This is a genomic window from Pedobacter cryoconitis (assembly GCF_001590605.1).
GTDB classification, from domain to species: Bacteria; Bacteroidota; Bacteroidia; order Sphingobacteriales; family Sphingobacteriaceae; genus Pedobacter; species Pedobacter cryoconitis_A.
The window spans coordinates 5,593,181-5,650,851 of record NZ_CP014504.1; the positions used below are offsets into that span (position 1 = coordinate 5,593,181).

Annotated in this window: 30 protein-coding genes, 4 tRNA genes and 6 rRNA genes (1 of these 40 cut by a window edge); 19 read left to right on the forward strand and 21 right to left on the reverse strand. The window is 40.2% G+C overall.

The window, feature by feature from the left end:
* Nucleotides 1–64: 64 nt before the first annotated feature.
* The 9 genes from AY601_RS23730 to AY601_RS23770 form a co-directional block, all read right to left on the reverse strand.
* Entirely contained in the window at nucleotides 65–1,780 is a 1,716-nt protein-coding gene (locus AY601_RS23730; protein WP_068406093.1) for a RagB/SusD family nutrient uptake outer membrane protein, read from the reverse strand.
* A gap of 15 nt (nucleotides 1,781–1,795) precedes the next feature.
* Nucleotides 1,796–5,062: a SusC/RagA family TonB-linked outer membrane protein gene (locus AY601_RS23735; protein WP_084359432.1), complete on the reverse strand. Its 3,267-nt coding sequence runs from the start codon at nucleotides 5,060–5,062 to the stop codon at nucleotides 1,796–1,798.
* Nucleotides 5,063–5,362: 300 nt separating this feature from the next.
* Nucleotides 5,363–7,660: a beta-glucosidase BglX gene (gene bglX / locus AY601_RS23740; protein WP_068406099.1), complete on the reverse strand. Its 2,298-nt coding sequence runs from the start codon at nucleotides 7,658–7,660 to the stop codon at nucleotides 5,363–5,365.
* Nucleotides 7,661–7,703: 43 nt separating this feature from the next.
* Nucleotides 7,704–9,446, reverse strand: coding sequence for a family 43 glycosylhydrolase (locus AY601_RS23745; protein ID WP_068406102.1), 1,743 nt, complete (start codon nucleotides 9,444–9,446; stop codon nucleotides 7,704–7,706).
* Between the two features lie 8 nt (nucleotides 9,447–9,454).
* Nucleotides 9,455–10,807, reverse strand: coding sequence for a glucoamylase family protein (locus AY601_RS23750; protein WP_068406105.1), 1,353 nt, complete (start codon nucleotides 10,805–10,807; stop codon nucleotides 9,455–9,457).
* 94 nt (nucleotides 10,808–10,901) lie between these two features.
* Nucleotides 10,902–12,398: a RagB/SusD family nutrient uptake outer membrane protein gene (locus tag AY601_RS23755; RefSeq protein WP_068406108.1), complete on the reverse strand. Its 1,497-nt coding sequence runs from the start codon at nucleotides 12,396–12,398 to the stop codon at nucleotides 10,902–10,904.
* 11 nt (nucleotides 12,399–12,409) lie between these two features.
* On the reverse strand, nucleotides 12,410–15,469 hold the full coding sequence (locus AY601_RS23760) for a SusC/RagA family TonB-linked outer membrane protein (RefSeq protein ID WP_068406111.1): 3,060 nt from the start codon (nucleotides 15,467–15,469) through the stop codon (nucleotides 12,410–12,412).
* Nucleotides 15,470–15,710: 241 nt separating this feature from the next.
* On the reverse strand, nucleotides 15,711–18,614 hold the full coding sequence (locus AY601_RS23765) for a ligand-binding sensor domain-containing protein (RefSeq protein WP_068406113.1): 2,904 nt from the start codon (nucleotides 18,612–18,614) through the stop codon (nucleotides 15,711–15,713).
* 366 nt (nucleotides 18,615–18,980) lie between these two features.
* Nucleotides 18,981–19,919 carry a rhodanese-related sulfurtransferase gene (locus AY601_RS23770; protein WP_068406117.1) on the reverse strand — a complete coding sequence of 313 codons (939 nt, stop codon included), beginning with the start codon at nucleotides 19,917–19,919 and terminating at the stop codon, nucleotides 18,981–18,983.
* Nucleotides 19,920–21,271: 1,352 nt separating this feature from the next.
* Between AY601_RS23770 and AY601_RS23775 the strand changes: the two genes are divergently transcribed.
* The 12 genes from AY601_RS23775 to AY601_RS23830 all read left to right on the forward strand — a co-directional run bounded on the left by AY601_RS23775 (nucleotide 21,272) and on the right by AY601_RS23830 (nucleotide 34,499).
* Nucleotides 21,272–22,793, forward strand: a 16S ribosomal RNA gene (locus tag AY601_RS23775).
* Between the two features lie 163 nt (nucleotides 22,794–22,956).
* Nucleotides 22,957–23,030 (forward strand) — tRNA-Ile (locus tag AY601_RS23780).
* Between the two features lie 15 nt (nucleotides 23,031–23,045).
* A tRNA-Ala gene (locus AY601_RS23785) sits at nucleotides 23,046–23,119 on the forward strand.
* Nucleotides 23,120–23,357: 238 nt separating this feature from the next.
* A 23S ribosomal RNA gene (locus tag AY601_RS23790) occupies nucleotides 23,358–26,237 on the forward strand.
* 156 nt (nucleotides 26,238–26,393) lie between these two features.
* Nucleotides 26,394–26,505: ribosomal RNA gene (rrf, locus tag AY601_RS23795) — 5S ribosomal RNA — on the forward strand.
* Together the 16S, 23S and 5S rRNA genes with 2 tRNA genes alongside form the textbook arrangement of a ribosomal RNA operon.
* A gap of 563 nt (nucleotides 26,506–27,068) precedes the next feature.
* Entirely contained in the window at nucleotides 27,069–27,650 is a 582-nt protein-coding gene (locus AY601_RS23800; protein WP_068406121.1) for a zeta toxin family protein, read from the forward strand.
* A gap of 867 nt (nucleotides 27,651–28,517) precedes the next feature.
* A 16S ribosomal RNA gene (locus tag AY601_RS23805) occupies nucleotides 28,518–30,039 on the forward strand.
* A 220-nt stretch (nucleotides 30,040–30,259) separates the two neighbouring features.
* A tRNA-Ile gene (locus tag AY601_RS23810) sits at nucleotides 30,260–30,333 on the forward strand.
* A gap of 15 nt (nucleotides 30,334–30,348) precedes the next feature.
* Nucleotides 30,349–30,422: transfer RNA gene (locus tag AY601_RS23815), tRNA-Ala, on the forward strand.
* Between the two features lie 237 nt (nucleotides 30,423–30,659).
* Nucleotides 30,660–33,539 (forward strand): 23S ribosomal RNA (locus AY601_RS23820).
* A 156-nt stretch (nucleotides 33,540–33,695) separates the two neighbouring features.
* Nucleotides 33,696–33,807: ribosomal RNA gene (rrf, locus tag AY601_RS23825) — 5S ribosomal RNA — on the forward strand.
* Nucleotides 33,808–34,025: 218 nt separating this feature from the next.
* On the forward strand, nucleotides 34,026–34,499 hold the full coding sequence (locus AY601_RS23830; RefSeq protein WP_068406124.1) for a GtrA family protein: 474 nt from the start codon (nucleotides 34,026–34,028) through the stop codon (nucleotides 34,497–34,499).
* Between the two features lie 48 nt (nucleotides 34,500–34,547).
* On the opposite strand, the gene AY601_RS23835 is transcribed toward AY601_RS23830, so the two are convergent.
* The 5 genes from AY601_RS23835 to AY601_RS23855 all read right to left on the reverse strand — a co-directional run bounded on the left by AY601_RS23835 (nucleotide 34,548) and on the right by AY601_RS23855 (nucleotide 39,232).
* Nucleotides 34,548–35,330, reverse strand: coding sequence for a polysaccharide deacetylase family protein (locus AY601_RS23835; RefSeq protein ID WP_068406127.1), 783 nt, complete (start codon nucleotides 35,328–35,330; stop codon nucleotides 34,548–34,550).
* Nucleotides 35,311–36,276 (reverse strand): glycosyltransferase family 2 protein, encoded by a 966-nt coding sequence (locus AY601_RS23840; RefSeq protein WP_068406130.1) that lies wholly within the window; start codon nucleotides 36,274–36,276, stop codon nucleotides 35,311–35,313. The genes AY601_RS23835 and AY601_RS23840 overlap by 20 nt, the downstream gene beginning before the upstream one ends.
* 135 nt (nucleotides 36,277–36,411) lie before the next feature.
* A complete protein-coding gene (locus AY601_RS23845; protein ID WP_068407915.1) occupies nucleotides 36,412–37,593 on the reverse strand; it encodes a glycosyltransferase family 87 protein in 1,182 nt (393 codons plus the stop codon).
* Nucleotides 37,594–37,850: 257 nt separating this feature from the next.
* Complete coding sequence (locus AY601_RS23850; RefSeq protein ID WP_068406133.1) at nucleotides 37,851–38,444, reverse strand: helix-turn-helix domain-containing protein; 594 nt, start codon at nucleotides 38,442–38,444, stop codon at nucleotides 37,851–37,853.
* A gap of 107 nt (nucleotides 38,445–38,551) precedes the next feature.
* Complete coding sequence (locus tag AY601_RS23855; RefSeq protein ID WP_068406136.1) at nucleotides 38,552–39,232, reverse strand: HAD hydrolase-like protein; 681 nt, start codon at nucleotides 39,230–39,232, stop codon at nucleotides 38,552–38,554.
* Nucleotides 39,233–39,575: 343 nt separating this feature from the next.
* Between AY601_RS23855 and AY601_RS23860 the strand changes: the two genes are divergently transcribed.
* The 3 genes from AY601_RS23860 to AY601_RS23870 all read left to right on the forward strand — a co-directional run bounded on the left by AY601_RS23860 (nucleotide 39,576) and on the right by AY601_RS23870 (nucleotide 43,151).
* A complete protein-coding gene (locus AY601_RS23860) occupies nucleotides 39,576–40,658 on the forward strand; it encodes a calcium:proton antiporter (protein ID WP_068406138.1) in 1,083 nt (360 codons plus the stop codon).
* A gap of 113 nt (nucleotides 40,659–40,771) precedes the next feature.
* Nucleotides 40,772–42,373, forward strand: a complete 1,602-nt coding sequence (locus tag AY601_RS23865) for a thioredoxin domain-containing protein (protein ID WP_068406141.1) — start codon at nucleotides 40,772–40,774, stop codon at nucleotides 42,371–42,373.
* Between the two features lie 61 nt (nucleotides 42,374–42,434).
* Nucleotides 42,435–43,151 (forward strand): thioesterase II family protein, encoded by a 717-nt coding sequence (locus AY601_RS23870; protein WP_068406144.1) that lies wholly within the window; start codon nucleotides 42,435–42,437, stop codon nucleotides 43,149–43,151.
* Here the strand turns inward: AY601_RS23870 and AY601_RS23875 are convergent, their stop codons facing one another.
* From AY601_RS23875 to AY601_RS23905, 7 genes are all read right to left on the reverse strand, one after another.
* Nucleotides 43,152–43,433 (reverse strand): alpha/beta hydrolase, encoded by a 282-nt coding sequence (locus AY601_RS23875; protein WP_198163573.1) that lies wholly within the window; start codon nucleotides 43,431–43,433, stop codon nucleotides 43,152–43,154.
* 153 nt (nucleotides 43,434–43,586) lie between these two features.
* Nucleotides 43,587–44,228 (reverse strand): hypothetical protein, encoded by a 642-nt coding sequence (locus tag AY601_RS23880; protein ID WP_068406149.1) that lies wholly within the window; start codon nucleotides 44,226–44,228, stop codon nucleotides 43,587–43,589.
* Between the two features lie 4 nt (nucleotides 44,229–44,232).
* A complete protein-coding gene (locus tag AY601_RS23885) occupies nucleotides 44,233–44,796 on the reverse strand; it encodes a methylated-DNA--[protein]-cysteine S-methyltransferase (RefSeq protein ID WP_068406152.1) in 564 nt (187 codons plus the stop codon).
* Between the two features lie 349 nt (nucleotides 44,797–45,145).
* Complete coding sequence (locus tag AY601_RS23890; RefSeq protein WP_068406155.1) at nucleotides 45,146–46,003, reverse strand: DUF7281 domain-containing protein; 858 nt, start codon at nucleotides 46,001–46,003, stop codon at nucleotides 45,146–45,148.
* 3 nt (nucleotides 46,004–46,006) lie between these two features.
* The gene (locus AY601_RS23895) at nucleotides 46,007–49,666 is read right to left on the reverse strand and encodes an ATP-binding protein (protein ID WP_068406158.1); all 3,660 of its coding nucleotides are present in this window, start codon (nucleotides 49,664–49,666) and stop codon (nucleotides 46,007–46,009) included.
* A complete protein-coding gene (locus AY601_RS23900) occupies nucleotides 49,650–50,222 on the reverse strand; it encodes a condensin complex protein MksE (RefSeq protein ID WP_232324660.1) in 573 nt (190 codons plus the stop codon). Before AY601_RS23900 ends, AY601_RS23895 begins: the two co-directional genes overlap by 17 nt.
* Before the next feature lie 11 nt (nucleotides 50,223–50,233).
* Nucleotides 50,234–51,433 carry a hypothetical protein gene (locus AY601_RS23905; protein ID WP_068406161.1) on the reverse strand — a complete coding sequence of 400 codons (1,200 nt, stop codon included), beginning with the start codon at nucleotides 51,431–51,433 and terminating at the stop codon, nucleotides 50,234–50,236.
* 286 nt (nucleotides 51,434–51,719) lie between these two features.
* Between AY601_RS23905 and AY601_RS23910 the strand changes: the two genes are divergently transcribed.
* The 4 genes from AY601_RS23910 to AY601_RS23925 all read left to right on the forward strand — a co-directional run.
* Complete coding sequence (locus AY601_RS23910; RefSeq protein ID WP_068406164.1) at nucleotides 51,720–52,424, forward strand: RNA polymerase sigma factor; 705 nt, start codon at nucleotides 51,720–51,722, stop codon at nucleotides 52,422–52,424.
* Between the two features lie 95 nt (nucleotides 52,425–52,519).
* The gene (locus AY601_RS23915; protein ID WP_068406166.1) at nucleotides 52,520–53,713 is read left to right on the forward strand and encodes a FecR family protein; all 1,194 of its coding nucleotides are present in this window, start codon (nucleotides 52,520–52,522) and stop codon (nucleotides 53,711–53,713) included.
* Between the two features lie 213 nt (nucleotides 53,714–53,926).
* Complete coding sequence (locus tag AY601_RS23920; protein ID WP_084359434.1) at nucleotides 53,927–57,247, forward strand: SusC/RagA family TonB-linked outer membrane protein; 3,321 nt, start codon at nucleotides 53,927–53,929, stop codon at nucleotides 57,245–57,247.
* 22 nt (nucleotides 57,248–57,269) lie between these two features.
* Nucleotides 57,270–57,671: the start of a RagB/SusD family nutrient uptake outer membrane protein gene (locus AY601_RS23925; protein WP_157288083.1), read on the forward strand. It continues 1,032 nt past the right edge of the window; the window shows 402 of its 1,434 coding nt (coding positions 1–402); its start codon is at nucleotides 57,270–57,272; the stop codon falls past the right edge of the window.

Here is a 57,671-nt window from a genome sequence, read left to right on the forward strand (position 1 = left end):
CCGCTTGAATATAAGCGGGTTTTAATGAATTAATGTTTATTTAACTGGCTAAGCCATTTATGGGTTAATAACCAGGACTCTGTACCAATTGACCCTTACTTCTGTCAATTTGATCTTGTGGTAATGGCCAGTACTCATCACGTGGTTTTAGACTGATACCTTTAAGGTAATCAAAGTAGGTACCTTCAAAAGCGAAGTAACTTTCCAGTGTGGTTTTAGCAACACCCCAGCGTACCAGGTCAAAGAACCTGTGGCCTTCCAATGCTAATTCTAATCTGCGTTCAGTACGAACAGCAGTTCTTGCATAATCAGCACTTGGGAAAGAAGGATAGGTGCTAACTTTGTAAGCGGCAGCAGGTTGCCCATTTGGAAGCAGCAAAGTAGGGATTTTTGAAGCGCGTTCTCTTACTGCGTTTACCAAAGTTAAAGCTCTTCCAAGGTCACCAGTCTCCACTGCACACTCTGCAGCCATCAGATAAATATCTGCAAGGCGAATTAGATTAACGTTTAATCCAGTAACATTTGGACTGCCAGGAGCAGCACCACTTGCAAACTGGGCAACTTCAATTGTATTTTTAACAGCAAGAAAAGGTCCGCCATTACTTGCATCACGAATCCAGGAATCACCAGGCATCAAACCCCAGTCACGAAATGGAACTCCTCTTCTGCCTAAGGTAGGGTCAATCCTTGGATCTAAAGCCAGCGTTGTATTCAAAGCGTAAGCAATTTTTGGATCTTTTGCTAATCCAAAATCAGAAATATAAGGCGTTGCGCGATAAGCCGCAACAGGTAATGGAAGGCCATCGGCATCTACTCTGAATGCATTTGCCAAATCAATTGTAGGCTGGAAGAAACCACAGCAATTAATTGGTGCATTGCCAGAAGGGAAATTTAACATGTCCCCAACGTTCCCGTTATCACCACCAGTACCATCTGTTCCTACAGAATTTTGTACAGTAACAATAGATTCCGGACCATCTTCTTTAGTAATATCGAAGTTGTCTGAATAAGCTAAATTGATAAGACTTGGCTTTGCAACTATGACAGCATTCAGCATAGCATAAGCTTCAGCATATCTTTTCTGATATAAAAATACCTTTCCAAGATAGGCCTGTGCCGCGTATTTATCCATACGGCTTTTTTCACCTTTTGGTTTTGTTACATTCAGGTTCGCTACCGCAAACTGAAGATCTTCTATGATGTTAGGATAAATATCTTTATCATTTGGTAAGATAGCTCCATTTGTAGCTTCAGTTACATAAGGTACAACTTTGAATATCCTTACTAAAAAGAAATAATAATGTGCACGAAGTATCCTGGCTTCACCCTGAATCTCTTTCGCTCGGGCATCATCAAATTTAGCGGTACCACCACCAGCCTGTAATGAGGCTAAAACTTTCAATGTGTTGTTGCAACGCTGAATACCTTCATAACATCTATCCCAGATATTAGAAAGATTATCATTCGTACTTGTTGGAGCGTGACGCTCTATCGCATTCATAAAGGGCTGATCACCATTACTACTGCCTTTATGGGCATTATCTGAAGCAACCTCACCAAATAACCACTGGCTGGGAGCCGCACCATAATTACCCCAGGTACCGCTTACATTACCATTAAGTAAACCATAAGCACCAACCAATAAACCTTCAACACCGTCCTGTGAAGTTAATTGCGGTATCGTCAGTTCGCCCTGCGGCTGAACCGTCAGAAATGACTTCTTGCAGGATAGCGTACTGCATATTATAAAGGATAGGAAAATATATTTTAAGTGTTTCATCTTTGTCTCTTTTAATTAAAATCCAACATTAATACCGATAAGAAATTGACGTGGCGTAGGATAAACTCCCTTGTCAATACCAAGTGCTGAGAATTGATCAGCTGGCATACCGCCACCAACAGAATTACTAGATTCTCTCGTTTGACTTACTTCAGGATCAAGACCAGTATACTTGGTGATCGTGAAAAGATTGGTCGCACTTACATAAACTCTCATTCTGCTGATACCGGATTTTGGACCAAATGCTTTAGCCGTTGGAATTGAATAACCAATCTGGATATTTTTCATTCTGAAAAAACTACCTTTTTGTACATAATAACTCGAAGAAGCAAATTCCAGGTCTGATGCTCCCACGTAAGACGAAGGGATCTGGCTTGAAGTATTGGTTGGGCTCCACGCATCTAACAATCTTGCGCTTTTTGCACCATCAAAAGATGGGAAATCCGTGAAGTAACGTGTTGCTTCGAAAATATCATTGCCCTGAACTCCATAAAAGAAAGCTGAAATATCGAAGTTTTTATAAGATGCGTTTAAATTGACACCATAGGTGAAGTCTGGATTTGGATCTCCAATAACCGTACGGTCTTTAGCATCAATTATGCCATCACCATTAATATCAGCATAGCGTAAACCACCCACTCTTGCCCCTGCATAAGATGGATTGTTTGCAATATCGGCAGCACTTTGATAGATCCCTGCTGTTTTGTATCCAAAGAATGAACCAAAAGGTGAACCTTCTTGTATTACACTAGTCTGTAAAGATCTATAGTTATTATACACCTGGTTGAAAATACCAGGAGCAAGCTTGTCGATTTTATTAACGTTTTTAGAGAAATTCAGGCCAATATCAAACTTAAAAGGGCTGTCAGATTTTCTTCCATAATGGTAGGCTGCATTAAGCTCAATTCCTTTATTGCTCATATCGCCGATATTTACATAAGGTGATGCAGACATTCCCACTACGCTTGAAGGTTGCGGAAGATTATAAAGCATATCGGTAGTTTTTTTACTGTACCAATCGGCCGATCCGTCAAACGCGCCATCCAATAAAGTGAAGTCAAGACCTACATTCAGTGATTTTACAGTTTCCCATTTGATGTCAGGGTTTTGAAAAGCCTTTTGCCAAACTCCAGTAGTCAGCTTGTTGCCTCCATTAGTAGCATATGCAGCATTAACAATTGAACTTTCAAACCTGTTAACGTACTGATTTGCTGGTATCCTCTGATTACCAGTTTGTCCATAACCTACACGGAATTTTAAATCAGATACCCACTTCACACTTTTCATAAAGTCCTCTTCAGAAATTCTCCATGCGGCACTTGCTGCAGGGAAATATCCATATTTGTTATTGGGACCAAAATTTGAAGAACCATCACGGCGAAGGGTTATACTAGCCAGATAACGGTCATGATAAGAATAGTCAACTTTTCCGAATAAAGAAAAGAGAGAGCCAAGGGCACCGTAACTAGAGTTATTGATGTTAGAAGAGCCAGTATTCAGGTAATAATAGTCCGGATTACCCAAAAGGAAGAAATCGTTTCTTCCACCACTAAGCTGACGGGAATTTGATTTAACAGCCTCTGACCCAACCAGTACATTCAATCTGTGCTTCTCATTGAATACTTTGCTATAGTTTAATGTATTTGACCAGGTCCATTCTGTATTATAACCCATGTATTCAGTTAAACTATTGGAGTTATTACCTTCTGAGAATTCCAGATTAGGATAGCGCATCGATAAACCGTTGTAGTTCTCATAACGCAGACCAAAATTAGTCTTTAATACAAGACCAGGTAAAATGTCACCTTCTCCATATACATTTCCGAAAAAGAAATTGCTTTTGTTTTTATTGTCTTTTGAGCGGTAAAGGACAGCCAATGGATTTTCAGCATTACCCAGCTGGCTACCTCTGCTACCAGCAAAATTTCCATTGATATCATATACAGGAATAATTGTTGGTATACGATAAGCCCAGCCCAATGCACTTCCCTGATCCTGGTAATCTCCAGCAGTGTTTTGATTTACGCCCATCCCATAACCTTCAGAATAGCTATATTGTATATTTTCACCAAAGCGTACTTTTTTGTTAAAGGCCGAAACGCTGGTATTGGATCTGACATTATAGCGCTTAAACCCTGTATACTTTAATGTTCCTTTCTGATCCAGATAACCGCCAGAAAGTGTATAAGTCGCATTTTCTCCACCGCCAGAGGCACTTAACTGGTAATTCTGAATAGGAGCTACGTCTGTAATCTCGTCGAACCAGTTAGTTCCCTGTTGATTTGCTTTTGTAATCTGGTAAAATTTATTAGGGTCGCGACTGTAATTATATTTTGAAGGATCTAAATCAGCAGCAGTAATTTCCTGACCTGTAGCCTGACCGGCAACCAAGTATTCCGGCAATGTCGGAACTGAACCTACTCCATAGTTTGTTCCCGCTGCAATCTTTTTTCCAGCATTGGTATAACCGTCGAATACATACTGTGCATATTGCTGAGGATTCATCATTTTTGGAAAACTACTTTTTCTTGGAGTCTGAGTACCATAATAAGAATCCAATGTAATTTTTGGTGCGCCCGCCACTCCTTTTTTAGTCGTGATAATTACAACACCATTGTTTGCTCTTGATCCATAGATGGAAGCCGAAGACGCATCTTTCAGTACCTGAAGACTTTCAATGTCATTTTGATTAAGCCATGATAATTTGCCTTCAAATGGTACCCCATCGATTACATAAAGAGGTTCGTTGTTGTTAATCGTACTTGTACCACGGATCCTGATTTGTGGTGTTGAACCTGGCGCACCATCGTTGATGATCTGCACACCAGTTGCCTTACCTTGTAAGGCTTCCACAGCACTTGCAGCTGGCTGGGCTTTTAAAAGGCCCATGTTTACCACTGCTACAGAACCCGTAAGATCCTTTTTACGTTGCGAAGAGTACCCCGTTACAATAACCTCAGTCAGGTTGTTGTTGTCGGCCAGTAAAATTACGCTGATATTGGTTTGTTTCCCAACCGGAATCTCTTTAGAGCCGTATCCAACAAAGGAAACAACAAGTACGTCAGTTGGTTTTACAAGAAGTGCGAATGCACCATTTCCGTCTGTGGTGGTACCACCCGGAGCATTTTTGATTTTAATGGAAGCGCCGATGACCGGTAATTTATCATCGCTGCCGATGACTTTTCCGGTGATTTTGCTTTGGGCCATTGCGCCGATAGCGAATGACAGGCCCAGGCACAAGAGAAGGAGAACCCTCTTGAAAAGTGGTAGATTTCGTTGCATAAGTTATATTTGGTTTAGTGAAGGGATATTAGTTATAAAGTTGTTTTATAGATTGTTTTTTTAAGGGTGAATAAATAGGTGTTTAGCGGTGGTAAATATTTAATACGTGTAGTTCTTACACTATATCTAAACTAAAGAAAGGAAAGATTAAATGCAATAGTTAAAAATTTTATTTTTTCTATTTCGGATATTCAAACCACAGCCGCTATCAATCAAGGTAAAATAAAAAGGTGGTGTTTTTGTTTTTAAATGAAAAAAGCCTCTCAGATATTATCTGAGAGGCTTTTTAAAATGATATTTTTAAAGTTTAAAACTAAATTTAGCTGTTGAAACGTCTCTTGAATTTGAACCAATAAAGACATTAAAGTCACCAGATTCAGCTGCAAATTTTAAATCAGAGTTATAAAACTTCAGCATTTCTGTGTCTATAGTAAACGTAATCTTCTTAGATTCACCCTTTTTCAGGAAGATCTTTTGGAAACCTTTTAGCTCTTTAACCGGGCGGGTCACAGAACCATAAATATCCTGAAGATATAATTGAACTATTTCATGACCATCAAATTTTCCTGTGTTTTTAACTGTAACAGTTGCTTGAATAGTCTGGCCACTTTTTAGTGCAGATTTATCTAATTTAATTGGAGAGAAATCGAAAAAGGTATAACTTAATCCGAAACCAAATGGGTATAGAGGATCATTTGAGCTATCAATATAACGTGACTTGAATTTCTCATTTGAAATACCATCATATGGGCGTCCAGTACTTTTATGGTTATAATATAGCGGGATCTGACCTACATTTCTTGGGAAAGTAGCTGTCAGTTTACCCGAAGGATTGTAATTACCAACCAATACATCAGCAATAGCATTTCCAGCTTCTGTACCACTAAACCAAGTTTCTAAAATAGCAGGAACATTGGCGTCTTCCCACTCCAGTGTCAACGGACGGCTGTTCATCAATACCAGAACGATCGGTTTACCCGTAGCCGATAAAGCTTTTAATAAATCTTTTTGATTCGGTAATAAATCAAGGTTTGTACGGCTTGTTGCCTCACCGCCCATGATTGCACTTTCACCTAAAACAACCACAGCGATATCAGCTTTTTGAGCTGCATTGACTGCCTCATCAATTAATTGCTTTGGTGATTTTGCATCTGCAGTGATATCAGCACCATTGGCATTGATCTGTTTTAAGATTGCTGGATTATCTACCAGGTTCGCACCTTTAGCATAAGTGATCTCCATATCAGGAGCGGCATTTTTTAAACCTTCAATTACACTGACAGCTTTTTTCCAGTCACCCGCTGCACTCCAGTTCCCAATCATGTCACGTTTATTATCAGCTAATGGGCCGATTAAAGCGATCTTTGCATTTCTCTTTAAAGGTAGCAACTGGTTGTTATTTTTCAACAACACCATAGAAGCAGCTGCGATGTTTTTGGCATCTAACCTGTTTTGTGCAGAAAGAATCTCTGTTTTTGCAAGTTCTTCATTCACATATTTGTAAGGATTTTCAAATAAACCCAATTTGTATTTTGATTCCAGAATCCTGCGGCAGGCCATGTCAATCACCTCTTCTGTGATTTTCTTTTCTTTCAAAGACTGCTTTAAAGTAGTCAGGAAACCTTCACTAACCATATCCATATCATTTCCAGCTTCCAGTGACCTTGCACTTACCGTTTGTAAATCACCCAGACCATGTGCAATCAGTTCACTCACACCTGTGTAATCACTCACTACAAAACCTTTGAAACCCCAGTCTTTACGTAATAAATCAGTTAATAACCATTTATTGGCAGTAGCCGGTGTGCCGTTAATATCATTGAAAGATACCATAACCGTTTCAGCACCTGCATCAATAGCTGCTTTATAAGGAGGCAAATATTCATTGTACATTCTGATCAGGCTCATGTCTGTTGTATTGTAATCTCTTCCGCCTTCAGCAGCACCATATAAAGCAAAGTGTTTCACACATGCCATAATCGCATCCTTATTGGAAAGACTATTGGTCTGATATCCTCTAACCATAGCCGCGCCGATTAAAGATCCTAAATAAGGATCTTCACCAGAACCTTCAGCGATTCTTCCCCATCTTGGATCTCTTGCGATATCCACCATAGGAGAGAAGGTCCAGTTTAATCCATCTGCACTAGCTTCTCTTGCAGCAATACGCGCACTTTTTTCAATTAAATCCATATCCCAGCTTGCACTTAGGCCTAAAGGAATAGGAAAGATCGTTTTATGACCATGTACCACATCATACCCAAATAACAAAGGGATTTTTAAACGTGATTTAGTCACGGCAAGCTTTTGTAATTTAAGTACTGCTTGTGGGGTGAATGTATTAAAAACACCTCCAACCAGGCCTTTTTCAATCTTTTCATTTACCCCTTGACTTAAAATCGGGCCTGTTACATCGAAACCAACCGCAGGAAGGTTCAGTTGTCCGATTTTTTCATCTACTGTCATTTTAGACATTAGATTGTCGATGAATGTATTCATCTTCTGGTCAGTCGCGCTTGCAGCTTTTTTCTGTTGTGCAACCAGAGAGTTTGCACTGAAAAGAGCCGCCAGGAAAAATAAGGAAGTCTTTGTTTTCATTTTAATATATTATCGTGTGATATTCAGTTTTATATAAATTATCTTAATTGACCCTTGTTACTTTTGATCTTTCAGATATTCCATTTTCATTAATTGCTTCTATGCAGAAGTAATAAGGTTTTTCTTTATCCATACCTTTATACCAGTATTCATTGGCCTGATAAACCAGGATACTATTGTATAACTTATCAGGTTCCGTACCCAGATAAATATTATATCCATAAGCACCAGCTACAGTATTCCATCGGATCCATGAATTTCTTTTGTCTTTTTCGGTTCTCAATACAGTGAAATCTTTAACAGCTGCTGGCTTTTCACCATTCCCATTTCCAAATACCCTTAATCCGCTGATTGCAAATTTGCCAGTTGGCATGTGAATATTCTCTAATTTGATATATCGGGCAGAAACCGGCTGATTCAGTTCTATATAATCATGCGGGACATCTTTCCGGTTTGCACTTTTATCCGCTAATATTTTCCAGCTTTTACCATCCACCGAATACCACAATTTATATTGATGATATATGTCATTTTGTTTCCCTAAAAATTCTGCATCCTGATCCGCATAATTTAGCTGTACCGCATTTACACGCGATACTTTTCCGAGATCAGACTGTATCCATTCTCCCTTTTTACCACTTGCTGCACTCCAGTAGGTCTTGATACTTTCGTCTACCGCTAAATTTGCTGTATAGCCACCCAACGTAGAAGAAACAACTACCGGCTTATTGTAATTCAGCAACATCCATCCTGTGAAACCAGACTTTAAATGATCCGCAGACTTATTCGGAAGATAATGCGGATAATCGCCAAAAGCGGCATCCATATACATCACATCATCCTGATCGAATCCTGCCGGCCAGATACCCAGCCTGCGTTCAAAATTGTTTTTTACAGAAACAACCATGGTAGAAACATGCCAGTAATTTTTCCATTTGTCCTGAAAAGTAGCCCCGTGTCCGGCACCCCTTGCAAAGCCGCCTGGTTTATAAGATAACGGTAATGACTGATGCTCAAATGGGCCAAGCGGACTCTTTGAAATTGCTACACCATCTGCATAACCGCTAAATTCTGTCGCAGGAGCACCATATTGTAAATAATACTTTCCATGATGCTTAGTCATCCATGCCCCTTCAATAAAAGGATCAAGAAAAGTATTGTCCAGGTTTTCACCGAAACGCTGCCAGCCGAACCTTTCATCATTCAACAACAGCAATTCTTTTCTTGTTCCGATCGGAGTAAAAGTTTTACGGTTCAGCTCTACACCATACAAAGGATATTGATTACTGCTGCCATTATACATATATAACTTTCCGTCCTCATCTACAAAATGTGCAGGATCCCAACCACCAATTTCAAATTCATGTACCGTTTCTTTCCAGGAATCTTTTTTCGGATCTGTACTCATCCAGATCGGGAAGTTTTTGGAATAAGTAGAACCAAAAACGAGCATGGTATCCCCCTGTATCCAAACTGAAGGCGCACATAAGTCATCATAAACCTTATGCTCCGGACGAAGGAAAGAACGGGAAACAAAATTCCAGTTGTATAAATCGGAACTCCACCAATAACCCATCTGATTCGTAGAAAACAAAAAATAATCTCCTTTATAATTTACAATCACAGGATCTGCTGTTGCACGGTGCTTTCCCTGTTCGGTAAAATGAGGAATAGGGGTATAGCCATAATCCAGATTGACCGGATTACAATAAGTCAGCTGCTTTTCCTGAGCGAATAAAGCGATACCCGAAATCAAGAAGCATAGCAGCAATAGCGTTCTTTTCATGACTGTTTTTATTTAGCGAAGGCGGAACTTTCAATACCTAACCTGTTCAATCCATTTTTAACATCAGGACTGCTCATAAATAACTTCCATAATAATCCGGTACGGTAGTTTTCTATCATACAGATAATCGGGCCCTGATCAATTGCCAAATGTGATTTCGCATACCAATTATGCTCCTCACTAAAACCATCTACAAAGCCATACTCACTCCAAATCTTGTCACCAAGATCAAAATAGAAATGCTTCAAAGCTTTCATCGAATATTCAGGCGTATAAGGGAAAGCTGATAAAGCAGCCGTTGGGCTGATCACACTTAAATCTTCCGAAGGAGAATGTGCAGCATAACCCTGCCAGCTATCACTTGCAGTTAATCCCCAGCTATTTTCACCATAACCTTTAAAATGTTTAGGATTCTCTATACAATAGGCACGATTGATTAACGTGTGGTTTTTATTCTGTTCAAAATAATCTGCGTAACGATCTTTCAATCCACGCGGATCCAGTCCTGTAAAGGAATATTGTGAAAAGAATAAGGGGCCGCCGAAATCAAAGCCAAGTGGTAATGTAATCCCTTCAAATTTCTTTCCGTTGAAGAAGGTATTGCTGTTTGCCCAGCCTTCTTCATAAACTTTTTTATCAATAGGGGATTTTGGAGAAGAAGCTGCCAGTACATAAGTGATAAAACATTCATTCCATCCTTTAATTGGATGGTTCATGCTCCAGCCATTGTTCGGACTCCAATGCCAGTATAAAACATTTTGTTGTTGTGTGAACCAGTTCCATTCCACGTCTTCCCACATCCAAAGAATTTTATTACGGATATCAGTCTCCACAGCATTGTCTGCTGTATAATATTGACGTGCCGTCAGTAAACCCTGGAAAAGTAAAGAGGTTTCCACCAGATCAGCACCGTCATCTTTAGGACTGAAACGGATCACCTTTCCTGTTTCGCCATTCAGCCAGTGCGGAAAAGCACCATGAAACTGATCAGCCTTATATAAAAAGTCTACAATTTTTTTAGTTCTTGCAGCAGCTTGTTCACGCGTGATAAATTTACGCTCAGCAGCTACAATAGTTGCCATAACGCCAAAACCAGTCCCGCCTGTAGTTACTACCTCATTGCCATATTCAAAAGCGACATTACTACGTTCGCGGGCCATTCCACTAACAGGATGACCAAAATCCCAGAAATACCGGAAAGTTTGTTTCTGTACTAAATCAAGAAGCTGGTCGTCAGTCAGTTTTTTCTGTATTTTCATTTCAGCTTTAATACCCTGAAATGCGACTTTGTTCTTTTGCGCTATCGCGTGAAAAGTAAGTGTTGTTAAAATAAGCAGGCTGAGTAAAGATTTTAATTTCATCGTTGGCTTTTAAATTACGTACAGGGTCGGAGCGATGTTAAAAGAGGTTACCAGGCTCAGCCTGGCAACCTCTCATTGGTATGTTTGATTTGAATTAATAACCCGGGTTTTGAACTAATACCCCACCGCTGAGGTCAACTTCTGTCTGAGGAATCGGCCAAACTTCATTTTTACCAGCTTTCCATCCTTTAGGACCGAAAACTGCTGTTCCTCTTCCCTGACGGATTACATCGAAGTAACGGTCAAATTCCATGGCTAACTCTACACGTCTTTCTTTGTAGATCGCTGCGCGTAAAGCCGTTTGGTCTGTGGTTGTTACCGCAGGTAAGATATCAGGATTACCCTGACGAGCTCTTCTTCTCACTTGTTCTAAGGAAGATAAAGCCTGACCAGAATTGCCCAGTTCGTTTGCTGCTTCTGCGTTCATTAATAAAACATCAGAATAGCGGATCATGCGTACATTTTGTTGTGCACCTTCATTGAAATTACTTACAAATAATTTGAAAGGAGAGTAAGATTTCATGTTGTACATTGGATTGTCACCAACTTTAGGGATTACATCACCTTCTGGAGTAGTTGTACCTCTGAACAGGATAGTACCTGATCTTCTTGGATCACCCGGTTCAAAAGCTGCAGCCAGATCAGGAGTAGGAACATTGAATCCCCATCCACCACCATCTACACCACTTGTTCCACGTGCACCTTGTACCTGAGAATACTGAGAGTTTGAAGCAGCTGGATTTCCTGGTACTAAAGCACACTGAATCTCAAATATTGATTCTGAACTGTTCTCATTCGCAATTCTGAAACTTTGTTCAAAATCAGGTAACAATGCATAACCTAAACCCATTACCTGGTTGGTATAGTTCAGTACATCACCCCATTTCTTTTGGTACATCGCTACTTTAGCATGTAAACTTAAAGCAGCACCTTTTGTTGCCCTGCCTAAATCTGCATCTCCGTATTTAGCTGGCAATACAGCTTCAGCTTCTGTTAAATCTTTTTCAATCTGCGCATAAACCTGTGCAACCGGAGTCTGTGGCAAGTTATAATCCTTGTTAGGATCTGTTGGGATATGCAGACGCAAAGGAATGTTACCAAAAGCACGAACCAATCTGAAATAAGAGAAAGCTCTTACAAATTTAGCTTCAGCCAGATATCTTGCTTTTAAAGCTTCATCCATTACAATTGCAGGTACATTATCCAATACCTGGTTTGTGTAGTTAATATTTCTATACTGACCACTCCAGAAACCAGCAATATTACCCTGTGCAGGATCTACCTTAAACTCATCGAAGTCCAGGAAAAAACTTGCATCACTAGGTGTACTACCTTTTTCTGCATCATCAGAACCCATACTTTCAATAGCAATAGCTGGAAAAGCTGTATTTTCCCATGAACGCAGGTTACCATAAATTGCATTGACACCTTTTCCAGCATCTTCAGCTGTTTTCCAGAAGACAGCACTATTTTGCTGACCTTGCTCAGGTACATTCAAAAAGCTCTTCTTACAAGCAGGGATTATAGCAATAGAAACGATTAAGCCTAAACCCAAAACCGTTTTTGTGTATATATTTTTATTTTGTATCATGACGTTTCGGATTAAAAAGTAAGATTAACACCAAAGTTGTAAGTCGCATATAACGGATAAACGTTTGCGTCAAGACCAGCATTTAATGAGTTCGTTGGCCTGTCTAAAATTTTCTCAGCGTTATCAACAGGGATCGGTCCAACTTCAGGACTGAATCCTTTGTAACCAAACAAATTGATTGCGTTTTGTGCATTGGCATAGAATCTGATCTTTTGGATTTTCCATTTAGCCAGGATGCTCTTAGGTAAAGTATAACCTAATTGTGCATTTCTCACTCTGAAATAAGAGCCGCTGCTCACATAGAAAGAGTTTGGTGCAGAATTCGCTGATGAACCGATATTTACAGAAGGGTAGGTATTTGAAGTACCTTCACCATGCCAGCGGTTATCTACGAAATCTTTAGTGAAATTCTCATTTCCAAAACGGTAAGCCAGGTTAGAGTTATAAACATCAACACCAGCTACACCCTGAAAATCTAAAGCAAGGTCAAAGTTTTTGTAAGAGAAACTTGTATTGATACCATAAGTATATTTAGGATTAGGATTTCCTAAAGCAACTCTGTCCTGAGAGTTAATCTGTCCGTCACCATTGGTATCCGCATATTTAAATCCACCTGGTAAAGCACCCGCTTGTACTGGTGAATTTGCAACATCTGCTGCATTTTGGAAAATACCTACAGTTTTATAACCGAAGAACTCTCCGATCGGGCTGCCTTCCATAGTTCTGTTCGCTACATAACCATTTGTTAAGCCAGTGCTACCAGCATAGATAGGAGTTTTACCGGATAATACAGAAAGAACCTTGTTTTGATTATAACTGATGTTACCGCCAATAGAGTAAGTTAAGCCACCGCCTGTTACATCACTCCACGCTACTGAAATCTCAGCACCTCTGTTTTGTAAATCAGCCTGGTTACCTAAAATCTGGTTATCAACGGTTCCTAATGAACCTAAAATTGGTAAACCGAAGATAGCTCTTGAAGTTTTTCTACTGTAATAATCACCTTCAACTGTTAACCTGTTTTTCAAGAAAGCAGCTTCGAAACCAATATTACTTCCAATTCCTTTTTCCCAAACAATAACAGGAGGTACCAAAGTATTACCACTTGCACCAGTATTTGGATTGTTATTATAGAATGCAATTAAATCAGCAGTCTGAGCAATTAAAGACTGACTTGGGTTAACTGGTACACTAGCGTTACCAACTTTACCCCAGCTACCTCTTAATTTTAAAGAGCTGAATACGGTCTGATCTTTCATGAAGTCTTCATTCGTTACTACCCATCCGGCACCTATAGAAGGGAAATAACCCCAGGTCTCGCTACCAAAGAACTGTGAGGCTCCATCAGTACGAATAGAAGCATTTAATAAATACTTGTTTTTGAACGCGTAATTTACTCTGGCGAAATAAGAAGCAAATTTAATCAGAGATCCCTGATCCAATATATTTCTGGATGCTGCGTCACCTAATCTCAAATATAAATCAGCATCGCTGTTAAAAGGAACATTTTGTGCAGAAGCATTTAAGGTATAAGATTTATTGCTTTGTGCAGATTGACCTAACAATACAGTCAGACTATGATCTTCGTTAAAAGTATTTTGATAAGTCAAAGTGTTTTCTACGATCCAGTTTCTGGTTTCTACACGTTTAAGATCTAAAAGACTGTTGTCATTTTTCTGTGCTGTAGTTGCGAAATAAACAGGGTTGTATTTTCTGTTCTCAGACTGACCAAATTCTCCACCCACACTCGTTCTGAAAGTGAAGTGTTTTGCAAATTTTAATTCAGCATAAATATTACCCGTAACTCTGTAATCCTGTGATTGCTGATTGAAGTAATCAAGCGTAGCCTGAGGATTGAAATTAGCACCATCTCCTAAGTTCTGTACTTTTGGATCACCATAAGTTCCGTCAGCATTAAATACAGCAACTGTTGGCGATGCAGAGTACATCTGGTGGAAGATAGTTTGAGGAATATCTTTTGATTTACTCGAAACACCAGTTACGTTATAACCAACTTTCAAATCTTTGAAAACCTGGATATCATTTGATACTCTTGCCGTATATCTTTTGTAGTTATTTGTTTTTACAATACCATCCTGATCTAAGTAACCCAGGGAAACATTGTAAGTAGATTTTTCTGTACCACCAGCAATGGAGATATTGTGGTTCATCACAAAAGCATTCTGTAAAATTTGTTTGTACCAATCTGTACCAGCACCAAGGTTTGCATCCTTGAATAATGGATCCTGACCATTGAAAGTATACAACTCATTTGTTAACGTTGCATACTCAGAAGCATCAGCCATTTTAACTTTGTTGGTTACCGACTGGAACCCAGCATAAGCATCGTAGTTAATGGTTGTAGCTGAACCTAACTTTCCTTTCTTTGTCGTAATCAATACTACACCATTTGCAGCACGGATACCATAGATAGATTGTGCAGAAGCATCTTTTAAAACACTCATGTTTTCAATATCACCTGGGTTCAGGAAATTAATATCGCTGTACCATACACCATCTACTACATATAAAGGAGCCTGGTTACCGAAGATCGTGCCTAAACCCCTGATGCGGATTTGAGGTGCAGAGCCCGGCGTGCCTGAATTGGTGATCGCTACACCTGCAATCTTACCTTGCAATGCACTCACAGGGTTAGTAGATGCCTGCTTAGAGATCTCAGTTCCTTTAAGGCTGGCTACTGACCCTGTTACGTCAACTTTACGCTGCGTACCATAACCTACTACCACTACCTGATCTAACTGTTGAGAGCTGGAAGCCAAGGATGCGTTGATTGTAGTTTGATTGTTTACAGGAACCTCCTGTGTGTTGTATCCTATATAAGTAAAGACTAAAGTTCCGTTAGCCGGAACGCTGATGGCATACTTACCATTCGCATCTGTTTGTGTCCCTACGGTTGTCCCTTTTACAACTACGCTCACTGCAGGAATTGTTGTCTTGTCCTGACCATCCGTGATGGTACCCTTAACAGTAATGTTTTGGGCAGATGCTGCGTTAATAAAAAGCAAACATAGAAAAGTTAAAACAGAAAATTTTGTAAAGATTCGTTTCATACTGATTATTGGTTTTGTGTTAATAGTTTGTTAAATCTCCGGTGGATTTGGGTTATAAACAAAGAAAGTACCTCTACATTAATACATCACGATACCTTTGTGTGAAAAATACAATAAGTATTTAAACTGTAGAAATGCAGCTGAAATGCCCTTCAGGATGTGATCACAGACCAGATGTGTGGAAAAGTAGAATTGATGTATTTAAAATGTTTTTGGAGCTTTGTGTAGTAATGATGTAGTCCTAAAGCTCCATAAAGAACTCTGCAAGGTTCTTGTCGTGTGGTATATTCAACTTCTTACGCAGCCTGTACCTCCGGATTTCAACCCCTCTTAACGAAATGTTCAACAAAGAAGCCATTTCTTTACTGCTCATATTCATGTGCAGGTAAGCGCATAATTTGAGGTCATTCGGAACCAAATCGGGGTGGCTCGCCTTCAGCTTTTTGAAGAAACTTCCATGCGCTTCATTAAAGCTGGTCTCAAATAAATTCCAGTCCCGCTCATCGTTCATACCTTCATCAATAACCTTCTGTATTTTTCTGAACTGGTCGTCGGCCATGGCCTTACCTTTCTCATCTTTCAGCTTGATCATTTCCTGACTAAGCTTTTGCAGCAGTTCATTTTTATAAACCAAACTCATGGCTGAATTGGCTAGTTCCCTATTTTTACTTTTCAGTTCTGTATGCAGTCTTTCAGTCTGGATAATGCTGAGTTGTTTCTCTCTCTCTTCTGCTTCTTTTTTCAGGAAAACTTCTTTTTCCAATTCCACCTTCGCCAGAATCTCATCATGGTCTTTGCGAAGCTTCAGCTTATATTGTTTTTTAGCCAGTATAAACAATAAAATAATCAGCAGTACATAGATAGCGAAAGCCCAGTTACTCGCATAAAAAGGGGGGAGAACTGTAAACTCAAATACGCTGACTTTACTGACCAGCTCATCATTGATCTTGGCGCGGACCAGGAACCTGTAACTTCCTTTACCCAGGTTGGTAAAGTCTTTCGCAGAAGAAGGGCTCCACTCAGACCATTGATTAGAATAACCTTCCAGGTAATACTGGAATTTGATCTTTGCCTGTCTGTAATAAGGAAGCGAAAAGGAGATCCTGATATTATTCCTGTTAAAAGGGATTTCAATTTCTGCACCATTGTTCCCGCTCTCACTGATTGTTTTATAAGCATCCGTTACATCCTCAACCTTTCTGATCAGTACAGCGGGCAGTACCGTTTTCTTTCCATGGTCATTGCCAGCTATCGCATCATAAATTACAAAGCCATCGTCTACACTAACCAAGTGCATAGTATTACTGATCGGACTGATGTTTTCATAATACTGAACCATTCTGCCGTCCAGTAAACTCAGCCGGTTAGAGTCTATTTTCAATTTGCCCGGCTCACTGAAATCGACCATTGCCGTTTTTCCATGGTTGATAAACCAGTATTTCTTGACCCCGGCATTGATAATCTTATTTGAATTGGCAAAGCTACCCAGCCCTTTGTTTAACTCCTTATAAGGTGTGAAACGATTGCTGATTTCATCATAGAGCATAAAACCAGCATCAGAAGAGAAAACAAGTTTATTCTCTAAGGTAAACAGATTGATATTGTAATTTCCGGGAAGGCCATTACTTTCATCATAATAATGAGTTTTAATTACCCTTTTAAAATCAGGACTTAAAGTAAGCTTGTATAAGCCTCTATAAGCATGGCTTACCCAGATGTCTCCCCTGGAATCCTGTTCTATATAACGGGAAGGCTCTTCGAAGTTCTGGATTTTTGTAAAATACTTCCATTGCCCGTTTGCGTCTTTGTGATATAAAACAAGGCCATTATAAGTTCCCTGGATCAGGTAATTGGGATTACTATTTAACTTTTTAATGGTCCAGCCTCCGCTATTGCTGGAAATCTTTTCAAGCTGATTACCGTTTACTTTGAAACTGCCCACATTATGGCCCATAATCAACTGACCATCCAATACACTCAGGTCCCATACCTGTCCCTGTGAATTGGGAACCATTCTGAAATCAAAGCTATTGAAGTTTTTGCCGTTTCCAGGAACCCATGGACTGTAAAACAGACCTTGATTTGTACCCAGATATATATTGTTATTGTAAATCAAACTGGAATAGACTGTCCCAAACTGTCCGGCTTTATCCAGATAAAAGTAAAGCGGAGAGTTCAATTCAACCCGGTCAATTCCATTATCCAGTCCCGCCCATAGATTCTGCTCATTATCCGTGAAGACACTTAATACCGTATTGTTCTGTAAACCTCTTGACTTATTGATCTGTTGTACAATATTTCCTTCCTGATCAATCAGGATGATTCCATTCAGAATAGTCCCAAAAGCATAATATTGATTGTTTATTCTGCTGCCATTATTGAGCTGGAATGTTTTGAGGAAATCATTAGCGGGAATATTAAAAGGAGTGAAAGTCGAGCCATTATAGATGAATAAACCATCTTTACTGGTACCAATCAACATACTTCCATTTTTATAAGGAAGAATCGTCATGATGTTTTTTGGACTGGTCAGGTCTGTATGTGGAAGTGGGGTCAACCTATTTCCTTTCAGTTCAAATATCCCTTTATCTAAAATTTCAATTAAAAACCTGCTGCCTACATGGTGCAGGAACAAAAATGAGCCCTGACCTTTGATCTGGCTTATTTTATTGTTCTCATAGCTATAAATCGTAGTGAAAGACTGAAAAATGACTCTTTTGCCATCTACTATGATTTTCCAGACCTCGTCAGAAAGTTGTCCTGTTTTAGGGATCAGCTTTACCAATGAAGTATAAGTCAGCTTCTTGTTTTGTGTAGACCAGTAACCAAATTCACCAAATCCACCAGTATATATCTTTCCTTTGGAATCAGTAGCTACTGAGCGTACAATCTGACGGTTAGGTAACTGGTATTGCTGCCAGTACTTACCATCATAAGTAAGCAAACCTTGTGTATTGCCAAAGTACATGATTCCCTGGGCATCTTTAGCGATAGCCCAGTTCTGATTTCCAGACAGGTAGACTGACTTTGGAAAATTCTGAACATAAGGAACACCAATACTCTTTATTTGTGTTGCCTTTAGGGACGTACCTGTTACGATAAGACACAGGAACAACAGGGAATTCAGTAGATAACGGATTTTCATTTATAAAATGGATGCTCAATTATTTAGAAGCCGCAAATTATACATTAATAATTAGTTTCCCTTTATAAAATTGAACACAGCACGTGTGATTTTCCTTTCCAGACCGCGTTTACACCACATTAAAGCATATTTATCTATAAACGAAAGCATCAGTTTAATTTTAAACCGGTACTTTTCAGCAGAAGGGAGATCACCCTTTTTATGCTGATCGTATTATCTGGCAGATTTGAAAGTCCAGCTTTCGTCAAAGAAAGTCCGGTCAGTTCCATGCTGAACCAGGATATATTTGGTTTTTAAACTCACGGGACTTAATCTGACTGATTAAAATTTGGAATGATGATCAGTCAGATTCAATAGGATATGATTTTATTTTACAGCAACGTTTACTTGCTGGGGAACTTTGACGTAATATCCTGTTCCGTCATAAGGACGACGGCGTGGATTGGTTACACAGACAGCCGAGCAGCATCCTTCTAGTTTCGTACCGCATTCATCACACTGCGTAATGTGTTCATTACATTCCGGATTAGCACAGTTGATCATTTTTGCTGTAGTTGTTCCACAGTTATAGCATTTTGATACTACAGTAGGGTTTACCGAATTTACATCTACGGCTATCCGGTTATCAAATACATAGCATTTTCCTTCAAAGTCTTCTCCACCCGCTTCTTTACCATATTTGATAATACCGCCGTGTAATTGATAAACATCATTAAAGCCATGGTGAAGTAACAGGGCAGAGGCTTTTTCACATTTAATCCCTCCCGTGCAATAGGTGAGGACTTTTTTGTCTTTATATTGCGCCAGTTCGTTTATCTTTTCCGGAAACTCTCTGAAGTTATCGATGTCAAGCGTAATCGCATTTTTGAATCTGCCAAGGCTGTGTTCGTAATTTGAACGTACATCCAGGATGATTACATCTTCCTGATCAAGCATTTCTTTAAATGCTGCGGGCTCAAGATGTTTTCCTGTTTGTTCGTTAGGATCGATAATGCTTGTATCTCTTAATCCAGAATGTACAATCTCAGATTTATAACGGCAATGCATTTTAATGAAAGAAGGTTCTGGAACTTCGTCGATCTTAAATTCTGTCTTTGCGAAGCGTTCATCTGCATGCACAGCTTCCATATAAGCTTTACAAGCCGTTTCTGTACCTGAAACAGTTCCATTTAAACCTTCGTCAGCAACGATGATCCGCCCAACAATACCTAATGATTTACAAAATTTAAGGTGATCGGCAGCAAATTGTTCTGCATCCGCTATAGGACTATAGCAGTAGTATAGTATTGTATTGAATTTTTCCATAAAAAATTGATACCGCTGCAAACGGCGTTTAACAGCTGCAAATTTAAGAATAAAATCTAATTACTGTGAAAATTGATTTAGAATGTGGTTAGGGGAGTTTTTGGTGGGTATATATAGTATAGGTGTATATATGTTATGTAAGTGGAAAAGGGAGAAGTAAGAAGCTGAATAGGGGCTGAATTGATGTTGGGAGCATTTTTGACGTGCTTTGAAAAGGAAGCAGGTGTTATTTTGCTTTGTTTGTGGAGGTGAATGGTAACTGTTGAGTCAGATCTCATCGGCAGTCTAACAGTAGTTTGAAGTGGATTGAACAGCTTTGGATATGAAATTTTTTCAGACGATGATTGCGTAGTATAAGCTATAAATTAGGCGAATTGCGGTTAAAATTAGCCGGTAAGGGAGGTGAGGTCAAATAAAAGCAGTAAAATAACCGGTCAGGTCGAGCGAATTCAGTACAGTTATGGAAGAGAAGTGCTACTGTAGTGTATTAGAAGGACCTTGAAACGACTTTGGGATGAGGTTAGAATGACTGTGGTCATTGCAAGGTCATTCCAACGTCATTCCAACCTCATCCCAAGGTCATTCCAAGGCACTATTTGACCCCTTTTCAACACCTGTTCTTGAGGTCAAGGCCATGTTTTGGGTTTTTACCTCTATTATATAGTATTATAGTAGTGTTTTTAAAGCCAGGCCTGGTCGGGCTTGTACTATTTTTTAGCCGTTTAAAGTGGCAATAGCTATGGCCTGTAAAGGTTTTTAAGGGATTTGAAACTGCAATCCTGGTTGGTTGGTGCTGCGGTTGGATTTAGTTTGAAGTATTTCGTGTTGGAAATCATGCAGTTAGGGGATGTATACAATTATTCGTGTGATATTGTTTGGCGGATGGGATAATTTTCCTACTTTTGCATCCCGCTTCGGAGGAAGGGAAACAGTGAAAAGGATAAGTGCTGAAGATTGAAAGGATGTAAAGTAGAGGTTGTTGTTAAGCTTCAGAAAGGAATTAAAACTTTCTAAAAATAAAAAAGAAAAAGCTTGACAAAACGAAAAAGATTTCTACCTTTGCAGTCCCAACAAAAACGGGAAGATCACTAACGGATGTTAGCAGGTCACAATTACAAGACTGAAACGATGAGGCGCTGTAAAGCAATTCATTGCAACATATAAAGGCAACCGTGAGGTGCTGCCGAGAAGTTCATTAAAGAGATGTCATTTACAAACGTAGCGAGGTAAGCTAGTACAAGTTCAAAGTACATGAACCGCGCGAGTTTTTTAAGTCTGTTCTGACAGACAAATAAGAATAAGACTATTATTAATACAAGTTAAGAATGGTCAGCGTTCAAACATAACATTTTACAATGGAGAGTTTGATCCTGGCTCAGGATGAACGCTAGCGGCAGGCCTAATACATGCAAGTCGAACGATACTCTTTAGCTTGCTAGAGAGGAAAGTGGCGCACGGGTGCGTAACGCGTATGCAACCTACCTTAATCAGGGGGATAGCCCGAAGAAATTCGGATTAACACCGCATAAAATCACAGCACAGCATTGTGCAATGATCAAATATTTATAGGATTAAGATGGGCATGCGTGACATTAGTTAGTTGGCGGGGTAACGGCCCACCAAGACCACGATGTCTAGGGGATCTGAGAGGATGACCCCCCACACTGGTACTGAGACACGGACCAGACTCCTACGGGAGGCAGCAGTAAGGAATATTGGTCAATGGAGGCAACTCTGAACCAGCCATGCCGCGTGCAGGAAGACAGCCCTCTGGGTCGTAAACTGCTTTTATTCGGGAATAAACCTGCTTACGTGTAAGTAGCTGAATGTACCGAAGGAATAAGGATCGGCTAACTCCGTGCCAGCAGCCGCGGTAATACGGAGGATCCAAGCGTTATCCGGATTTATTGGGTTTAAAGGGTGCGTAGGCGGCTTTTTAAGTCAGGGGTGAAAGACGGTGGCTCAACCATCGCAGTGCCCTTGATACTGAAGAGCTTGAATGAACTAGAGGTAGGCGGAATGTGACAAGTAGCGGTGAAATGCATAGATATGTCACAGAACACCGATTGCGAAGGCAGCTTACTATGGTTAAATTGACGCTGAGGCACGAAAGCGTGGGGATCAAACAGGATTAGATACCCTGGTAGTCCACGCCCTAAACGATGAATACTCGCTGTTAGCGATACACAGTTAGCGGCTAAGCGAAAGCGTTAAGTATTCCACCTGGGGAGTACGGTCGCAAGATTGAAACTCAAAGGAATTGACGGGGGCCCGCACAAGCGGAGGAGCATGTGGTTTAATTCGATGATACGCGAGGAACCTTACCCGGGCTTGAAAGTTAGTGAATCATTTAGAGATAGATGAGTCCGCAAGGACACGAAACTAGGTGCTGCATGGCTGTCGTCAGCTCGTGCCGTGAGGTGTTGGGTTAAGTCCCGCAACGAGCGCAACCCCTATGTTTAGTTGCCAGCACGTCAAGGTGGGGACTCTAAACAGACTGCCTGTGCAAACAGAGAGGAAGGAGGGGACGACGTCAAGTCATCATGGCCCTTACGTCCGGGGCTACACACGTGCTACAATGGATGGTACAGAGGGCAGCAAGCTGGTAACAGCAAGCAAATCTCCAAAAGCCATTCACAGTTCGGATAGAGGTCTGCAACTCGACCTCTTGAAGTTGGATTCGCTAGTAATCGTATATCAGCAATGATACGGTGAATACGTTCCCGGGCCTTGTACACACCGCCCGTCAAGCCATGGAAGTTGGGGGTACCTAAAGTATGTAACCGCAAGGAGCGTCCTAGGGTAAAACCGATAACTGGGGCTAAGTCGTAACAAGGTAGCCGTACCGGAAGGTGCGGCTGGAATACCTCCTTTCTGGAGTAAGACAGATTACTCGCTGCGTAAATGATATACCAATGAAACTCTAACACATAGAGTAACTAAGTATATAAGTAAATGACAATAAAATCTCAAAAAGAAAAACCCATAGGATGAAACATCACATATAGTTGTTCGCCTACTGAAAGTAAAGACATTTAGTCCCGTAGCTCAGTTGGTTAGAGCACTACACTGATAATGTAGGGGTCAGCAGTTCAAATCTGCTCGGGACTACATTATATATTCTAAGGGGGATTAGCTCAGCTGGCTAGAGCGCCTGCCTTGCACGCAGGAGGTCAACGGTTCGACTCCGTTATTCTCCACGATTGGCCCGTAGTTAAGATAAAAGCTACAGGAAATAGGGTAAAGTAGTAGTAATACTTGATACCTGGGACAATAAAGTTCTTTGACATATTGGAAGAAGTTAATAAAGAAGAGCAAACAACAATAGAGACGTTGTTAGCTTGAAGGAACTACTAGTGTACTTGTACACAAAATAGAACTGTAAGGTTAATAACAGAATAAAAAAGCATTTCCATAGGCGCAAAAGGCTATGGAGAGAAGAAAGTAAGAAAGAGTACACAGGGGATGCCTTGGCTCTCAGAGGCGATGAAGGACGTGATAAGCTGCGATAAGCTCCGGGGATTAGCAAATATGAATTAATCCGGAGATTTCCGAATGGGGAAACCTGGCTAGTTGAAGACTAGTCGCATTACGATGCGCAAACCTGCCGAACTGAAACATCTAAGTAAGCAGAGGAAGAGAAAATAATAATGATTTCCTAAGTAGTGGCGAGCGAACGGGAAAGAGCCCAAACCAGTTATGTTACGGCATAGCTGGGGTTGTAGGACTACAATATGGCATTAATGAAATGAAGTGGAACAGGATGGGAAGCCTGGCAAAATAGCGTGAGAGCCGCGTACACGTAAGTAACATTAGTCTAGTAGTATCCTGAGTACCGCGAGGTCGGAGACGCCTTGTGGGAATCTGCCGGCACCATCCGGTAAGGCTAAATACTCCTGAGAGACCGATAGTGAACCAGTACCGTGAGGGAAAGGTGAAAAGAACCCCGAACAGGGGAGTGAAATAGAACCTGAAACTGTGTACTTACAAGCGGTCGGAGCGTCCAGGTGGCGTGACGGCGTGCCTTTTGCATAATGAGCCTACGAGTTACTCTTCTCTGGCAAGGTTAAGTGTTTAAGACACGCAGCCGAAGCGAAAGCGAGTCTGAATAGGGCGTATAGTCAGGGGAGGTAGACGCGAAACCTTGTGATCTACCCATGGACAGGTTGAAGGTGCGGTAACACGTACTGGAGGACCGAACCGATAAACGTTGAAAAGTTTCCGGATGATCTGTGGGTAGGGGTGAAAGGCTAATCAAACTGGGAAATAGCTCGTACTCCCCGAAATGTTTTTAGGAACAGCGTGGTGGTCAAGTTTATTAGAGGTAGAGCTACTGATTGGGTGCGGGGGAGTCAAATCCTACCAAATCCAGACAAACTCCGAATGCTAATAAATATACACTGCAGTGAGGCCCGGGGTGCTAAGGTCACGGGCCGAGAGGGAAAGAACCCAGACCATCAGCTAAGGTCCCCAAGTTACTACTAAGTTGAACTAACGAGGTGCGATTGCCTAGACAGCTAGGATGTTGGCTTGGAAGCAGCCATTCATTTAAAGAGTGCGTAACAGCTCACTAGTCGAGCGATCGTGCATGGATAATAAACGGGCATAAAGTAGTACACCGAAGCTATGGGTAATATTAAATATTACGGTAGGGGAGCATTCCAGCGGCAGCGAAGTTATGACGTAAGTTGTGGTGGAGCTTCTGGAAAAGCAAATGTAGGCATAAGTAACGATAAGGCAGGCGAGAAACCTGCCCACCGAAAGGATAAGGTTTCCTGATCAACGCTAATCGGATCAGGGTTAGTCGGGGCCTAAGGAGAACCCGAAGGGGAAATTCGATGGACAACTGGTTAATATTCCAGTACTTTTTATAACTGCGATGTGGGGACGGAGTAGTGACACTGCCGCGATCTGACGGAATAGATCGTTAAAGACTGTAGGTATTGGAGAGGTAGGCAAATCCGCCACTCTAGCTGAAGGTCGATAGTACCGCAAGCCTTCGGGTAAGTGGATAGCGCAGGTAATCAGACTTCCAAGAAAAACCGCTAAGCTTCAGGTTATAAAAACCCGTACCGCAAACCGACACAGGTATCCGGGAAGAGAATTCTAAGGTGCTCGAGTGAATCATGGCTAAGGAACTCGGCAAAATGGCCCTGTAACTTCGGGAGAAGGGGCGCTGACAGCAATGTCAGCCGCAGTGAAAAGGCCCAGGCGACTGTTTAACAAAAACACATGGCTTTGCAAAATCGAAAGATGAAGTATAAGGCCTGACACCTGCCCGGTGCTGGAAGGTTAAGAGGGGATGTCATCTGTAAGGAGAAGCATTGAATCGAAGCCCCAGTAAACGGCGGCCGTAACTATAACGGTCCTAAGGTAGCGAAATTCCTTGTCGGGTAAGTTCCGACCTGCACGAATGGTGTAACGATCTGGGCGCTGTCTCAGCCATGAGCTCGGTGAAATTGTGGTCCCGGTGAAGACGCCGGGTACCCGCAACGGGACGGAAAGACCCCATGCACCTTCACTACAATTTAACATTGACATTGGATACAGGATGTGTAGGATAGGTGGGAGACTATGAAGTGGCATCGCTAGGTGTTGTGGAGTCAACGTTGAAATACCACCCTTTTTGTATTCGGTGTCTAACCCTTGAATGAGGGGACATTGTTTGATGGGTAGTTTGACTGGGGTGGTCGCCTCCAAAAAGGTAACGGAGGCTTTCAAAGGTAAGCTCAATACGCTTGGTAACCGTATGAGGAGTGCAATAGCATAAGCTTGCTTGACTGTGAGGCAGACAAGCCGAGCAGGGTCGAAAGACGGATATAGTGATCCGGTGGTTCTGCATGGAAGGGCCATCGCTCAAAGGATAAAAGGTACGCTGGGGATAACAGGCTGATCTCCCCCAAGAGCTCATATCGACGGGGAGGTTTGGCACCTCGATGTCGGCTCGTCACATCCTGGGGCTGGAGAAGGTCCCAAGGGTTCGGCTGTTCGCCGATTAAAGTGGCACGCGAGCTGGGTTCAGAACGTCGCGAGACAGTTCGGTCCCTATCTGTTGTGGGCGTAGGAATTTTGAGTGGGGCTGACCTTAGTACGAGAGGACCGGGTTGGACTAACCTCTAGTGAATCTGTTGTTCCGCCAGGGGCATTGCAGAGTAGCTACGTTGGGAATAGATAAGCGCTGAAAGCATCTAAGTGCGAAACTAGCCACGAGATGAGAATTCCATATAGGACCGTAGCAGACTACTACGTTGATAGGTTACAGATGTAAAGCTGGTGACAGCATAGTCGAGTAATACTAATCATCCGAAGCTTTCAAGAGCAATAAACTGTTGTTTGTTCTTCATAACTAACTTCTTTCAATAATATGTCATCGTTTGATACCCGCCTGCAAACAGCAGAGCAGGAGCAGACCATTACAATATCAATCGAGCAATCGCTGTAGAAAGCGATCAAACAAAAGCTGGATAAAGACATTTAGGTGCCTATATCGGTGGTGTCCACCTCTTCCCATTCCGAACAGAGAAGTTAAGCCCACCAGAGCCGATGGTACTGCGGTAACACGTGGGAGAGTAGGTCGGTGCCAAATCTTAAAGAAAGCCTGTAGGAAACTGCAGGCTTTTCTTGTTTACAGACTTTTTTGTAAATAAAATAAGTATTACAGGTATTTATCTTCTTGTTTACAGTCATTTTGTAAACAAGCTCCACTGCTATTGATGATAACGTAGCTCATAATCAGGGCTTGTATTTATTTGTAACGCACCGATTACCTCCTTTACACCTGATATCCTCAAATGAATACTTTCACGCATCTGATAGTATTATCTCCATCCTGAATTGGCACTGCGTCTGCTGTTCGATCATTATTTTAGTAAATAATACTTTTGCATCTAAACCATAAGGAAGAATCTATCCTCAGTTTGTGGTGCTTATTATTAATTTATAAATTCTTGTATATGATTTGTCTATGATTGTTGGATCTGACGATAGGAGCAAGTCATAGTGAATAAGTATTTGTCTGATCAATGGGATAATTTCTATCTTTATAATTGATGAAACGATCAATTCTCTGTTTACCATTTGATATTCCTGGGGAATTCAGGTATCGGCTGAAATTTAGTATGTCAGTTATTGATAAGAGAGGAATCTATCATGCCTGATCTATATATCATATCAGGTTGTAATGGTTCAGGGAAGACAACTGCCAGTTATACTATTTTGCCAGAAATTCTAAATTGTATGGAGTTTGTGAATGCTGATAATATTGCCCATGGCCTATCTCCTTTTAATCCTGAAAGTGTAGCTCTTGAATCTGGAAGGATTATGCTTAAACGTATTCGTGAATTGATGGCTGCCCGGGTTGATTTTGCTTTTGAAACCACACTATCTACCCGAAGTTATGTTTCCCTGGTTAAACAGGCACAGCAAGCGGGTTATAACGTTAGTCTTTTATATTTTTGGTTAGGTTCTCCCGAGCTGGCTATAGCACGTGTGGCGAAACGCGTAAGTAAAGGTGGTCATCATATCCCTGCTGATGTGATCAGACGCAGATATTACAGGAGCATTTATAATTTGTATAAACTCTATATGCCGGTATGTAATCAGTGGACTCTTATAGCTAACATGGATCTGTCGCCTCATGTGATCGCAAAATATGATAGTGTTGGAAAGATGATTTTTAATAAGAGTATCTGGGATACTATCATTCAGAAATTGGCGGAAGAAAGTATATAATCATTATGCGTATAGGGGAGTGTTGCCCAAAATCTTAAGAAAATAGATGCCATTCTATAATTATCAATACACGTTATCTTTTTATTTCTTGTTTTGATCGAAGTATTTTGATCTATTTTAGATAGGATTACTCCCATTTTGAGCATTGATCTTTTAATTTCTTATTGTTTATGCTATTAAATTTGATAAATATGCTGTTGCCGGGCGTATTTTGGGTAAGCTGAAAGGACGTTGTAGGATTAGTTTGCAGGGAAAATAGCCATTGTTTGTGTATAGTTTACACTATCTGATAAAGTATTTCGTGTTGGAAATCATGCAGTTAGGGGATGTATACAATTATTCGTGTGATATTGTTTGGCGGATGGGATAATTTTCCTACTTTTGCATCCCGCTTCGGAGGAAGGGAAACAGTGAAAAGGATAAGTGCTGAAGATTGAAAGGATGTAAAGTAGAGGTTGTTGTTAAGCTTCAGAAAGGAATTAAAACTTTCTAAAAATAAAAAAGAAAAAGCTTGACAAAACGAAAAAGATTTCTACCTTTGCAGTCCCAACAAAAACGGGAAGATCACTAACGGATGTTAGCAGATCACAATAACAAGACTGAAACAATGGTTAGCCTGAAAAAACTTTAAGAACATTAAGACTTAGAGAATTAGAAAGTGAATCATTGCAACATATAAAGGCAACCGTGAGGTGCTGCCGAGAAGTTCATTAAAGAGATGTCATTTACAAACGTAGCGAGGTAAGCTAGTACAAGTTCAAAGTACATGAACCGCGCGAGTTTTTTAAGTCTGTTCTGACAGACAAATAAGAATAAGACTATTATTAATACAAGTTAAGAATGGTCAGCGTTCAAACATAACATTTTACAATGGAGAGTTTGATCCTGGCTCAGGATGAACGCTAGCGGCAGGCCTAATACATGCAAGTCGAACGATACTCTTTAGCTTGCTAAGGAGGAAAGTGGCGCACGGGTGCGTAACGCGTATGCAACCTACCTTAATCAGGGGGATAGCCCGAAGAAATTCGGATTAACACCGCATAAAATCACAGCACAGCATTGTGCAATGATCAAATATTTATAGGATTAAGATGGGCATGCGTGACATTAGTTAGTTGGCGGGGTAACGGCCCACCAAGACCACGATGTCTAGGGGATCTGAGAGGATGACCCCCCACACTGGTACTGAGACACGGACCAGACTCCTACGGGAGGCAGCAGTAAGGAATATTGGTCAATGGAGGCAACTCTGAACCAGCCATGCCGCGTGCAGGAAGACAGCCCTCTGGGTCGTAAACTGCTTTTATTCGGGAATAAACCTATCTACGTGTAGATAGCTGAATGTACCGAAGGAATAAGGATCGGCTAACTCCGTGCCAGCAGCCGCGGTAATACGGAGGATCCAAGCGTTATCCGGATTTATTGGGTTTAAAGGGTGCGTAGGCGGCTTTTTAAGTCAGGGGTGAAAGACGGTGGCTCAACCATCGCAGTGCCCTTGATACTGAAGAGCTTGAATGAACTAGAGGTAGGCGGAATGTGACAAGTAGCGGTGAAATGCATAGATATGTCACAGAACACCGATTGCGAAGGCAGCTTACTATGGTTAAATTGACGCTGAGGCACGAAAGCGTGGGGATCAAACAGGATTAGATACCCTGGTAGTCCACGCCCTAAACGATGAATACTCGCTGTTAGCGATACACAGTTAGCGGCTAAGCGAAAGCGTTAAGTATTCCACCTGGGGAGTACGGTCGCAAGATTGAAACTCAAAGGAATTGACGGGGGCCCGCACAAGCGGAGGAGCATGTGGTTTAATTCGATGATACGCGAGGAACCTTACCCGGGCTTGAAAGTTAGTGAATCATTTAGAGATAGATGAGTCCGCAAGGACACGAAACTAGGTGCTGCATGGCTGTCGTCAGCTCGTGCCGTGAGGTGTTGGGTTAAGTCCCGCAACGAGCGCAACCCCTATGTTTAGTTGCCAGCACGTTAAGGTGGGGACTCTAAACAGACTGCCTGTGCAAACAGAGAGGAAGGAGGGGACGACGTCAAGTCATCATGGCCCTTACGTCCGGGGCTACACACGTGCTACAATGGATGGTACAGAGGGCAGCAAGCTGGTAACAGCAAGCAAATCTCCAAAAGCCATTCACAGTTCGGATAGAGGTCTGCAACTCGACCTCTTGAAGTTGGATTCGCTAGTAATCGTATATCAGCAATGATACGGTGAATACGTTCCCGGGCCTTGTACACACCGCCCGTCAAGCCATGGAAGTTGGGGGTACCTAAAGTATGTAACCGCAAGGAGCGTCCTAGGGTAAAACCGATAACTGGGGCTAAGTCGTAACAAGGTAGCCGTACCGGAAGGTGCGGCTGGAATACCTCCTTTCTGGAGTAAGACAGATTACTCGCTGCGTAAATGATATACCAATGAAACTCTAACACATAGAGTAACTAAGTATATAAGTAAATGACAATAAAATCTCAAAAAGAAAAACCCATAGGATGAAACATCAACATGAGTGTTGTTCACCTGCTGAAAGAAGGAATTGACCGAGGAAAAGGAATTGTGCTGAGACACCTCAACAACAACCCTGACCCAGGAAAATAGTCCCGTAGCTCAGTTGGTTAGAGCACTACACTGATAATGTAGGGGTCAGCAGTTCAAATCTGCTCGGGACTACATTATATATTCTAAGGGGGATTAGCTCAGCTGGCTAGAGCGCCTGCCTTGCACGCAGGAGGTCAACGGTTCGACTCCGTTATTCTCCACGATTGGCCCGTAGTTAAGATAAAAGCTACAGGAAATAGGGTAGAGGTAGTAATACTGTAATACCTGGGACAATAAAGTTCTTTGACATATTGGAAGAAGTTAATAAAGAAGAGCAACAACAATAGAGACGTTGTTAGCTTGAAGGAACTACTAGTGTACTTGTACACAAAATAGAACTGTAAGGTTAATAACAGAATAAAAAAAGCATTTCCATAGGCGCAAAAGGCTATGGAGAGAAGAAAGTAAGAAAGAGTACACAGGGGATGCCTTGGCTCTCAGAGGCGATGAAGGACGTGATAAGCTGCGATAAGCTCCGGGGATTAGCAAATATGAATTAATCCGGAGATTTCCGAATGGGGAAACCTGGCTAGTTGAAGACTAGTCGCATTACGATGCGCAAACCTGCCGAACTGAAACATCTAAGTAAGCAGAGGAAGAGAAAATAATAATGATTTCCTAAGTAGTGGCGAGCGAACGGGAAAGAGCCCAAACCAGTTATGTTACGGCATAGCTGGGGTTGTAGGACTACGATATGGCATTAATGAAATGAAGTGGAACAGGATGGGAAGCCTGGCAAAATAGCGTGAGAGCCGCGTACACGTAAGTAACATTAGTCTAGTAGTATCCTGAGTACCGCGAGGTCGGAGACGCCTTGTGGGAATCTGCCGGCACCATCCGGTAAGGCTAAATACTCCTGAGAGACCGATAGTGAACCAGTACCGTGAGGGAAAGGTGAAAAGAACCCCGAACAGGGGAGTGAAATAGAACCTGAAACTGTGTACTTACAAGCGGTCGGAGCGTCCAGGTGGCGTGACGGCGTGCCTTTTGCATAATGAGCCTACGAGTTACTCTTCTCTGGCAAGGTTAAGTGTTTAAGACACGCAGCCGAAGCGAAAGCGAGTCTGAATAGGGCGTATAGTCAGGGGAGGTAGACGCGAAACCTTGTGATCTACCCATGGACAGGTTGAAGGTGCGGTAACACGTACTGGAGGACCGAACCGATAAACGTTGAAAAGTTTCCGGATGATCTGTGGGTAGGGGTGAAAGGCTAATCAAACTGGGAAATAGCTCGTACTCCCCGAAATGTTTTTAGGAACAGCGTGGTGGTCAAGTTTATTAGAGGTAGAGCTACTGATTGGGTGCGGGGGAGTCAAATCCTACCAAATCCAGACAAACTCCGAATGCTAATAAATATACACTGCAGTGAGGCCCGGGGTGCTAAGGTCACGGGCCGAGAGGGAAAGAACCCAGACCATCAGCTAAGGTCCCCAAGTTACTACTAAGTTGAACTAACGAGGTGCGATTGCCTAGACAGCTAGGATGTTGGCTTGGAAGCAGCCATTCATTTAAAGAGTGCGTAACAGCTCACTAGTCGAGCGATCGTGCATGGATAATAAACGGGCATAAAGTAGTACACCGAAGCTATGGGTAATATTAAATATTACGGTAGGGGAGCATTCCAGCGGCAGCGAAGTTATGACGTAAGTTGTGGTGGAGCTTCTGGAAAAGCAAATGTAGGCATAAGTAACGATAAGGCAGGCGAGAAACCTGCCCACCGAAAGGATAAGGTTTCCTGATCAACGCTAATCGGATCAGGGTTAGTCGGGGCCTAAGGAGAACCCGAAGGGGAAATTCGATGGACAACTGGTTAATATTCCAGTACTTTTTATAACTGCGATGTGGGGACGGAGTAGTGACACTGCCGCGATCTGACGGAATAGATCGTTAAAGACTGTAGGTATTGGAGAGGTAGGCAAATCCGCCACTCTAGCTGAAGGTCGATAGTACCGCAAGCCTTCGGGTAAGTGGATAGCGCAGGTAATCAGACTTCCAAGAAAAACCGCTAAGCTTCAGGTTATAAAAACCCGTACCGCAAACCGACACAGGTATCCGGGAAGAGAATTCTAAGGTGCTCGAGTGAATCATGGCTAAGGAACTCGGCAAAATGGCCCTGTAACTTCGGGAGAAGGGGCGCTGACAGCAATGTCAGCCGCAGTGAAAAGGCCCAGGCGACTGTTTAACAAAAACACATGGCTTTGCAAAATCGAAAGATGAAGTATAAGGCCTGACACCTGCCCGGTGCTGGAAGGTTAAGAGGGGATGTCATCTGTAAGGAGAAGCATTGAATCGAAGCCCCAGTAAACGGCGGCCGTAACTATAACGGTCCTAAGGTAGCGAAATTCCTTGTCGGGTAAGTTCCGACCTGCACGAATGGTGTAACGATCTGGGCGCTGTCTCAGCCATGAGCTCGGTGAAATTGTGGTCCCGGTGAAGACGCCGGGTACCCGCAACGGGACGGAAAGACCCCATGCACCTTCACTACAATTTAACATTGACATTGGATACAGGATGTGTAGGATAGGTGGGAGACTATGAAGTGGCATCGCTAGGTGTTGTGGAGTCAACGTTGAAATACCACCCTTTTTGTATTCGGTGTCTAACCCCTTTCGGGGGGGACATTGTTTGATGGGTAGTTTGACTGGGGTGGTCGCCTCCAAAAAGGTAACGGAGGCTTTCAAAGGTAAGCTCAATACGCTTGGTAACCGTATGAGGAGTGCAATAGCATAAGCTTGCTTGACTGTGAGGCAGACAAGCCGAGCAGGGTCGAAAGACGGATATAGTGATCCGGTGGTTCTGCATGGAAGGGCCATCGCTCAAAGGATAAAAGGTACGCTGGGGATAACAGGCTGATCTCCCCCAAGAGCTCATATCGACGGGGAGGTTTGGCACCTCGATGTCGGCTCGTCACATCCTGGGGCTGGAGAAGGTCCCAAGGGTTCGGCTGTTCGCCGATTAAAGTGGCACGCGAGCTGGGTTCAGAACGTCGCGAGACAGTTCGGTCCCTATCTGTTGTGGGCGTAGGAATTTTGAGTGGGGCTGACCTTAGTACGAGAGGACCGGGTTGGACTAACCTCTAGTGAATCTGTTGTTCCGCCAGGGGCATTGCAGAGTAGCTACGTTGGGAATAGATAAGCGCTGAAAGCATCTAAGTGCGAAACTAGCCACGAGATGAGAATTCCATATAGGACCGTAGCAGACTACTACGTTGATAGGTTACAGATGTAAAGCTGGTGACAGCATAGTCGAGTAATACTAATCATCCGAAGCTTTCAAGAGCAATAAACTGTTGTTTGTTCTTCATAACTAACTTCTTTCAATAATATGTCATCGTTTGATACCCGCCTGCAAACAGCAGAGCAGGAGCAGACCATTACAATATCAATCGAGCAATCGCTGTAGAAAGCGATCAAACAAAAGCTGGATAAAGACATTTAGGTGCCTATATCGGTGGTGTCCACCTCTTCCCATTCCGAACAGAGAAGTTAAGCCCACCAGAGCCGATGGTACTGCGGTAACACGTGGGAGAGTAGGTCGGTGCCAAATCTTAAAGAAAGCCTGTAGGAAACTGCAGGCTTTTCTTGTTTACAGACTTTTTTGTAAACAAGCACACCCTATCCACCAATTCTTCTGAATTCAATTCACCGCTTGCAGACAGATAAAGTTACTTCATTTAATTATTAATTACCCTTGTAGCAACGTGTCTGAAAAGAGTCTTATATTTACCTGCTATTATACTATTTGTATTACATAATTGATCAGACTTGCTCAAGAATCCACTCATTAAGCTTATAGATTTTTTCTACTTTCCTTTTTTACGGTTTATACCCATAAAGACTTTTAGATATGGCATAACTGGTGGTAGTAATGCGCTGCTCAATTTGACTATATTCTTTCTGAGTTACAATTATGTATTGAAGGGAGAGGCGCTGAGAATCGGAAGCTATACAATCACCTCTTACATTGGCGCAGATCTGATGGCACTTTCTGTAAGTTTTCCAGTTGGATTTTTACTGAATAAGTATTTAGTTTTTCAACAGGAGGGGAGAGGCGTTCAACAGCTGGGTTTATACGCGTTCGTCACTGCAAGTTCATTGCTGATGAATTACGGTCTGCTACATTTGCTGGTTGGATATTTTGGCTTGTGGGCTACGCCTTCACAAGCCTTCATTATTGTATTGATGTCTGCGTTCAGTTACTTCTTTCAATCGTATGTGACTTTCCGGGAACGGACATAATTTTACTTATAAGACGAGCCTTAATATATTTAATAAATCCAATGCTTTTTATGCCAGTGGAATATTCTTCGTGAACTGTGAGATTGTTCCTGAAGGGTAACCTTGCTTATTTAGCCATCCCATAAATTTATCCATCCTGGCAATCATATCCTGACCGGAATTTTTACTGACATAACCCGGAAAACCAAAGCGCTCTTTATCGGTGAGGTCTGTAAATTCCCAGGGGTGGAAATATATATTAATATAATTGTCTTTTTGATAAGTTCTTTTGACCAGGTGTTCATAGAACCAAAGTGGCAAGTTATGAAATGATAACCAGAAAAGTGGAAACCGCGAAATAGGGCTTACTGAAGCTGGTAATTGTAAAACGCCACTCTGAAAAAAGTATGTTCTGGAAATATGCCGGTTGTTATATCTTCCAGGCAGCCAGGTTGGATTAATAGAACTATTGTATAGATAACCTGCTTTTTGTATCTCCTGCTCATCTACGGGCATCATTCTGGCCATTCTGTAGCCTGTGACTGCAACCCCTGATAATTCTTCCAGTGCTAACCGGGATTCCAGTAAGTGTTCTTTTTTGAAATCTGAATGGTAAACGCCATGAGAAGCCAGCTCATGTCCTTCATCAAGTATACGCTTGATAATTGCAGTTGCATTTTTTGCAAAGGTAACTGTACTGAAAAAGGTTGCCTTAAGTTTGTTTTTAGCCAGCAAATCCAATATGGTCAGGGTACCTTCAGAAGAGATTCTTATTTGTTCTTCAAAAGTGATACTTTTCCCATATTCAAAAGGCATATCAAATTCTTCAATATCAAAGCTGAGCAATATCATAATTTGTGTTTGTAGTTGCCGGAACGAAATTTGTAGATTTAATGATATAGTTAGGCCGGTTTTTTGTCTGCATAAACATCTTCCCGATATAGATTCCTATAATCCCCATAATAATAAGCTGTAGTCCTCCGAAAAAGACTATGGTCATAATGGTAGATGCCCATCCATCTACTTCTATACCCATGTAAACTGAGTAGAATACGTAAGGAATATATAAGACAGATAACATAGAAAAGGCAAAGCCAAGATATACTGCGGTATAAAGTGGTTTGATACTAAACGAGGTTACGCCCTGTAGTGCAAAACGCATCATTTTCCGAAGGTTATATTTACTGGTGCCCGCGTGTCTTTTATGCGGGATATAATCAATCGCAATTTGTTTATAACCCATCCATTGCACAAGGCCACGGATAAAAGGTTCGTTCTCTTCAAAGTTTCTAAATACATCTATCACCTTTTTATCCATCAGCCTGAAGTCAGCAGTCCCTTCTTCAATTTGGATACTTGACAAGACATTGATCAGTTTGTAGAAAAGAGATGATGATTTTCTTTTTCCATAAGGCAGACTTTTATCTTCTGATCTGCGGGTATAAACCACATCGTTACCTTCTTCCCATTTTTCAAGCATCTGAATTATCAGTTCTGGAGGATGCTGAAGATCGGCATCAAGAGAAATTACGCAGTCTCCTTTTGCCTGGTCTAATCCTGCTTTTAAGGCAAGCTGGTGTCCAAAGTTCCGTGAAAACTCTATATAGAATAATTTAGTATTGATACTTGCCATCGTTTTAAGGATGGTTAGCGTGTGATCGGTACTGCCATCGTCAATAATTATAAATTCAGCTTCATAGGCTGTATTTTTGAAAATACCTTCCAACCTGTCGATAATGACGATTAAGTTCTCTGCTTCATTAAAAGCAGGGATCACTACAGATACTGTTTTTTTCATCAGTTTATATTTATTTTAATCGGTTATGAAGCTGTCACGATTTTATATTTTTCACCAGCATCGATTTGATTTTTGTGTTCAAGAGCTTGCATGCCCGGTTCAATTCGTGGTGTGATTTGAAAAATCATAATGGTTTCATTGGATGGTGGTGGTTTTTAAATCAAATTGCTTAAAGATCATTTGATAAGTCATGTATAGCCATATGAATACACAAGGAAGAGCCTTTAACGAATAGCGAATGATATAATTGTCTCTGAAAGATCTGGTATATAAATCAGAAGAACCTAAACTTGTAAGCAATATCGCAAAAATAAAAAGAGCAATCACGATTGGTTGTATGGGTTTTTCTTGTAAAATAAACCAGATTGCTACTCCGGTAAATGCAATAATATAAGTAGGTGATTCAGATGAATTGCTAAAGATAACGGTAAAAATCAACGTTGATGCCAGATACATTAGCCTGAATGCGGGGGACTGATATTGTTTGATTCTTAAATAAGGAAGACAGAAAAGTATAATTCCAGTAATCAGAAATGGTAAGTTGGAAAGATCAGGATTGCCCGTCACTCTTCTGACTATACCCATCAATGATATATCTTGCCAGGAAACAAGTGTGGCATTTTCAAGCTGTTTAGCACTTAAAGAAAGATACCATTCTTTGTATTGTAACAAAATATATTCATGACCATAAAATAACATCGGCAGTCCAAAGAATACGATAGCCCAGAAGATACAGTAGGCGATGAACTTTGGCTTCTCTTTAACAAAGAAGAAGAAAGCCAGGCCGACAATACCGTATAATTTGATAAATGTTCCAAGCAAAATAAGACATGCTGCCCAAAAATTTTGCTTTTTATCAACTAAAGTATAGCTTAAAACAATGATTGCTGTAATCGAAGGATTAATTTGACAGGCAAATAGTGCAGTAAGCAACTCATGCGCAATGATCCAATATACTGCATTTACTTTCGCTTCTTTCAAAGGAAGTGTCTTTATTGCATAATATAAGAACAGACTGTTGGCGAGCTCCCAGAAAAACATCCCTAAAAATTCAGGTAACTGAGCAAAAGGCGCAATGATCAGAGAGAACAATGGACCGTAATGATTCATATCTGCATATTCGGGATACCTGCCAAATAAGGATACATGATCATTGGCATGAAAATAAGTATAAATAAAGATCAGATAGTTATTATGAGAGGTGCCTGAATGATATTGTCGGTAGGAGGTAATTGCAGGCAGCAGAATAAAAATACTAAGAATAAATAGCCGGTTATTAAAAAGCTTAGTTAAAGTAGCGGCCAAGCTTGATTTCATTTGTGTAGTAAGAAGTGGCATTAATTCTATTGTATTAAGAGATTTGCAATGGTAAAGTTACAAAAGTAATTTTGCAAAAGAAGTGCTCCTGATCGAAGACCAAATGACATATTGGAAATATTGCCTGTTTTAGACATATCTATTATTTCCCTGCTTATCCATTGACCTCAATATGTACACTTTACTCCGTGAATTATAGCAAAACATATTCACCTGATGGATGAGGAATTTGAGGCAGGCGTACTGCACCTGTACTTTTATTTTGTTGAGCTGTTTCCGTTTTGCTCAAAGAAGTATATAATCAGCATAATGGCTTTCTGATCGGTGGTATTTTTAGGTGTATGCGGTAAACGTCCATCAAATAACATGGAGTCGCCATCAGAGAGACTGTAGGTCTGATCTTCAAAAATATAATCTACTTTTCCCGATAAGATATATTTGTATTCAAATGCTTCGGTAACCACCATTGGCCTGCTTGCATTGGGTTCAAGTTCAAGCAACACGATATCAACAGTTGAGTTTTTAAAGGTCTTTGTGAAAATGCGCTGATATAAAAAACCCAAAGCCTGCTCTTTTTCGAACGACTCATATTCATTTTTTCTTTTGATGAGTACGGGGCTAAGTTGGCTGCTAGCTGATATGTCTTTGAAAAACTGATTCAAATCAACATCTAAGGCGCTTATAATAGCTATCAAAACCATTAGAGATGGCACTGTACGGTTGTTTTCAATTTGTGAAATCAGGCCTTTGCTTACACTCGCACGATCAGCAAGTTCCTGTACCGTTGTATTCCGTTCTCTTCTTATTTCTTTTATCCTGGTACTTATCTTAAGTATAATATTCTCTTCCATAAAGGGGGCAATTGCTCAAACTTAAGAAATTCGGCAGAGTTTAATAGTTAATAATCATTAAAACTGTGTTAAATCACGAAGGGGAAGACTGAATATTAAAATCCTTTTTATGCTTTGATAATTGCAATCAGTTCTGAAATATCATCTATGATATGGGTGGGATGATGTGGTTCAAGCTCTGCTCTTGTAAAAGCTCCGGTGGTGATTCCGATTACGTAATTACAATCAGCATTGAGGCCTTCATTTATATCGACTTCTGTATCTCCGATTTTTATAACCCCGTCTGTCGGAAGGATATTCAGATCCATTTTCATTTTATGAATCATATCTGGATATGGACGCCCGTTTTTTACATCATCACTTGCAACCATAATGTCAATTTTATCTTCCCAGTTTAGCCGGCTGATAATCAATTCTGCAATGTTCCTGGAAAATCCTGTATCTAAACCAATCTTAATCCCCATATTCCTAAGCTGTTCAAATGTATTTTCAACATTCGGGAGTGGTTTGATTTCATTAGAGCGGGTGTAAAATTCCAACATAATATTTACGAAATCAGCATGGATCTGTGTTATAATAGCTGTGTTGATTTTTTGAACATCAGTTTCACATTTCTGCAGCATCATCTGGATGGCAACAGGCTTTTCGTAACCCATTAATGGATTTACATCTTTCAGTTCCACCTCATATCCCTGTTTTTTCATGGCCTGCTGAAAGGATAGGGCTACGTAATTTTCATCACTTACGGTTGTGCCTGCCATATCAAACACTACTAATTTTATTGACATTACTTCAAGTTTTATTGTTTACAATTATAGGCTTATTGTTTAATATAAGTAAACAATAGTGTATTATATAATTGTTAAGTTTTATTGGGTTAACGGTTATTGAAAGCTTCGTTAACAGATTTTTCGGTTGTGCTGAAAACTGATGTACGGCATAGGAAGTGCGATTAAAATTTTTTTTATACAGTAACTTTTATTTATAGGTAACTATCGCAAAACTAAACTTAGTTTATAAATAAGAATGTTAACTTTTGTTGAGTATATATAAACACTTGTCATTTTGTTTCTTTAGCACCATAATTGCTTAATACTACTTTTCACTATTACTTAATTAACAAGAATCTTTATGAAACAAAAATTACCACTGCCATTATGGACAATAGTAACGCCTGTTATAGCCTGGTTGGCTTATTTCGGGATTTCTCTGGATCTTGGTATACTTTATACCTTTTTTCTTGCAGCTGTACTAATTGGTGGAGTACTTGCTGCTGTTCACCATGCCGAAGTTGTAGCGCACCGGGTCGGTGAACCATTTGGTACTTTATTACTCGCATTAGCGATTACCATTATAGAAGTTGCATTGATTGTTTCTCTGATGTTGACCGGAGGGCCGGATGTGGCTGAACTTGCCAGGGATACAGTACTCGCGGCCGTTATGATTATTTTAACGGGAATAGTTGGGTTAAGTTTGCTTGTAGGTGGTGCTAAATTTAAAGAGCAAGTATTCAGCTTGCCTGGAGTTAGTGCGGCGCTGGTTACGCTTACAGCAATTATGGTGCTTACGCTAATTCTTCCAAATTACACCACAAGTAAAGCCGGGCCACAATATACCCAGGTTCAGCTGATTTTTGTAGCTGTAGTTTGTTTGGTTTTGTATGGATCTTTTGTCATGGTTCAGGCGGTTAGACACCGGGATTATTTTTTGCCTCCTGAGGCCGATGGAAATGAGGATGCACATGCTGAACCGCCAACAAAAAAAGTAGCTTTAATGAGTGCTTTTTTATTGGTGCTATGCTTGGGCATTGTTGTATTACTGGCTAAGGCTTTAGCTCCGGACATTGAAAACACTGTTGTAAATATGGGTGCACCAAAATCTTTAGTTGGTGTAATTATCGCAGCTGTAGTTTTATTGCCCGAAGGACTTGCTGCTTACCGTGCTGCAAAAAAGAACCGTTTACAGACCAGTCTTAATCTTGCTTTAGGCTCTGCACTTGCGAGTATCGGTTTAACAATTCCTGCAGTTGCAATTGTTGCTATGGTAACTGGTATGAGTATTACCTTAGGAATTGATATGAAGGCAACAGTTTTACTGTTGCTTGCTCAGTTTACAATTATGCTTTCGCTGGCTACCGGCCGCACGAACATATTACAGGGTATAGTACTGCTGGTTATTTTTGCGGTATACCTTTTCACTATTATTGCTCCTTAGTTTGAGCTGATTATAAGCAGGTTTCTTCAGGAAATCTGCTTTGTTTTTTACTATTTTGAATATTTGTATCTATTAATAATTAATATTGATTAATTTTAATGTATTAAATATTTATGAGCATATTCGGTACTAAACAAACAAATCCACAAGCTGTTCTGCACTTATTGATCAAAAGCATCCATGGCAAAGTAACACGTGAAACCAGCAATCAATGTGTTCTTAATCATCCGGAATACCCAAGTCTATTAGCTATCAGTGATTGTTTAACGGACTGGGGAATTGAAAATGAAGCTTACCGCCTAGATAAAAAGGAGTTTAATGCGGCTGGTATGAGCTTTCCATTTATAGCACATTTTCCAGAAAAAGATGGATATTTTGTACTGGTGCACCAGTTGATTAATCAGACGGTCCAATTTTCTGATGAAGACAACTATAAAGAAACAATGGATGAAAAGATATTTTTGGATCGTTGGAGTGGTATTACTTTAAATGCAGAAACCAATACAAAAAGTGGAGAAAAGAATTATCAGCAAAACCGGTTAAGATCATTTATTAAAGATTTATTGTTGCCGTCTTCCTTATTAGTTTTATTAGGAAGTATCTATCTCGTTTTTTTTCAAGAGTCCTTTAATCTATTTCATTTTCTTTTAGGCCTGGTAAAATTGACCGGGTTAGGGTTCAGTATACTCTTACTGGTTCAAAGTATGAATTCAAATAATCCCTTTATACAAAATCTTTGCAAGCTGGGTGGCAAGGATGGATGCAACGCAATTCTCAAAACTGATGCAGCAAATTTAACTTCGTGGTTAAGCTGGAGCGAAGTAGGGTTTTTCTACTTTGGGGGCTCATTACTGTTGTTATTGCTGAGTCCGCAGGCCATCGGTATATTGGCGTGGCTAAACCTATTTGCAATGCCTTACACTATTTATTCGCTATCCTATCAATACCGCAAGCAAAACTGGTGTATTCTTTGTTGCCTTGTTCAGGTTGTGCTCTGGCTGGAATTCTTGGTGTTAATTTTAATGAATGGCAGCGGCATTAGTGCAATTTACAACCTTTCGAATATTTCCTCTTCCTTGTTTTATTTGCTGCCGCTGGCCTTTTTATTTCCAATTGTTGCCTGGGGATTTCTGAAGCCATTCTTTTCCAAGGCTGCTCAGCTGATCCCTTTGCAGGAGCAGTTGAAGAAATTTAAATACAATGTTGAATTATTTAATCAGATACTAACCAGTCAGCCTCGTTATGCTGTAACAGATGAATTGATGCCGGTATTATTAGGTAACCCTGAGGCGGAGAATGTGATCACTATAGTCAGTAATCCATATTGTGAACCCTGCGCTAAGGCACACCAGGTAATGGAAGATTGGATAGAGCGACGTAACGATGTGCAGTTAAAAATAGTTTTCTCTACTGTGAACGAGGATAATGACATGCGAACTAAAATTGCAAGGCATATAACGGCTTTACAATTATTGGATAATAAATCAATAGTGAAAGATGCGCTGAACGAATGGTATGCTGAAAATGACCAGAATTACGATAGCTGGGCCTTAAAGTATCCTGTAGGTTTTAATGGTGAAATGCGTGAAGTAAGTAAAAAGCAACGGGATTGGTGTGATATGGCAGGCATTACTTTCACACCAACTATTTTCGTTAATGGTTATAAGTTACCGGAGCCATATACTTTAGAGGATGTTAAGTATTTGATTAATTAAGCTCCTTAAGGTGTGCTAAAGCCAGAAAAAGAGTAAATACCACTAATTTAATTTAAAAAAAATGAAGAAGATAAAACTTTTCTGTATCCCCTATGCCGGAGGATCAGCAACAATTTATACGAAATGGAATCGGCATCTAAGTCCTTCTGTTGAACTGAATGCGATTGAACTTGCAGGCCGGGGAAGCAGAATACAAGAGCGATTATATCAGAATATTTCTGAAGCAGTTGAAGATATTTTTAAAGTCATCAGCAAAGATATTGGTCAGTCTCCTTACGCAATATTTGGGCATAGTATGGGTGCTATGCTTTCTTATAAGCTTGTTCAGCGAATCAGAGATGCTGGTTATGCAGAACCGCTGCATATATTTTTTTCGGGGCGTGGGGCGCCTGGGATCAAAAGGGATGATCTAAAGAAATATCATTTAATGAATGATGAAGAATTTAAGGAGGCAATAATTAAGCTGGGCGGGACTCCACCAGAGTTTTTTGAACATCCTGAGTTAATGGAAATGTTCCTGCCTTTATTGAAAAACGATTTCAAATTATCTGAATCAGATGAAATTCATGCAGACCTCAGGCCATTTGATCAAAACCTTACTGTTTTTTTAGGAAAAGATGAAGATTTAACGGCTGAGCAGTGTAATAACTGGAAGAAACATACCTATAAACTTTGTAATATTCATTATTTCAATGGTGGACATTTCTTTTTGCATAATGAAACAAAACAGATTACGAAAATAATTAACAATGTCTTGCTAAATGGATGCTATGAGTAATTAAAATCCTTTATTTTTTAACCAGGCTTGAAAAAGGGCAGGCCAGGCAGAAACAGGAGAGTCTTTTTTACCGATTCCCCAGCCATGGCCGCCTGTTTGAAAAATGTGCATTTCGACAGGTACATCCGCTTTTTGCAGGGCAGCATTCATTAAGTAAGAATTATTGATTGGAGATATAGGATCATCAATGGCTTGCGCCAGAAAGACTGCAGGCATAGGATTGCTGACTTGCAGTTCCACTGAATAAGCTTCTTCTTGTGCTGTTGTTGGGTTTTCTCCCAAAATACTTTTTTTAGCGTGTGTCTTATTGAAAGGTGGCAGCATTGTAAGTACAGGAAATAATATTGCTGGAAGAATGTTTACGTTGGGCAGATACAGTAATTCCTGCGGTCAGAAATCCTGCAATCAATATCATTTTTCTCATGTTCAGGTACATTAATTGGTGTCTATTTTTACGTAATCTGGCGTAAAGGCAAGTAGATCTGTAAATAATAACCGGTTGTTTCTGACTTGGTAATTCCAGTTGATGAATTGTAGATAATGTCCTTTTTTGTCAATGGGCGAGTCTTGTTTGTAAAGTAGTTGCTTATAGTTTTTATGCTCCAGCCATCCAAAGATCTCAGTAAAAGTCCGGCCATCATCCTGTCTGATAAATTGTGCCAGTTCTTTAACCAGGTGAATGGTGTCGTCAGTTAAGGCAAGGCTTAATCCATAGCGGGTTTCGAATTTCGGAAGCACATATTTGTCAAGATCAGTTGTGTATTTTGGATTGGATTTTATTTGCTCTTCTACATTTGCCTGTTCTTCTGCAGTTAAATCTTTTAAATAATAACCTGAGCAATAATCAGCACCAATTTGCTTCTTAAATTTTGAATTGAAAAGACGTTTTAATTCCACGAGTGGTTCTTCTTGCAGAGTTCCGATCTGATTTTCTTTGATTGATCCTGTTTCCCAATCTCCCATCACAAAAAAATGATATTCTTCATATTCTATAGGGATGAATTTTTCTATTCTATGGATTCCTTTGCTGTATGATTTTACCCACTGGCCAATTTTAAAGTTTTTATAAGTCTGCATCTTGTTAAAATAAGGTATTTGCTGGTTTTTCAGAATTATCTCTTTCGAATTTAAGCAACCATTTTTTCTTTTCTACTCCGGCGGCATATCCGGTCATGCTGCCATCACTGCCAATTACGCGGTGACAAGGAATGATAATGGCTAAACGGTTCCTGCCGTTTGTGGAGGCAATTGCACGAATGGCTTTGGGATTATTCATCTTATCGGCTTGCTGTTTATAAGAACAAGTTTGTCCGTACGGGATTTCCTGTAATATTTTCCATACTGTTTGTGCAAATTCATTTCCAGGCGCGTGCAGGGGAACTGAAAATACCTTCCTCTTCCCCTCAAAATATTCGGCCAGTTCATTCTCTAATTGATCTAAGTGTGGATTTTGTCCAGGTTGCATCACTGCATTAAGCAGTTTCTGTAAATCAAGAATCTCTTTTTCTAATCTGATCCGGTTAATGAATTCCAGTATACAAATGCCTTCTGCAGTAGCTCCTGCCAGCATCGGGCCTAGCGGCGTAGAGATTTCTGTAGTAGTGATTATGCTGGTTTCGATAGGTAGCTCTTGTTGTGTTTTCATAAGATCAACATCAAACCCGAAATTACGGAATGTATTCCTCAATAGGAACCCATTTCTTGCGCAAAAGAAGAGAAGTCTTCGTACTTATTCAAAATAACTTATTTGCAAACCAACAATTTGGTAACACCGGGTAAAGGGGCGTCTTTTAATGATTCAATTGAAAAGTTCTTAACATTAGTGTGGATAACTATGTGGAAAACCAATAATATGTGGAAAAGGTAAGTCTGAATAATAAAATACTGAACAGGAACTGAATCAGTCTGGAGGAAATCGTGAAAGGAGAGAAGCTGTTGATTTCAGCGATGATCAATAATAGCCTGCTTCCTGTTCAAATATATTTATTATAGCCTTAAAGTCTAATTAAAGCTTCCTGTTCCAGTCCTTTTTTATATTTATGCAAAAGTGAAATAATTTGTAGAATTTCCGGTTCCTCTATAGTTTCTGATGAAAAGTTGGCTTTCTGATTATCGTATATTTTCCTGTTTCCAAGCCTGGCAATGAAATCTTCCAGGTTTGGGGGTATAAAAAATCTCGTGCGAATACCAAGATGCCGCTTATATTCTTGTAAATAAATATTGATACCGGCAAAGTCATAATCACCAAAATGAAGGTGTGGATTTTGGATGTAACTGAGCCATTTGACCAAATCTTTACTTTGATTTTGAGGGTAGCGGCTTACAAACAAAGTTTTAATACCTCTAAAAAGGTATTGTTGCTTACTGATCAAGCTAAAGTTCTCGGCATTTTCTACACTTACGATTGTCACATCTGGCTGAGGAATAAAGTGCTCAAAATCATGAATAAACTGAAATGTTCCCTGTGGGGGATGAATAATAATCTGCTGTTGATTTAAAGTTGCCGTTATAGGTTCATAACAATTAATGAGAAATCCTTTAAATGTTCTTATCTTTTTTATTTTAGAATCTGCTGCTGATTGCACCATCAATGCCCTGCTTAAATTCTCATGGTTTAAGGTGTCAATATAGATTTCAAGATTAGCAATAGAAAATCGATTAAATAAGAATGCAGCTAAAGACTCCTTGTGGGAAATATGAAAAACACTTTTTAAACGGCCTGACCTGCTGTCGGCGATAATACCTTCAGCAAGTAATTCTGCTATTAGTGGATAATTTAATTTACTTGCAGGTATTTTCTCTCCCTTAGCTAATTGTAAAAGTTTAACCGCTAAAGATTTGCTTAATCTCATGATCTAATTGTTTGTAATCAGTTTTTTAACCGTAGTTACACTTTTGCTATCCTTCGACAACAGGTAGGTATGGCGATAATCCAGCGCATTGTAAGAAGTTGGAGAACTATTGATCAGTACAATATTTCTGTCGTTAGCAAACTTTAATATTCCTTTTACATTATTAGGATGCAATTTTCCTATTTCATCCATCATGCAATGCAGACGGAAATCCTTAAATCTCTTAGAGGCACTTTCTTTAAATACATTTAACAGCATGATATTAATCATTGCCTTAACTAATATATCTGTCCCTTCAGATCCAACATTAGTTAACTTTTCTACCCAGCCGCTGTCATTGTCGTTTTCTACTATTTTAAATTCCAGCTCAAACGTGTCGGATAAGTTGATTTCGTGCGTTTTGGAGGTGGCTATTTCTGCTGCAAAGTTTTTAAGATAGCTAACTGCCTTTTTATTGTTCGCTTCTGTATTGTCGGTGCTAAATAAGTTGGCCTTACCTAAGGTATGTTTATTTTCATCATTAAAAGCCCGTATTTCTGATAATAGCATTACGATTTTATTTGCACTTGCTGAAAGTCTGAGGTTAATACTTTTGATTACCCCCGCAAAATTTCGTTCTTCAAAATCTTTATTAATTTGTCTTATTACATTTAAAATGATTCCTTCTTTAGAAACCAGTGCTGTTGTTTCCTTTCCAAGCTGGATAATCAGACTAGCAAAATGTTCATTGGTGCGTCTTTCATACTCGCCAATTTTATCCTCTTCCAAAAACTCTTTAAGGTTCTCTGCAAAACGTAGATAGTCCTCATTTTCAATCGGATTGGTTTGGAACCCGAATACATTGTTATAAGAAAAGTTACTTAGAAATTTACTGATTGCGCTACGCAAATCTGTAAGCCTTTCACTAAGACCAAAGCTGATGTCGTTTAGCTCTTGAATAAGTATTTTAAGTCTCTTTGAGGGTTTAATAATCTCTTTTATAGGAGATGAATTATGATTCAGCCTGGAGAAAACTTCCGTACCGGTAAAGGAATCGAACTCCTTCAAATCCTCATCGGCTTCCTTACGTAAACCCTCTAGCTCATCAATGATTACCTTCAATTTGTCTACAACTTCCTGAAGTTTTACTTTGACCAGTTCATGCCGCTGCTGTTCCGATAACAGACGGGTCTCAGATACTTTTTTATTCGCTTTAAAAACATCAACATGATCAAATAATTCGCGTTTATCCTTATTATAATCAGCAACCAAATCCCGGTTTCTTTCAATAAACTGTAGTTCTTCTGTTATAGTAACCAGTTCCTTCTCAATGGTAGAAATCCTTACCATATCGGCCCCTTCATTTTTGAGTGTGTTGTTGCTTTGCAGTTTAATCTCTTCTTTACGCATGCTTATGGCCATTTCCTCGTCCTGGATTTCTTTATCGAGCTTTAGTATAGCTTCCTCCAGAATTTTCTGTTGTAAAGCTATCCTGTTCTCCCTTTCTCTCCTTTTTTCTTCAACTTGAGTTCTGGTTTGTTTAATAAGAAACTGTAGCCGCTCATTGGCCAGTTGTCTTTCCTGTGTTACTTTTTCTATTTCCTGCTTAATTTCATGAATTGTATTTTTGCGTTCTGTTGCTGCTTTAACGTTCCATTCTTCTAACTGGATACTTGCAAGGTCTTTATCGAAAACTGCCTTTTGAGATTCATATTCCCTTAAAGCAATCAGATCTTTTAAAGCTTTAATTTGAGGCTGGTACTTCTTCTTGAATTTTTCCTGTTCTTTTCCTCTTGTTTCACCTAAAGAAATCAGCTCATCTTCTGCCTTCTTTATTTGATTGCTAAACTGCTGGCTTTCTCTTTTATAATCATCAATGGTTTTAACAGATGCCGATATCTCCTTAAGATCAATTTCTACACCAAAGAATGAGCCATTGTCAGCCCGGTTAATCTTTGGCGACAATCCAGATTGGAATAATACTTGTTCCTGGTCTATTACTTTTCCAATGGTTTGTTCCCAGCCTGGTTTATTCTCATGCAGCCAGGTATATAAGGAATCTTTACTTTTATCCAGAATCAAATTGGTCTGTTCAATCTTCAACCTGGCGGCAGTAATGCGTTCATTAACTTTTATGGTTTGAAAGTTATAATCGGAATCATATTTGGTAATGTCAAAATCCCATGTTTTTTGTAAAGATTCAATCTGCCGTTTGCTGTCCTGAATATCAACTTCAGCTGTTTGCATCCTATGGGTAGCATCACTGATCAGCCGTTTGCTTTGGAGTATTTCAGTTTCAAAATAAGGTTTCAATTCAGCTTCTTTTTTGCGGAGTTCCAGCTCATGAATAAGATTGGTATGGCTTGCGATCGCCTGTTCTATATTGATTTTAACGTCTTTTTTCTCCTGCTCAATCTCAATTGCTATTTTCTCATATTGTTTAACAAGTTCTTCTTTAGAGGTGTAAAAACTATGCTGTAATTCATTCTTTTTTGCGTTCTTTGAATTAATGAAATCGCTGAGCCGATTTTGAAGTTGAACGGTTAAAGCTTCATACTTACTTGTTATCTCTTTGAAACGCGAGGAGAGCAACTCCTGTTCTTTTTGTAAATTGTTACGCTGATTTTCCCATTCTATTCTTTGAGCTATGCGTTGAATTACAAGAGTAATATTCTGCCGTTCATAATCTTCAGATTTCAGTTTGGCCTCTTTCAATTTTGCATCTAAAAGAATGATCTCCTTAGTTATTTTTTCTTTTTTCTCCTGGAATTTCTGATTGGCTTCTGCAACTTTTTTACAGGCAGCAGCCAGTTTTACTTGTTCATTTTCCAACTGCTTCAACATTACAGGAAAAGATTTCTGCAATAAAGAATGCGCTGCTATTAATAACTGTGCTGCCTCTATTTTATCCTTTTCAAGAAAACAAATTTTACTGTATAAGGCAGCTATATTATTCGCTACAGTACGCACCACCACTTCACCAATTCGGTTCTTTTCACTCCATTTGCTTATATCCGCCAGTTGTTCCTGGAAATTCTGCAGGTGTAAAGCGTATTGATCGAGATCAATCTTCACGTCTTCTTCATTTAATGACATGATAATTGTCTGCTTGATAAATTCCGCTTCCAGTTTTGAATTCAAAAATACATTCTGAATAGTGCGGGGCAGATTTTGATATTGACGGCTTTCAATTAAAGCATACTTTCTGAATTCTGCTGGCAGGCCCTTATTATTGCCATAAAGAATATCTCTGTATTCTTCGTAACGGTCAATTTTCCTGGAATAATTAAATGTTCCGGCAAGCGTAGCCCTGATTTGATCCCACGTCATTGCCTTGTTATCCTGATTAATGTAGTTCTCTTTAAGATACGGTCCATCGATAAAGCGAAACGCAGCCCGCCCCTGGGCTTTAAAAGCCAGCACAGTAAAAGGACCAGTCTCGCTCATTACCTCATAAATAAGGAATGAATTGTCATTGGGGAAATAGTACTCATCAAAAGATTTCTTTCCTTTTTCAATGCCTAATTTCAGCTTGTCTGCATTATAAAAGAATAAGATGGCCCTTAGCGTGGTACTCTTTCCTACGCCTTGTGTCCCTATAAAGTGGACATTCCCATCTATACTAATCTCCGAATAAAAGATATTAGCACTGTTTATGAAAATTATTTTATTCAGGTATCTCATTCTGTATATCTTCAGGAATATTGATATTTAAAATTAGTTGTTCCAGATAATCGAAAGAAGCCAGTGTTTTGTACTCTTCCGTCATCTCATTTTCAACTTCTATAAAATTATCTTTTTCTAACTGGTCTAAAATTTTATTGATTATTTCAGCATGTTTATCTTTTCCGCCGGCATACTTTTTTAGTCCTTCCAGTTTGTTTTTTAAATCTGCATCTACAGACAACCTCACTAATATGGATGAAGGTCTGAAACGAAAACCGGAACCGAAGCCGTTATCAAAAGTTTTTAGGAAATCAATGATATCAATCCACTTCATGGCAATGTCTAATTTGCGTTCCAAATCGGCACGGTTGTCTGTACGGACGAAATAATAATATTCATCGCCCTCTTCGAGGATTAAATTTATCCCCGCAAAATACATGTAGTAAGCATCAAAATCATTGTTGATTGCATTATATAACTTGCGCACAAGATCTCTTCCGCTATTAGAGCAGATGAATTGCCCCTTGCTCAGAATTTCAAAAACTTCTGCAGATTGCTTAGGTATTTCAATCATATGTTTTAATACTATAGTGGATAAATTAATAAATATTCAGTATCATTTCTTTTCTGGTACTGGTCGGTTAATCTGAAATGCATATCATATTGTGAGATGAGCTGACAATAAACAGTCACGCATTCATCAAAAGAAACCGGGCGACCAAAATCATAACTTTGCAGGAAATCGAAGAGGTTATTGCTGCCCGCCAGAAAACTATTTTTAACTTCTTCCAGATTGATCTGGGTTATTTCTTCTGTATCGGTTTCCAGGTAATCAGCTAAATTATGATCAGCAACAGACTGTTTTTTCCTAACTCCTGATTTATTACGTTCAACTACTTTTTTTATAATATCAAGCGTCTCATCGTCACCTTGTAACTGTTCTATAGAAAGTTTTAACGGATAGGCAGGATTGGGTTCGTAAACCAGTGCATAATCTGCATTCAGTACCGTAAGAATATTCGTTTTACTTCTTAGCTCAAACTGATCTTTCAGATATTTTAACTGCCTGATCTTTTCCATTAAACCACTTTGATATTTTAAGCGGTTTAAAAACTCTATGATTTGCTTCTGGATATCTATTAAATTATGCCGGGATGAATTGAGCTGCATTTTCAAACCCACAATAATTCTTTGCAGCTCCTCATCTAAAGCTGTTTTAAAAAAGGTCTGCTCTTCTTCACCCGAAACCAATTGGTCTGTTAATTCCACAAGTGCAGAAATATCATTGCGTTTCACATCCAAATGTTCAAGCTTGGCCTTTTTAATTTTATAATTCGGCTCATTCTTAAATGTATTATCTATGTTTCTTCTCAAATCTACTACATTCCTTATGGCAATAACGCCTGTTTTCCGGAATGCACTTTTAATCTGTCTCAGATAATTATACTTCCTGTGTTCATTGTTTTCCTGGAGGTAATAGTTGATGTTTTGCTTGATATTCTGGAGGTTTTCATTGATGTAAGAAACGTTAATCTCTTCGTTTACTTCCAGAATTTGCTCAAAAAACTGAAGATATTGGTCATCGATCTCCAAATATGGTCCGTTTTCCCTTAATACAGAGAATTCTATCAATGCACTGATTTTATCTTCATTGTAATCTACTACGGCCAGGGCATCATCATATTTATAAGCTAAAACTTTGCGCTTTTCAAATATCTCGGTGATGAGTTTGTGCTCTCTGCTCAGAATTGCGAACAATTCTTTTAAAGATGAAAAGGTTTTCAAGTCGCTAAAGAAATATAATTAATTACCGGACAATTATCAGGTTGCTGCCTGATTTCTATGGATTGACTTTCAATAATTCCTTTTCTGTAGAATAGCTTATTGATGTATTTCAACCTTAGATTATGTATATCTTCAGCAATCATGCAATAAATAGGGTTTTGTAATTGGAGTTCTAAATTAATAAATATTTGCCCTAAACATAAGAGTTGATGGTTATAATATAGAAAATTTATGTTAATGCTGTTTGGATCTTACCCTATAAACTGTTAATATTTTTTTGCCAACGATGTCGTGCGATTTCTCTGCTGGTCTGGCTGAAATACGCCTCAGTGCATCTTCCAGAAATTATTATTACCTTGTTTCCTTTAGTAAATGTATACTTGCAGGACGAATGGTCAACATTAATCAAACTGATGAGAAGTCTTTATTACTTCAATTGAAAAACGGTGATGAGCTTGCATTTGAAATACTTTACAACAATTATAAATTCCGGATCGCTGGAAATTTATTCAAACTTCTCAAATCTGACGACCTGGTCAAAGAAATACTGCAAGAGCTTTTTTTCAAAATATGGGAAGTGCGGAGAAATATTGATCCTGAAAAGTCTTTTAAATCCTATCTTTTTCTCATCGCAGAGAACCTGGTACATGATTATTTTCGGAAAGTGGCTAAAGACAGACGTTTATTGGCTAAAATGGTGGCTTCAAGTTCAGAACTGTACCTTCATATTGAAGAAGATATACTGAGTAAAGAGAAGGCCCGGAAATTGCAGCAGGTCGTTAACCTGATGCCCCCTCAGCGTAAAATGGTATTTACACTCTGCAAATTAGAAGGTAAATCTTACAAAGAAGTAGAGGAGATTATGGGTATCAATGGCAAAACCATCAGTAGCCATATGCTACAAGCCAATAGATTTCTCAGAGCATATTTTAAAAATTCCTCTACGCTTACAATTCCTTTGGTTTTAAGTGTTTTATTCAAAGGTTTTTAGTCCTGATCATTGATTTTGGAAATTAATTGTTAATTTTTTATTAACAGACTAAGGATATTTTTGCTCAGCTCCGTATTAGCTGTAAAAATTGAACATTGAAACCATCTGCCCAACTCTATATTCTATTCAAAAAATACCTGGACAATAACTGTAACCTTGAGGAAACACAGCGTCTGATGGATTACTTTCAACTTGATGAAGATCAGGAACTATTGAAAGACATGATCATTGACGTTTTAGAAATTCAGGACGAAAGTTATGAAACTAATTCTGCCATTGCCGGAGTGCTGGCAAAAGTTGACCGCGATTTGCGCATTCAAATTCATGCAGCAGCGGAACCTGTACCTGCCAGAAACAATAAATTACTTAAACTCTGGTTACAAATCGCCGCTGTTGCAGCCACTTTGGCCATCGTATGCATGGGCGTTTATTTCTTCAATTACAAGTCAGGAAAACTTCGGGCTCCTGCCACAGTAGCAGTACACGATGCTAAACCGGGCGATTTTGGTGCTACACTTACGCTGGCAAATGGCAGGAAGATCAGTTTAGCAAATGCTTCGGAGGGAGAAATTGGAAGGGAAGCGGGAATAATCATCACTAAATCTGGTGATGGCAGGCTGGTCTATGAGATTGATGAAAAAGTTTCTGATCCGAATGCCTCCAATACCTTGTCTACCGCCCGGGGAGAAACCTACCAGGTACGTTTGCCTGATGGTTCACTCGTTTATTTAAATGCGGCTTCGAGCCTCACCTATACCGCCTCTCTGATTGAAAATGGAAAACGGGTGGTTAAGCTTGCCGGTGAGGGTTATTTTGAAGTAGCGAAGGATAAGCACCACCCATTTATTGTAAAAACAGACAAGCAGGAAGTGGAAGTATTGGGAACACACTTTAACATCAGCAGTTATGGTGATGACGAAGCAGAAAAAACCACCTTACTGGAAGGAAGTGTGAAGTTGTCGGCATCGGGGATTTCCAAAGTCCTGAAGCCAGGGCAACAGGCTGTATTGGCTGGCGGTAAATTGCAGCTCAATGAAACGGATGCAGACTTGGCTGTTGCCTGGAAAAATAATGAATTTGTAGTCGAAAGTGAGCACATTGAAACCATCATGAAAATGATCGAACGCTGGTATAATGTTGAGGTCATTTACGTTGGCGAAAAAACAAGGCAGCGGTTTAGTGGCAGTGTTTCAAGATTTGATAAAATGTCAAAAGTCCTTGAGATTGTAGAATCAACCGGAGAAGCCCATTTTAAAGTCAGGGGAAGGACCGTGTATGTGTCGAAATAAAGAGCTAAACTATTAATTAACAGAATACTAAACTTAAACCAGACCACATGAGAAGAAAATTACATTAGCCACGATATGTTCAACGAAACCAAGCCCGGACTACCCATCCGGACCTGGTCAGAGTTTGGAACATTCAATTAAAAATCAAACTTATAACCGCAGTCCTCTTCACGGTTCAAGGCAGAAGAGGCTGCTCAACCAAACCGACAACTAATGTATCAAAATTTAAAGAAATTTGGTGCGGCTAAACGGCTGTATCTAAAATTATTGCTGACTATGCGCTTAACCATCGTAATAATAATAGCATGCTTTATGCAGGTAAGTGCGTCGAGTCTTGCCCAAAAAATAACCCTAACTAAAGCTAATACTTCGCTTAAATCTATCTTTAAGGAGTTGAACCAACAAACTGGTTACAATTTTTTTTATACAGATAATTTGTTGGAAAATTCGTCACCAGTGACCATTGACGTTAAAAACTCTGAGTTGCCAGCTGTGCTTCACGAAATCCTAACCGGACAAAACCTGGATTTTATTATACGCAATAAAACTGTGGTCATCAAAGCAAGCACCGTGATCAATCAGGAAATCATTTCTGGTTTTGTAGGAGATGCTAAAGACCGCGCGCCTATTCCAGGGGTTACAGTTTTCATTAAGGGAACAAAGTCTGCCGTTGAGACGGATAAAAACGGAAAATTTACTTTGAGCATCCCCAGTGGATCTAAGTCCTTGGAATTCAGGTTTGTCGGGTATAAGACCGTCGAAGTGCCTATTTCCCCGAACTCTAATTACAACATTTATATGGTTGAGAATATGCTCGGACTGAATGAGACGGTAATTACGGGAATTGTTGACAGGAAGGTCAGTACTTATACCGGGGCTGCAAAAGCCATGACTGGTGCAGAGCTTAAGGCGGTGAGTCCGGTCAACCTGTTTACTGCCGTTGCTGCCCTGGATCCGTCTTTCAGGATGATTCCGAACAATGTTACAGGCGGCAACATTAATACGCTTCCGCAGGTGACTATGCGTGGCCAGACTTCTTATCCTACCCTTGGGGCAGAGCTTGTGGGAAATCCCAATACGCCATTATTTATTCTGGATGGTTTTCAAGTTTCGCTACAGGCTATTGTAGACTTGGACATGAACCAAATTGCCTCCGTAACTTTATTAAAGGATGCTTCAGCTACTGCAATGTACGGTTCCCGTGGAGGTAACGGTGTCATGGTTGTCACAACTATCCTCCCTCCAAGAGGAAAGGTAGAAGTTTCTATCAACAACAATTTTACGTTATCATCTCCGGATCTTTCTGTTTATCACATGCTGAATTCGGCAGAGAAACTTGATTTTGAAAAGCGGGTTGGACTCACCGACAGTTATAGAGGCCAGTATATCAATGCGGAAAGATACAAAGCAGTGGTAAGCGGTGTGAACACCGACTGGAAATCTATTCCTGTCCGAACTGGTTACAATAACAGGACCAATCTGTCTTTACGTGGCGGCGACCAGTCGCTGACCTTTAACCTGACTTTCAGCAGCAATTTTTTACAGGGTGTAATGAAGGGGCAGGACAGGAAAAATTATGCAGGAAGTTTTACGCTGAGCTATAAAACGAATAAACTGACATTTCAGAATAATACCATCGGAACCCAGGTGATCTCCAATGCTTCTCCATATGGAGCATTCAGTCAGTATCTGGATTTGAACCCCTACTGGAAGCCTTATGATGCAAATGGCAACGTAAACCAATACCTGGAAAACATTAACATGGGCTTCGGTAACGCAGGCTCTGTTGTGGCAAATCCACTGATGGACGTCACACACAACACCATTAATGACAGAAACAAGAATTTTAATTTACGAAACAACACCACAGTTCGTTACGATGTAAATAAATCATTATGGTTTAATGGCGCCCTGGGAATTACCAAAGTAAATGGAACGATAGACAATTTCTATTCGGCTCTGGACAGCCGGTTTAATGATATAGCCGATCCAAGTCAACGTGGTACTTATTCCATCAACAACACCGCCTCTTTTATGATGGACGGCACGGGATCAGTAAACTACAATAAGAATTTTGGAAAAAATGGTATTACTGTATACGCGGGTTTCAGAGTTGCCAGCGCGCATGTTGATTCCTATACTGTATCTACGCAGGGTTTCCCTTTTGATCGTTTAGATAATATCCTGTTTGCTGCTCAATATTTAGACAGCAGGCCTACGGGAAGCGAAAGCACCATAAACAACCTTTCCTTTTCCGGAAGTGCCAATTACTCTTATGATAACCGGTATTTTACCGATTTCACCTATACCAGGGATGGCTCTTCGGCTTACGGTGTAAATAATAAATTTGGTGATTTCTGGTCGGCAGGCTTAGGCTGGAACATCAGCAACGAAGAATATTTTAAAGACAGTGATGTGATTAACTTGTTGAGGATTCGTGGTAGCTATGGCTCTACCGGTACCTCTGTACAGGATCCTTATGCAGCGCAATTCAGGTACAACCTGGGCACATCGTCCGGTTATTTTGGTGAAGTAGGTGCTGTTCCCGGCGGACTTGGTAACCCGAATCTGAGCTGGCAGCAAGTACTCAAGTCGAACATAGGTATTGCTTCAGCATTTCTGGACAACCGTTTGACTTTCAATGCAGAGTTTTACAATGAGGTAACCCAAAATGCGCTGACTACAGTTTCACTGGCGCCGAGTACCGGCTTTCCTTCCTACACCGAAAATTTAGGTAAAATCCAGAACAGAGGATTGCAGCTTGAACTGGGGTATACGATATTATCCCGGCCTCGTAATGGCCTAAAATGGAATGTTTCTGTGAATGCGGCTACAAACAAATCAGTGCTAAAAGAAGTTTCTGATAAACTCAAAGCCTTTAATGCTGCACTAAATACCAATAATACCAATCAGACTGTTGAAAATGCCCAGTTTATTGAAGGCAGGTCAACAACGGCTATTTATGCAGTGAAATCATTGGGTATTGATCCCGTTACCGGGCAGGAAGTATATCTGAAATCGGACGGCACCCCAACTTTTGTCTGGGATGTCAATGATAAGACCTACGCTGGCGATACACGCCCTAAATGGACCGGTGCAATAAATTCAAATTTCATGTATTCAGGCTTTGCCTTAAACTTCAGCATAAATTACAATTATGGTGCTCAACTGTATAACAGTACTTTGTTAAATCGTGTGGAAGCTGTCGATGCGCGTAATAATGTGGACCGGAGAGCTTATGATCTGGGTTGGACCGGCCCTGGTAGTATAAGTCCGTACCGCAGGATTACTTCTTCGCCAACACAAACGAAACTAACCTCACGTTTTGTTCAAAACGACAATAACATCCAGCTCAGCTCAGTTAATTTAAGCTATCAGTTTAAAACGCCATTTGTTAGAAAATTAGGCTTGCAGAATATTACGGTTAGCGCAACAACAAATAACCTGGCCACTTTCAGTACAATTGATATTGAGCGCGGCACAGATAATCCGTTTGCAAGAGAATACACATTCGGTCTGAGTGCAAGATTTTAAATTCAAAAAAATTCATATCCCAATGAAAAGAACAACATTAATAATAGGAATTGTGGCCATATGTACAACATCTTTCAGTTGTAAAAAATTTTTGGATGTAACGCCAAAAACAAGTTTGTCAGAAGAGCAATTGTTTACTTCGGAAACCGGTTTTCAGCAAGCTTTATCAGGCATCTATGGCCAGCTTGCCAGTAACAACCTCTATGGAAATAACCTTTCTATGGGCTTCGTTTCCGCGCTGGCTCAAAATTATGCAACAATTGCTACTGAATCGCCAGTTCTGCTACAACAGACACAACTCCTGAACTATACTTCAACAGAAGTTACCGGTTATACCAATAATATCTGGTCTTCCAGTTACAGTGCAATCGCCGCAGCTAATAAAATAATTAGCCACACAGAAACTGACCGCGCTATGCTATCG

Bases quoted from the DNA above. Each gene is read 5' to 3' on its own strand.
- AY601_RS23840 (WP_068406130.1), bottom strand. From the start codon at position 36,276: ATGAAAAAAACAGTATCTGTAGTGATCCCTGCTTTTAATGAAGCAGAG.
- AY601_RS23845 (WP_068407915.1), bottom strand. From the start codon at position 37,593: ATGAAATCAAGCTTGGCCGCTACTTTAACTAAGCTTTTTAATAACCGG.
- AY601_RS23800 (WP_068406121.1), top strand. From the start codon at position 27,069: ATGCCTGATCTATATATCATATCAGGTTGTAATGGTTCAGGGAAGACA.
- AY601_RS23855 (WP_068406136.1), bottom strand. From the start codon at position 39,232: ATGTCAATAAAATTAGTAGTGTTTGATATGGCAGGCACAACCGTAAGT.
- AY601_RS23745 (WP_068406102.1), bottom strand. From the start codon at position 9,446: ATGAAAAGAACGCTATTGCTGCTATGCTTCTTGATTTCGGGTATCGCT.
- AY601_RS23880 (WP_068406149.1), bottom strand. From the start codon at position 44,228: ATGCAGACTTATAAAAACTTTAAAATTGGCCAGTGGGTAAAATCATAC.
- AY601_RS23750 (WP_068406105.1), bottom strand. From the start codon at position 10,807: ATGAAATTAAAATCTTTACTCAGCCTGCTTATTTTAACAACACTTACT.
- AY601_RS23850 (WP_068406133.1), bottom strand. From the start codon at position 38,444: ATGGAAGAGAATATTATACTTAAGATAAGTACCAGGATAAAAGAAATA.
- AY601_RS23920 (WP_084359434.1), top strand. From the start codon at position 53,927: ATGTATCAAAATTTAAAGAAATTTGGTGCGGCTAAACGGCTGTATCTA.
- AY601_RS23730 (WP_068406093.1), bottom strand. From the start codon at position 1,780: ATGAAACACTTAAAATATATTTTCCTATCCTTTATAATATGCAGTACG.
- AY601_RS23760 (WP_068406111.1), bottom strand. From the start codon at position 15,469: ATGAAACGAATCTTTACAAAATTTTCTGTTTTAACTTTTCTATGTTTG.
- AY601_RS23900 (WP_232324660.1), bottom strand. From the start codon at position 50,222: ATGATTGAAATACCTAAGCAATCTGCAGAAGTTTTTGAAATTCTGAGC.
- AY601_RS23895 (WP_068406158.1), bottom strand. From the start codon at position 49,666: ATGAGATACCTGAATAAAATAATTTTCATAAACAGTGCTAATATCTTT.
- AY601_RS23885 (WP_068406152.1), bottom strand. From the start codon at position 44,796: ATGAAAACACAACAAGAGCTACCTATCGAAACCAGCATAATCACTACT.
- AY601_RS23765 (WP_068406113.1), bottom strand. From the start codon at position 18,614: ATGAAAATCCGTTATCTACTGAATTCCCTGTTGTTCCTGTGTCTTATC.
- AY601_RS23870 (WP_068406144.1), top strand. From the start codon at position 42,435: ATGAAGAAGATAAAACTTTTCTGTATCCCCTATGCCGGAGGATCAGCA.
- AY601_RS23770 (WP_068406117.1), bottom strand. From the start codon at position 19,919: ATGGAAAAATTCAATACAATACTATACTACTGCTATAGTCCTATAGCG.
- AY601_RS23735 (WP_084359432.1), bottom strand. From the start codon at position 5,062: ATGCAACGAAATCTACCACTTTTCAAGAGGGTTCTCCTTCTCTTGTGC.
- AY601_RS23865 (WP_068406141.1), top strand. From the start codon at position 40,772: ATGAGCATATTCGGTACTAAACAAACAAATCCACAAGCTGTTCTGCAC.
- AY601_RS23835 (WP_068406127.1), bottom strand. From the start codon at position 35,330: ATGATATTGCTCAGCTTTGATATTGAAGAATTTGATATGCCTTTTGAA.
- AY601_RS23910 (WP_068406164.1), top strand. From the start codon at position 51,720: ATGTCGTGCGATTTCTCTGCTGGTCTGGCTGAAATACGCCTCAGTGCA.
- AY601_RS23890 (WP_068406155.1), bottom strand. From the start codon at position 46,003: ATGAGATTAAGCAAATCTTTAGCGGTTAAACTTTTACAATTAGCTAAG.
- AY601_RS23860 (WP_068406138.1), top strand. From the start codon at position 39,576: ATGAAACAAAAATTACCACTGCCATTATGGACAATAGTAACGCCTGTT.
- bglX (WP_068406099.1), bottom strand. From the start codon at position 7,660: ATGAAAACAAAGACTTCCTTATTTTTCCTGGCGGCTCTTTTCAGTGCA.
- AY601_RS23755 (WP_068406108.1), bottom strand. From the start codon at position 12,398: ATGATACAAAATAAAAATATATACACAAAAACGGTTTTGGGTTTAGGC.